The following is a 57,671-nucleotide window of genomic DNA, read 5'->3' on the forward strand; positions in this document are numbered from 1 at the left end:
CTCGGTAAGTGGTTTATAGATATTGTTTACAGTACTGCTTGATTTTGGACGAGTTTTTTATTTGGTAGTCCCTTAGTGCGATCGCTCTCTATCTGTCAGCAGCAGCTCGGAGCCGACCATCCCGACACGGCAATAAGTTTGAACAATCTGGCAGGGCTGTACAAGGCAATGGGTCGCTACCCGGAAGCAGAACCCTTGTATGTGCGATCGCTCTCTATCCATGAGCAACAGCTCGGAGCCGACCATCCCAATACGGCAACGAGTTTGAACAATCTGGCATTGCTGTACCATACAATGGGACGCTACTCGGAGGCGGAACCTTTGTATCTGCGATCACTTGCTATCAGGGAGCAGCAGCTCGGAGCTGACCATCCAGATACGGCAAGTAGTTTGAACAATCTGGCAGGGCTGTCTTATGCAATGGGACGCTATGTGGAGGCAGAACCCTTGTATTTGCGAGCATTAGAAATCTTCTTTAACCAATTGGAAGAGAATCATCCCAATACCCACAAAGTTAAGAGCTATTTCATTGATTTTTTACAGAAGGCGATGTCAGCGGGTCAAGACTCGCAACTTTCCCAGCATCCAACAACGCAAGCAATGCTTAAGCAACTTCGGGAGACGCAGTAGCTGTTACTGCTAGAACGATTATTGCCAATTTCTTACTCAAATTTTTGGCGAATCGCTTCATCTACAAAACTCCAGTTTCCAGATGGAAAGACAATGATTTGCAGTTCGTCGCCTGCGAAAATGTCAAGTTCGCCACTTTGTGGATCAAAGCGCAATAGTGGGTTATGGAACCTCTTCTAATTCAGGAATATGTTCAGCTTCATAGTTTTCGACTAAAACACCAATAACGTCCATCATCGAAGCCAGGGGATGACTTTCATCCTCGCCCACTCGATCGATAAGGCTATCTAGTAGTTCGACTAAACGCTCGTATTCCTGTTCGGTGTGAGGAACAAAAACCATTTTAGCAATAGATGACCAAGCACCAATTGTTTGATCGAGATTAAGACTTTGCATCATTCTTTCCACCTTTCTTCATCGTATTCTGAGTGAGTTAATACAGCTCGAATGTAGACTTTGTGCCGATTGTAATGAATAGCAGCAATGAGTCTAACTTTATTCCCTCCAATGTTGAAAACAGTCAATTTCCCGACTCGATCGGCAGATGGAAATAGTTCACGGAGTTCAACAAAGGTCGCAAATTCATTTTGTTTGACGAGTTTGTACCACTGAACCAAGGCATTTGTTGTATCTGGATGAAGTTTAGCAAACTCATTCAGCCGTTTGCGGGTGATCACGTGCATATTAATTTACTCATGCCTCCTCCTCTTTAATTTTTGGCGTTAGTCTTGTCAACGAAGCATCGAGCCAGATTCTTCGCTTCGCTCAGAATGACAGAATTACCTTAAAATGCGTAAATCCAGTTTATCAAACTCCCGAAAAAAAAGGGAGAAATTCTCTCTCCCCTTCTCCTCTACGCCTTTACGATTCCGTCCCTACTTCATCTCATATCCAAACAAATTCGGATCGACTTCACCCAAATTCAAATCGGCCAAACCGTACTCAGCCCAACGCCTTTCTACCATCGCCGCCACATCCGGATCGGACTCCAAAACTTCCCCCCATTCGTGATCGGTTTCCGGCGGCATCTTCGTAGTAGCATCAATCCCCATTCTGCCTCCCAAACCAATTTTTTCACTAGCAAAATCTAACGTATCAAAAGGCGTATTCGGCAGAATAAATACATCCCGAACCGGATCGACTTTAGAACTAATTGCCCAAACTACTTGACGCGGATCGCGAATGTTGATACTTTTATCGACAACAATCACAAACTTAGTGTAAGTAAACTGCGGTAAGGCACTCCAAAATGCTAAAGCAGCCCTGCGCGCTTGACCGGGATATGCTTTATCGATCGAGATAATTGCGGCTTTATAACTCAGCGCTTCCATCGGTAGGAAGAAATCGACTATTTCCGATACTTGCTGCCGCAAAATAGGGGTATAAATACGGTTAAGCGCGATCGCCATCATTGCTTCTTCTTTCGGCGGCCGCCCGCTAAATGTCGTCAGATAAATCGGGTCTTTGCGGTGCGTCATGCAGTTGAATCGAACCAGCGGCGAATCTTCTACGCCGCCGTAATAACCCATGTGATCGCCAAAGGGCCCGTCGGGCAGAACTTCACCGGGCGTAATCGTTCCTTCTAACACGATTTCCGAGTCCGCCGGTACTTCCAAATCTACGGTTTTGCACTTGGCCAATTGCACGCCGGAACCGCCGTAAAGTCCGGCAAATAACCATTCAGATAAATCTACAGGAATTGGCGTTGCTGCGGCGAGAATAATCAGGGGATCGACTCCAAGGGCGATCGCAACTTCCAACTTTTTACCAGCCTGCGCCGCTTTTCGCAAGTGCCGCGCCCCGCCCCGCACCGATAACCAGTGTACAGTCATCGTATTTTTTGACTGCAACTGCAACCGATAAACGCCCACATTCGGCGTACCCGTTTCGCAATCTTTGGTAATGACTAAACCCAGGGTGATAATTTTGCCCGCATCTCCCGGATAAGGGCGAATCATGGGGATTTTGTTCAAATCCAGCCCTTCTCCCTCAATTACCACTTGCTGACAAGCTGGGAAAAAGTCGCGGCCCGGTTTGGCTTTCACTACGTCAAACAGCACTTTGCCGAATTCTATCGCTTGGGAAATCTTTTTTGGGGGTTTTGGCTGTTGCAGCATTCCCAGTTTTTTGCCGAGCTCTTCTAGTTCGATCGGCTTTTCCATGTTCATCGCCCAGCAAACGCGCTCTTCCGTACCCAACAGGTTAATTGCGACGGGGAATTCGGCCCCTTTGACGTTTTCAAACAGCAATCCAGGGCCGCCTTTTTGCAGCATTTGGTTGGAAATTTCGGCAATTTCGAGGTCGGAATCGACTAAGGCGCTAATCCGGCGCAGTTGTCCCCGTTCTTCGAGTAGTTTTAGGAATCCCCGCAAGTCTCTTGCCATTGTTGTTAAAGAAATGTTAAGTGCCCCTACTATTATGCGGCTATCGGGGGATGGAGTGCGGGGTGGGGGCGATCGGGCGATCGCTAAATAAATTTCTATTGTTATCGTTACTGTATGACTTGGTATTTCTCTGATTTATTAAAAATTGACTTTAGCTAATTTTTATTTGCAATACTCTTAACCATAATTTAAACAAAGCTTATTCTTTTGTTATTTAATCTACTATTAACCAAAATTTAAAACAAGCTTATTCTAAGCTATCTATTTATTTGCGGATTTCAGTCTATCCTATGGAGGAGATTTGCAAAGTCTGCTATTAAGGGAGAGGAGGAATATGAATTTTTTCACAGGACGTTGGCGACGTAGTTTTATAGTTACACTAGCAGCAACAGCATTTTCGCTGACTTTGATTAGTTCCGCTGTAGCTGCTGTAACACTAAATGGTTCGGGAGCAACTTTCCCTAAACCTCTTTACGATCGCTACTTCTCTCAGATGAGAAGTGCAAATCAAATTACTGTAAACTACGAAGGAACCGGCAGCGGTGCGGGTATCAAAGCATTAATTGCAGGCACTGTTGATTTCGCAGGCAGCGACGCGCTGATGACTGCTGCACAAATCGCTGAGGTAAAGCGGGGTGTAATAGCTATTCCCACGGCTGGCGGCGCTGTTGCAGTTGTTTACAACTTGCCCGGAGTGACGAATCTGAGGCTAAGTAACGATGCTCTGAAAGGCATCTTTGAAGGCAAAATAACTCGCTGGAATGATGCGAAAATAGCCGGAATTTCTGGACAAGCTAAAGGCTTGCCAAATACTCCCATTAGAGTAGCTGTACGCGCAGATAGCAGCGGTACAACCTTTATTTTTGCTAACCACTTGCAGGCGACTGGTAGCAGCATCAAAGCAGCCGCTCAGCCTAGTTGGCCCGGAAGCCCTGTCAGCGGTCAAGGAAACCCAGGTGTAGCTGCTTTGGTGAAGAATACAGCGGGTGCGATCGGCTACGTTCAAGATACTTTTGCTCGGCAAAATAATCTCCAAACAGCATTTATTCAAAATAAAGCTGGTCGGTTTGTAGATCCTAGCTTGGTCGAAGCAGAGAAAGCTTTCGCAGGGGAAACATTCCCCGCAGACTTCCGCTTAGTAGAAGGCAATCCTAACGACGGTTATCCGATTGTTGGTTTGACTTGGCTGTTAATCTACAAACAGTATCCTGCTGCGAAAGCAGATGCTATTAAAAAGATGGTTAATTGGGTGATGACTACAGGTCAAGGTATCAACAAACAGCTAGAGTTTACTCAGATTCCTTCAGCTACAGCTCAAAAGGTAGTTCAAACAGTTAATCAGACTGTGGTTGCCAGAGGTTAATTCCGGCGATCGCACGGGGTTAGGAGTTGATGAGTTAAATGTATGACTCAAAACTCATAAATTATCAGGTTAATGTGCGCTAAATTTACTGTGTAAGGTACGCATTGCGTACCTTACCAATCAGGTGTACAGCGCGCCACCAGCGCATTAAAATCACTCTGCTTCCCAGCAAATATTGCACTTTTTACGCACTAATTCCGGTATGACCAATATTTCAAAAAAACCGAAAAGATTGACTCGGAAATCGGCAGAGATAAACACAGAAGTAGATTTGACAGATACGGCTGGTGAAGGTCTATGGATGGAGTCAGGATTTACACTATTTGTATGGGGTTTTGCCCTAGCGACAGCGGGTACGTTGTTTTTGATGAGTGCGGTAATTTTTAAAGATGCTTGGCCTGCTATTAGCCAATTTGGACTCTCCTTCTTGTGGAATCCCCAGTGGGATATCGGTGAGTTGCAGTTTGGGGCTTTGCCGTTTATTTACGGTACTGTAATTAGTTCTGCGATCGGCATAATCATCGCACTTCCTTTAGGGCTGTCAGTAGCTATAGTTACTAGCGAGAACTTCTTACCCGTCTGGGTGCGATCGCCCTTGGGATTCATGGTTGAATTAATCTCGGCTATTCCCAGCGTGATAGTTGGGCTGTGGGGAATCTTTGTTTTGATTCCCTTTTTGTTGCCATTGCAGCAGTCCTTGTTCGATAAATTCAGTTGGTTTCCCCTGTTCAGCAGCGAACCTTTAGGCCCCGGAATGCTGCCGGCCGGAATACTGTTATCAATTATGATTTTGCCCACAGTAGCCGCCATCAGCCGCGATGTATTGATGTCAGTTCCAGTAGATTTACGCAGTGCTTCCATGTCCCTCGGTGCTACCCGCTGGGAAACAATATTTAAGCTGTTGTTACCAGCAGCTAGTTCAGGGATTATCGGCGCCACCATATTAGCATTGGGACGCGCATTAGGCGAAACAATGGCCGTCACAATGGTAATTGGCAACTCGATTCAAATTAACCCATCCCTCCTCGCTCCCAGCTACTCAATTCCTGCTGTTTTGGCAAGTCAATTTCGGGAAGCTATCGAACCGCTGCACACCGGCGCTTTGATGTATTTAGCCTTAATTCTATTTGTGATTACTTTGTTGGTAAATGCGATCGCAGTATTGTTAGTTCAGCTAATTGGCGCCAAAGGAGCTAAAAATTAACATCATCCAAAGCAACTTGGTCACAAGCCGCGCCACCGGATTTATCCGCTAGTTCAATAATTCAAAATCTAAAATCTAAAATCTAAAATCTAAAATCACATGGCTCAAGCACAAAATTCAAACAGTATTCTGGATGCAGAAATCAACAACCCCCTGTCCCTAAGCCGAACTATTTTCAGCCGGGGAATGACTGTTCTCGCTTTCGCTCTGACAGGTCTTGCCCTGCTCCCTTTGTTTGCTATTTTATACAAAATCCTGGGGGAAGGACTCACACATTTGAGCTGGGAAGTGCTAGTGTCTCTACCAGCACCAGTCGGAGTTGAAGACCAGCCTAACGGTTTTGCCAATGCGATTCTTGGCACAAGTTTAATGGTAGGAATTGCTACATTAATCAGCGTTCCCATAGGCGTAATGACTGGAATATTTTTGTCTGAGTTTGGTAGAGAAAACAAAGCGATTACCAATAGTATTCGCTTTATCACCGTCATTCTCAGCAGCGTTCCCTCGATCGTAGTTGGCGTCTTTTCCTACGCCCTAATTGTCGTTAGCACTAAAGCATTTTCATCCTTAGCCGGCGGTTTTGCCCTCGGCATCATCATGCTTCCAGTTGTTGCTCTGACAACAGAACAAGCATTAAAATTAGTGCCAACTTCTTACCGCCTCGCTTCTGCTGGTTTGGGAGGCGGACGCTTTCAAACTATGTTTCGCATTATCATACCCTCAGCACTTCCAACTATTACCACAGGTATTTTACTCGCTGCTTCCCGGGCTGCGGGCGAAACCGCACCGCTGATTGTAACGGCGTTGTCGAGTCAATTTTGGCCTCCTTTAGTTGATAAGTTGGGCGAGATAATGCAGTCTCCTATAGGTGCAGAAACTATCTCAAAACTCAAAGAAATTCCAGAGACCCTGCTAACTCCAACTCCTTCTATGTCGGTATTAATATATAGCTACGCCAGCTCTCCTTACAAGGAGCAGAACGAATTGGCGTGGACTGCTGCCTCTGTCCTTTTGGGCATGGTTTTGATTGCTAGCGTCGCATCCCGTACAGTAACTCGGAAACGCTTGCAAAACCGATAAATCAATAACTAAAGTGCATCTCTCAATCAAATATTAACCATATAACCAGGCAAATAATGAAACCTAAAGCTAACTTGAAAGCAGAAAACTATACAGAGCAATTCCTAGACGATGCTACCCCGGAAATTGATCCCAATGCAATGCCAGCACTGCGGGTTCAGGACTTGAGTTTTTATTACGGAACTCACAAAGTCTTAGAAAATTTATCGATGAATATCCCTCACCCGCAAATTACGGCGATTATTGGCCCTTCAGGTTGCGGCAAATCTACGTTTCTCAAAGCTCTCAACCGGATTGGTGAATTGGAGGGAAAGGTTAAAATCAAAGGAAGAGTAGAGTTTTTTGGACAGGATATTTACAGCCCAAAAGTAAACATTAATAGTTTGCGCCGCCAAATTGGGATGGTGTTTCAAAGACCCAATCCTTTTCCGCTGAGCATCTACGATAATATTGCTTACGGGGTGAGAATTTTTGGTCGCAAAAGCAAAGCAGAATTAGATGAAATTGTGGAATCGGCACTCAAAAGTGCGGCGCTTTGGAATGAAGTAAAAGACGATTTGAAGAAATCGGCTCAGGGGATTTCGGGGGGACAGCAGCAGCGACTTTGTATTGCTCGCGCTTTGGCTGTGAAGCCGAAAATTTTGCTGATGGATGAACCTTGTTCTGCTTTAGATCCGATTTCTACGATGAAGATTGAGGAGTTATTTCAGACTCTGCGGCAGCAGTTAACTGTTGTGATTGTGACGCACAATATGCAGCAGGCGGCTCGCGTTTCTGATTACACGGCATTTTTTAATACTGATGAAAGCCGCATCGGCCGCATGGTTGAATTTGGGCCGACAAGTAAGATTTTTACTTCTGCGGGCAATTCGAGTACGAGGGATTACATTCAAGGCCGTTTCGGTTAATACTTGCATCTTGAACCTCTTTCAGAACAGGCAAGATGCCTGTTCCACAACAGATAAACATTTTTGTGTATCTCTGGCATTTTGCCTGCTAGAATTATGTCTTTAGAACAGGCAAGATGCCTGTTCCACAACAGATAAACATTTTTGTGTATCTCTGGCATTTTGCCTGCTAGAATTATGTCTTTAGAACAGGCAAGATGCCTGTTCCACAACAGATAAACATTTTTGTGGAGCTGGCATCTTGCCTGCTATAGTTATGTCTTCACCACTTCTGAAGCGAGAGTTGGGTATTTTCGGCGCTACTCTGATGGGGCTGGGCTCGATTGTGGGCACTGGGGTATTTGTGAGTATCGGCATTGCTGCGGAAGTTGCGGGGCCGGGAGTGATTTTGGCTGTAGGTATTGCAGCTTTTGTTGCTGTTTGCAATGGCCTTAACAGCGCTCAATTAGCAGCTAATCATCCTGTTAGCGGCGGTACTTATGAATATGGCTACAAATATCTCAATCCTTGGCTGGGTTTCACTGCCGGCTGGATGTTTTTGTTGGCGAAAACGGCTTCTGCGGCTACTGCTGCTTTAGGTTTTGCGGGGTATTTTTTAAATGCAGTTGGTGTAGCCGATCGCACTTACCTGATCCTAACAGCTTTAGTCGCCCTCGCCACCATCACTTTAATTGTATTGACGGGAATTAGGCGATCGAATATTGCCAATACTGCCATAGTCTCAGTTACACTCCTATCCTTAGCGGTGTTTGTTGCTGTCGGTTTGCCAGAGGTAAAGTGGGAAATAGCCACCGTACAGAATGATAGCTCGATCGGCTCCATCTTCCAGGCCACCGCCCTGATGTTTGTCGCTTATAGCGGTTACGCCCGCATCACCACAATGAGCGAGGAAGTGCGGGAACCGAGGGAAACCATTCCCAAAGCCATAATTTTCACTTTGGTGCTGACAATGCTGCTTTACGTCGGGGTAGCAGTAGTTGTCGCGGGCGCGGGGGGAGCCGATAAATTGTCGTTACAAATAGGCGGCACGACGGCACCCTTGGAAGTCATCGCCCGCAGTTTCCCAATTCCGGGAGTTTCTCAACTGCTAGCCGTCGGCGCAATTACCGCTATGTTGGGAGTTTTGCTGAACTTAATTTTAGGGCTGTCGCGCATCTGGCTGGCGATGGGGCGGCGCTTGGATATGCCGAGAGTCTTGGCGCGGCTGAATCCTTCGGGGACAACTCCCTACGTGGCTGTGGTGGTTGTCGAAGTGACGATCGCACTTTTAATCCTCGTCGGCGATGTCAAAACCACTTGGTCATTTAGCGCTTTTAGCGTTTTGATTTACTACGCTATCACCAACCTCGCTGCGCTGCAACTTACAAGCGCCGAAAGGCTTTATCCGCAGTGGTTGGCTTGGGTAGGTTTGGGGAATTGTCTGTTTCTGGCTTTCTGGGTGGAGAGGGAAATTTGGCTGACAGGATTGGCGTTAATTATCGCTGGTTTAATTTGGCGGGCGATCGTCCGACTCCCGGCGAGAAACTAGAAGTGTGATAAATTGAAACAGCATCCCGCATTGTAGAGGGCCATGCCCGATCGAACTTCCGAGCTTGCGACTCAAGAATCTCCCGCATTCAGCGCCATCAGTCGCTATATAGCTCAAACCCTAATTACCATTCAGGAACAGCATCCCGAATGGATAACTGAAAAATACAGGAAAACCCCCTGGGCCAAACCTGATTTTCAGTCAGTTTTGATTGGAAAATTGACAAAAAGTTTCACAGTAGCCAGCGATACAGATTCCCTGCTGCTGACTGCAAAAAAATACCTACAAATTCTGCTGATTCCAGAATTCGTTAATTCACCTCAATTCAGCAAATTATGTGCCAAAATTCAGCAGCTAGCCCAATCTCAAACAGCACCACCTAAATCACAAAACTCAGTTTCGTCCAAACCTCTAACTCCCACCACGAATCAAACAAATTCGCTTCCTATCGGCATTGCTATCTTGCTTCTAGATGTCGAAAACTTGCAACTCACCATCGAAACCGAAAAATTCCTAGAGGGAATTTGCCACTATCCCATCCAAATCAAAGTTGCCTTTGCCAACTGGCGCAGCATGGGCAAGAAAGATGCCGAATTTCACCAGCGCGGCTATCAACTAATTCACGTCCCCCCCGGCAAAGACAGCGCCGACTTAAAAATGGCTACAGTCGGCGCATCGATTTTCGTACATTACCCCACAGCCAAAGAGATTTTTGTCTGTTCGTCCGATCGCGCCCTCACTCACCTCAGCAATACACTGCAAGCCCACGGACTAACCGTTTTTCAAGTCCGCAAACAAATAGATAAAATCATAGTTTTAAACAGCAAAACCGGACAAGTGGAAACCCATTCTCTTGTAACTATGCCGGAAATTACACCTCTAGAACAATTAGTTATTCAACTAAAAGAATTAATCAAAAAAGAGCAAAAACGCACCTCTACTCAGTGGATAAAACTTTCTACTGTTTCAGCTCTCTTTAGGGAAAATTACGGCTTAGTCCTCAATCAAGTTGTTGCCCATCATTTGCTGGGTACTAAGACCAGGGATATCTTTCTGAAATATCCCACCGATTTTGTCCTCCACAAACCCTCAGAAACTGCTCAAACTTATGTCACTCTTTTTGAAGTCAAGCTGTCGCCCCCACCGCCAATACTTAGCCAAGAAAATCTGAATAACAACCACCCAGCACCTGCGACTTTGACCGATATTAATTCTCTGGAAGACTTGGAAAGAGCTCTTGTCAAAATCGTTGGCGACTTAACCGACAACTCTCCTGAAAATTCTGTATTTCTCTCCAATGTAGGCAGCGAATTTCACCGACAATACGGCAAACAAATTACCCAAATAATTAAAGATTTTAATCTCGGTAGAAAATTTACTAAATTTTTGCAATCCTGCGCTTCTCTCCAGCTAAAAAAAGCCGAAAAAGGCTGGCAAGTTTCTCTCAATTAATTAAAAATTAAAACATATCAACCTCCCCATTACTAGCAACTTGAGTTATGATACAATCGGAACGTAAAGAAATGTAAAGGGATATGCACGACAAAGTTGTGGTTGTGGTGGGTGCGACTGGCGGCATCGGTTCAGCGGTGGCCCGCAAACTCGCTGATGCGGGTGCGAGGCTAGTGCTCGCCGCCAGAGACAGCAGTAAGTTAGACGCTTTAGCTAGCGAACTTTCGGCAATAGAGGTACTGTGCGTGCCCACAGATATCACCGATTTGCCCCAAGTCGAGACGCTGATGCACAAAGCTGTGGAACATTTCGGACAAATTGATGCCCTCATAAACGCCGCTGGTGCCGGAATTCTCAAGCAGTGGAACAAGTTAGAACCCGCTGATTTAGATGCAATGCTTGACTTGAACTTGAAAGGCAGTTTTTACACGTCTCAAGCCGCGGCGAATGTGATGAAAGAGCGTAAATCCGGCCACATTTGCAATGTCATCGGGATTTTGGGCAAGCATTCGATGGCGATGGGAACCGCTTATTGCGCTTCAAAGTTTGGGGTAGTTGGTTTCAGCAAGTGCATGGCAGATGAACTGCGACGCTACGGCATTAAGTTTACGCTATTCTATTTTGGCGGAGTAGATTCTCCGTTCTGGGATAATGTGAGTTTGAAGGTAGATAGGTCAAAAATGCTGAGTACCGAAACTGCCGCCAATGCGATTATTTTTGCTCTTTCGGCTGACCCGCAAGCTGTGCCGATGGAGATTAATATTCAGCCGGAAAGTCATTTATTCTTTTAGCGATTGAGGAGTCAATCGATTTTCGATTTTCGATTTTCGATTTTCGATTTTCGAGGCGACCCCACGGATCAATGCTCTTTCTTGAGGATTTTCGATTTTCGATTTGGGATTGATTCCACGGATAAATCACGTGGCGGGTATCACCTTTGAAATTCGCTTGTCATTTGAAGGCAGAAGACAGCTTCGATTTTCGATTTTCGATTTTCGAGGCGACCCCACGGATCAATGCTCTTTCTTGAGGATTTTCGATTTTCGATTTGGGATTGATTCCACGGATAAATCACGTGGCGGGTATCACCTTTGAAATTCGCTTGTCATTTGAAGGCAGAAGACAGTGGCGCCTCAAGCCCCAAAAAATTATCATATCTTTAGGTTTGAGAACTTGCACAGCACCTAATTATGTAGAGTGCTCTTCTGCCGCGCACCTTACCCATATAAGTAGCACGTCAAACCATTTTTTTGCCTTAGTCCTATTGGCGAAGGTCTAGCGGTCAAACCTAAGTTATCGCAGACAACGGGTTTCTTTTAAGTGCCGGCTTATTTCTGCCTTCAGAGGGAGCTAAGAGATTCAATCTTTAGGTTATTATTAAGTGGGCGCGCAATAAAAAGTATGAAAAATATCCCTTACTCAGTCCCTCCTTTGCAGTTTCGCCTTGAAAATCAGCAGATTTTCCATTTTTCAGTTTCCATTTTCAATTATTGATTATGGAGTTCGATCGCATTCAATTTTACGTTGAAAACGCTAAAGTATCCCGCGACTGGTTTGTCAGCCAGTTAGGCTTTCAATCCATAGCAGGTTATGCCAACAGCCACACTTACACTGAAGTTGTCAACAGTGGCAATGTATGTTTTGTTTTATCTTCGCCCCTGACACCCGCTAGTCCCGCTGCTAGTTGGTTGAAGTTTCATCCTCCAGGGATTGCCGATGTGGGTTTTCGGGTAAAAAATATCGAATTAGCGCTAGCTAGAGCGGCTGCTGAAGGTGCTAAAATCCTGGAACCGATTCAAGAAGACCTAAACGCAGGAGGCTATTTTAAGCGGGCAAAAATCGCAGGCTGGGGCGATTTAAGTCATACGCTGGTGGAGCGAATTGGCAGCCATTCACTGCTATCGGCTTCGGATAAGCTGCCGTTGTTTACCCGGATTGACCACGTAGTGTTAAATGTTGAATCTGGGGATTTATCAAGTGCTGTTAGTTGGTATCAAAAAATATTAGGTTTTCAACGGCAGCAAAATTTTGACATTCAGACTGAGAAATCGGCTTTGCGGAGCCAAGTTATGGTGCACGCTGAAGGTGGGGTGCAATTCCCGATTAATGAACCGGCATCAGCTAATTCTCAAATTCAAGAGTTTTTGAGTGCAAATCGGGGGCCGGGAATTCAGCACATGGCTTTGCAAACTAATAATATTGTGGGGGTTGTTGCGGATTTGCGATCGTGCGGTTTGCCTTTTCTGCCGGTTCCTCCAACATACTACTCGGAATTGCAGCAGCGGCAAAACTATTTGCCCGCAGATTGGCAAGCAATTGCAGCTTGTCAAGTTTTGGCAGATTGGCAAGAAGATACTCCCGCAGCGATGCTGCTGCAAATCTTTACCCAGCCAATTTTTTCAGAACCGACTTTCTTTTTCGAGATTATTGAGCGCCGAGTTAGTTTAGTTAACGGCAAACAGGTGCAAGCTGGAGGTTTTGGGGCGGGTAATTTTCGAGCTTTGTTTGAGGCAATTGAACGCGAACAAATGAAGAGGGGAAGTTTGAGAGATGATTGATAAAACTTCCACTTTTGATGTCATAAAGGCGGGTTAATCAGCACTGCGATATCTTTCCAACCGTAGGCAATTTCTTTGAGTGCAACTCCTGCTCTAATTGTTTGCTGTTCGTCTACTTTTTCACCTCCTAAGAATTCATAAAACCTATAGGCTGGATTGTCTCCTAGTACCCAAACTAGCATCGAGTTCAAACTTAATTCAGCCAATTTTGTGGCAACTGTTCTCACGAGTTGCCTTCCGATGCCTTGACGCTGATATTCTTCCAAAATATAGATGGCAAATAATTCTCCTTTATATAAATATTTGCCGGTGCGCTCGCAACCACCCGCAGCAAAACCCACAATTTCTCCCGATTCATTCTCAGCAACGCAGACAAAAACGCCAGTATTTTTGACGTTTGCCAGGATTTCTTGCCAATTGCTTTCTCGCTTTTCATAGGATAACTGTGCGAGGTAATCTGTCGGTATAATTTTTCGGTAAGCTGTGCGCCAAGTATCTAGATTCACCCGTGCGATTGCAGGTGCGTCAGCGATGTTAGCTTCTCTCACAATCATCAGAACATACTCCTTTCGGGCCCTGAAATTCTATTTTCAAGTCTAGGGCAACTATACGATCGCGTCCTTCTAGTTTAGCTCGATACAGCGCTCGATCGGCCTGTCCAATCAACTCCTCGATCGATAAACCAGCAGCAGGTACAGTAGTAGCGATCCCCATACTGAGAGTTATAAACTTACTTACCTTGGAAGCAGCATGAAAAATTGCCGCTGCTTTCAAATCGCTGCGAATTGATTCAGCTACTCGCTTTGCTCCTTGCACATCAGTTCGCGACAAAATTACTGCAAATTCTTCGCCACCGTAGCGGCAGGCTAAATCTCCCGCCCGCTGAGCGTTGCTAGCTAAAATCTCGGCTACTTGTTTTAAACATTCGTCGCCTCCTTGATGCCCGTAATGATCGTTGTAAAGTTTGAAAAAATCGATATCGCACAAAATTAAAGATAGCGACTCTTTTTCTCGCTCCATCAACTGCCATTCTAACTCCAATTTTTTGTCAAAACAGCGACGGTTGGGAATTTGAGTCAATCCATCCACCGAAGCGAGCCGCTGCAATTCCATGTTAGCTGCTTGTAATTCTAATTTGGCTTGTTCTAAAGCTAAATTTTGCTTAGCTAATTCTTCACTTTGGCGTTTTTCTTGTTCGTACAAAAATCGGATTGAAGCTTCAGCTTCTTGCAATTCTTGCTCTGCATATTTGCGCTTGACAAATTCTCCTAATTGAGAACTTACCACAGCTATGATCTGAAGTAAATCTTGATCCGGTGGCAGTTCTTCCCGGCAAAAAAAAGTCATTACTCCTACAACTTGGCTCCTCGCGTGAATGGGGAAACCGAATCCCGATCGCAGTCCTGCTTCCTCGGCCAAGCCCGATCGCACGAAATTGGGATCGCCCACAAGATCAGTAATCCACTGCGTAGAACCGCTCTTGGAAACTGCTCCGGGCAAACCCTCACCCGCCCCCAAAGTAATCTGCTGGTCGTTTTCGGCAAACTCCCTAACTTCCTCCGCTGCCTGCCAAACGGCCACCCGCCGCCAACAAGGAGTTTCCTCGATCGGACAGCAAAGTGGCAGGCACCACAGCGGATCTTTTTCAGATTTTATTTCCTCACCCAATCTAGTTTCTTTCTCCGCCTCTGCAGGCGTCCAAAGTTCGCCAAAATCCCACCCAAAACTTTGGCAAATAGCTTGCAAAATTTTCGGAGTTGCGCTATCTAGAGAAGTTGATTCTGACAGGATATGAGTCACCGCATACTGTGCTTCTTGACACTTTTTTATGCGTTGTTGCTTGGTAATGTCTTTGCCGATATAAACAAAATCTTGTATAACCTCGCTATCTGCATCCGGGTTTCCTGGGCTTGTCTCGAAAGTAGAGCATGAAAACGCAACAATCAGCTTTAAACCTATTTTCGTTTGGCAAGCTACTTTTACTTGAGGCCAATATTCGCTTTTAAGTGCAGGAGGTAGCTGGCTGACTTTGCGTAACAATTCCTCCTCAGCCGTAATCAGGGATATGGATTGGCCGATTAATTCCGATTCGGTATATCCAAATAATTTCTGTGCAGCTTGATTCACTTTTTTGATTTGGCCCGATGTTCCTGTTACGAACAAAACATCACCTAGGGAATTAATAATTTTGTCAATGTAATCGCCAGTCGCCGCTAAGTAATCGACTTTCATACTGTTTTCGTTGACAGCCTGAACCATGATTTTCTGAGCTGCAATGCTATCTGTCACATCTTCGCATAAAATAATCAATCTGTCAGCATTGGCTTGTCCCTTATAACCAAATATGTACAAATTTAGATACAAATAAGATCCGTCTTTGAGAAGTCGGTTAATTGATTTTAACTGAAAGTCTTGTTCTCGTTCTTCAATAATATCTTCAAGGATTCCTTCAATTCCAATCAGTTCGGGAAAACTATCGCGCACGTCTTTTCCTTCGGCTACTTCTTCATGAATGTAGGCAAAATCTTGCACTTTCAAAGATATTTCTTTAATCTTAAGTTCCCGATCAACTGCGAGGTATTCCATCCTGCGTAAGGATAACAGCTTATAAAGAAGAATATTCATACTTCTGGCGCTGCTCTCTACAGTTAATGTTGGAAGTATTTCGTTATTGTAGAGCATCACTCTCCAAGGTTAGCCGGTAAAGTTAGTTGTTGTTTGGCTGCGATTTATCATGGGAATTTTTATACTGGCAGATGTCATCACCTGTTACCGCTGGCTAATTTATGCAAACAGTACACTTTGGAGTCTCCAAGCAGTTTTTTGCCTATTTTAAAAATGAGGCAAAATATTAATTTGACCCACTTTTTTTTGAGAAATGGTCGTCAAAATCAGCCTCAATTGAGGTAGAAATTTATGAACAATATGTATCGGTTTACACTATTTGTCCGGCACATTTTAATTTTAAATTCCCCGATCTGGCTGACAACCGCTCAAGTTAAGGAACAGCACAGTTTAATTCAAATGTTTGCTTTAATTAGCACCATTCCTATAGACCTTACCTCCCCTGGGTATTTGTGTCAATTTTTGTAAAGAAAGTGTTACCTTTAAATGATATAGTATCGAAGGATTTGTATACAAAGCTTAAAAATACTCTGCTAAATGCTGAGACTTATTACCGACTTTGACGGCCCGATCATGGACGTGTCCGATCGCTACTACCGAGTTTACCAGTATTGTCTTGCCGAGACTCAACGTGAGGGGCAACCAGTGCGCGAACTCCCCAAGGCAGAGTTTTGGGACATGAAGCGCGCGCGGGTTCCCGAAACCGAAATCGCCATCCTCTCAGGATTAGACGCAGCCCAAGCCCGCGATTTTGCCCAGAAGCGCCGTCAAACCGTCCACACCCTACCCTACATGATTTACGATCAACCAGCTCCCGGCGCTGTCGAAACTCTCGAAAAGGTGCAGCGCGCTGGAGTAGACTTAGCGGTGATGACCATGCGCCGCGTTAGGGAACTAGATGAAGCCTTCAACCGCTGCAATTTAGGGCAATTTTTCCCAGAAAACCGCCGCTATTGCCTCCCCAACGATTACGTTAAAACCGGGGATGTCAAAGATAAGCCCCTGCTGATGGCAAAAGCTCTCGCCGAACTGCCGCCGGCTTCTGACACTTGGATGGTTGGGGATACGGAGGCAGACATTGTAGCAGCTAAAACGCACGGTGTCAAGGTAATTGGTGTTTTGTGCGGAATTCGCGATCGCACTCAACTAGAAATGCACCAACCGGATTTAATTGCTAACAATTTGAGCGAAGCAGTTGAGATTATTTTAGATAGTCAGTTGTCAGTTGTCAGTTGACAGTTGACAACTGACTGTTGGCAGTGGTTAATTATTGTTATTGGTTAATTGTTATTGGTTGGTTCGTAGGTTTTAGGTGTTAGTAGTTAGTTGATTGTTACCAATTACTAATTACCAATTAACAATTACCAATAACTAATGACTGTTGATGGTTGACTAATGATTGATGACTGTTGACAACTGACAACTGTCAACTGTCAACTGTCAACTGACTATCGCAGAAAACTGCTGACCAGCCACAGAATTAAAAACGTAAACAAAGCGATAAATTTCTCTGTTGTTATAAATGCCGGACTGACCAAAGAACCCAAAAAGCCTCCTAGCAACAAGCCTATAACCAAGCCAGCCACAGTCAGCAGCACAGCCCGACCAAATTTTTGTTCCTTGCGATTAACAAAATAAAGACAACTGCCGACCCCAAGAGCCAGAGTCAACTGTAGTAAACCATCATTAGCTGCCGGATAAATACTCAGTCCGCCTAACCCCACATACACCCCAGCCGGCCACAAAATGTCCGATCGACTAGGAGTATCGATTAGCCGCTGCAACCAAGCTGGGCTGCCACTAGGAGGAGAGGGAGTAAAGCTTGGGGGTGGGGGAGTCAGTCGTTCGGGAAAGCGGATGCGTTCGGGTACTTTAATTTTCCCTTCCTGTCGCTGCCGCAGGCGATCCATAAGGATCGCGTCGTAAGCGGCTTCGAGCAATTCCAAACGTTTCTTGTCACCGCTGTACTGCTCAGCTAGGCGCGTGCGGGCCTCTTGCACTTCATCAAAGGAAGCATCTTCATCGACTTCAAGAAGTTGATAGGGAGTTGGCTCACTCATGGTAATAACCCGCTGAATACTCTCGTTATAGAGCAATCTTAACAAGAGAGGAAAGCGGGGCGGGAGCTCTGCCGCTTTCCCAAAAGTTTTGCTGCTAGTTTTTGGTGCTTTAAAACAGGAACCAGCAAACCTTACGAAAATAGAAACTAGAAGGCATTTGGCATTCGTAAATAAAAAATAATGAATCCAAAGATTTTTATTTTTATCTGGGCCGTCTAAAATTTTACCTTCTGCCAAATGCCCTCAGAAGGGACTTGTCCCGCAGGCACTCACAATTCCCGACCACTGGACTTTTTTAAGTCGATCGCGACGGTAGGAAAAAAAGCGATCCGAGTCAGAATAAGTACAGAAAGGAGCGATCGCCACTTGAGAAAGATCGATTCCCAACTGCTGCAATTGCAGAGCATTGCAGAGGCGAACATCCAAGCGTACTTTTCCCGGTTCTGGATCGGCTAAGACAGGCGTTTCCGGCAGTTGATGCAAAAACTCTAGAATGCCGTCTGCTGTCGCACTAACGGCACTCTTAGGAGCAATGGTGGCTCCCAGTTCCGCTGCTACTTCCACAGATACCTGGTAAACCTCTCCAGTGATCGCCGGCCCCATAGCAATCTTCAGATTTTCTAGTTGACTGCCTTGTGCCACAAGTTGAGCGATCGCCTCTGGTAATATCTTAGCAGCAGTCCCGCGCCAACCCGCGTGAACTGCAGCAACGAGTCCCGTGCGATCGTCAGCAATCAGCACCGGCACACAGTCAGCCGAGCAAACCCACAGCGCCTCCAATTCTCGATGGGCAACCAAGCCATCAGCCTCAGCATAGCTTGGGGCAGCGGTTTCCGGGCCCGGAGCCACAACCGGTGACAACTCAGTGGTTTTGAGTACCGCATTGCCGTGTACCTGTTGGAGTCGGTAAACCTTAGCTCCAGGTTCGAGAACTTCCGTCAGATCGATCGGCCCCTGGGGCGAGAAATCGCGAGTAAAAAAGCCGTGAGACCAGCGAGAAAGCAAGCTGCAAGTCAGATACGGCAAGCCTTCAGAACTCTGCCACTCCCAACTGATACCGTCAGGCTGTCCGAACCACTCAGAGTTGGGAAAATTTGTCAAGGGATCGCCAGCTACAGTCATGAAACCTATCCTTACCCAAGCGCATCATTTAGCTTGTATTCTAAACAATCAAAAATTTTGTCCGCGAAGTTTAAAGGCAAGGCCAGGTTTCAGGAAAAAATCGGGATGAGTCGGCAGTTTTAGGAGAACCTACTGCGCCGAAATTTTGCATAACCCGAGAAATATAGGCAACTAATTAACATAGAGGAACGCCAAAGCGCTATCATCAGTGTGGCCATCACAGACTTTTAGGCAAGTGCCATCGGGATCAAAAACACCGGATATCGATCGCGACTGAATGCGTAAGGCATTTGAGCTTGTTCGATGTGCAAAAAAAATTGCCTCAAGCCCGGTAAAATCAGTTAGGCCTGTATATAAAGACAAGGATTGCCATACATTCGATCCTGACTTCGAGATCCTTGTGCCCCCTGTTGAGTTGGGAAAAAAAATCGTGAAACCAGTTCCAGACAAGCAAATAACAGCCCATTTGAACACCAAACAGCAAAAAAAGAACCCTACAGGCGCCCGGAGTCGATCGCGCCTTTTGTCCGATCGCTCACTGCTGGTGGGACTGGGTTGCCTTGCCAGTCTGGGACTGCTCAGCAAAGGCTTAGTTTGGGCCCAAGCCGAAACTCCGCCAGCAGAACAAGCCGTGCCCGGCGCAGCAGACCTCCAGCCATTATTTGAAGCTCCTCTCCCGCCCCCGGAACCCGAATACAGCCAAGTGGAACCAGAACCATACCCTGAACCGCAGGCAGAAGTTCCACCGTCCGAGCCTTTCGATCCCGAACCGGCCTGGGAGCCGGAGTACGCCAGCGAACCACCTCCCACCGAATATTATCTGCCGGAGCCAGCGCTGATTCCTCTGCCAGAAGCGACGGCCCAGGAGCCGCCTTTTGAAGCCCCAGTTAACCCAGCCCACGCTGAAATCGACCAAACAGACTACAGCGTTGGCGCTACCAGCGAGTACCAAGAGTACGAAGCGCCAACAACCATAGAGTTTGCAGAACGATCAACTGGCTGCGAAGGAGAAGGCGGTTTGTGCGCGCCTCCTCCTGTTTCCGAGCCAGTAACGGCAGATGCAGGAGAACCCAACTACAGACAGGAACCTCCGATCGCAGACGACGGCTATATTGCAGCCCCTCCTCCTCGAAATCTGCCAGAAAGCCTTCCGGGCGAAGTTCGGGGAACTGTCGCCGGAAATAGTAGCGGAAATCCTGTCAGTAAACTCGGTCAAGCCGTTCAAAAAATAGGCAGCCAGGTTTGGAGGGATTCAAACCCACCGGAATCTGGTTACGCACCCCCGCGCTACTCGGCTAACGCAGGCTACTCTGCAGACGCAGGCTACTCTGCAGACGCAGGCTACTCCGCAGACAATGGATACTCCGCAGACGCTGGGTATTATGCCGGATCTGCATCTTACGGCGGCGGCGCTCCAGCGCCCAGCATGGGACTCGGGCCGGTTCAAGTCGGTGCCGTTAGTGTCAGCAGCGGCAGCAATACCGGTTTTGCTTACTACAATCTCACGCCGCGTCCCCCAGGCGTGCCCGGAAATGGCAACACCAGCTTGCTGTTTCCGCTATCTATTGCTTCGGCAATTACTTCGCCGTTTGGGTGGCGGACTCATCCAGTTCTGGGCTACGGCAGGTTTCACACCGGAACTGACTTGGGGGCCCCGATGGGAACGCCCGTACTGGCAGCCTATGCGGGTCAAGTGGCGATCGCCGATTGGTTGGGCGGCTACGGTTTGACGGTGGTTCTCAACCACAACAAAAAGTCTCAGGAAACTCTCTACGCCCACCTTTCGGAACTGTTTGTGAAACCAGGAGAGTGGGTGAAACAGGGAGAGACTATCGGCCGCGTCGGCAGTACAGGAATGTCTACAGGGCCTCACCTTCACTTCGAGGTTCGGCAAATGACTGATCAGGGTTGGGTGGCGATCGACCCGGGCTCTCAGCTAGAATTCGCTCTGGCAAAAATGATCGGCAGTTTGGAAACCGCCAAAGTACCGCAAATGCCGAAAATGGTGGAAATACAAACCGCTAACTCACTAAAGGATTTGGAAAGCGATCTGCCCCAGCTTCCACCTCTGCCGCTGGGAATGGACATCGAAGTTCACAACCTCCAGCCGCCATTCCCAGAACTGTTAAAAGCTGACATTTCTAAGCAGCCCAAAGATACCGAAGCAGTCAAACAACCCAAAACTCAGAAGCAAGCTAACAGGTAAAAATTGGGGATTGCCTAGATAAATTTTCTTGTGGAACGGTCGAAAAGCCCAACCCCTACTCCCCACAAGAAAATTTATGTTTGGTGCAACGAACCCGCGAACTCGTGGCTTTTCCTCGTTACCAGGCTCTTTTGGGTAACGAGGAAAAACTGATAAAAAATGGTAACTTGCAGCTTATGCTAATAGCGCAGCATTTGTGGGAATTAATTTTATTTCTGATTATTGTAGTCGGGCCGATTCCCTTAAGCTTGTCTCTTGCCTTCGAGAATGAGAAACAAAACAATAACTATTCATTTCCCCATTTTATCCTCGTACTCGTGACGGGATGGAGTATTGCCCAAGTTTGTCTCGGCTTGATTTTAGGAAGTGCCGATCGACTAAACATTTCTGCGGTGATTATAGCAGAAATTCTGATTTGTGCGATCGGCTTCATCCTGATTTATACCAAAAACCACAAAACTTTTACCTTCTCGCAGTGGCCGATTCCCCAACTCAAGCAACCTCTGAGCAAATCCGAACGCCTAATTATTTTTGCCACCGCTATTGCAGGATTTTTGCTGTTGGAAACTCTCGCAAGCAAACCCACAACCAATTATGACTCATTGTGGTTTCACCTGCCTGCGATCGCCCGATGGTATCAAACCCATTCATTTACATTATTAGATGCCGCCGGAAATTGGATTTTTGAACAAGATCAAGCTAAAGTATATCCCTACAATTGGCACGTTTTATCTACTTTGTGTGTGCTTCCCTTCGGAGAAGATTTTCTAGCAGCTTTTCCCATGCTAATTGCGTGGCTAGTTGAGGGAATTGCCGTCTATCTATTAAGCGTAAAATTTGGATCAACCAGACTTCACGGTATGGCAGCAGCATCTTTAGTATTGACATTACCGATGATGCTCAACCAAGTTAACACCATTCAGCCAGACTTACCGCTAGCTGCAATATTTACAGTGGGTTTATATTTTGGTTTGTCCTATCATAGCAGCCGATCGCAATCGGAACTCTCCCTATTTTTAGCAGCCGCAGGAATGCTAGCCGGAATAAAAATCACGGGAATAATCTATGCAGCCTCACTTTTAGGAGGATTAGCAATATTAGAAATTAAAAGATTCGCGGTTAATAAAAAATCTACACCAGCTAAATTTAGAATTTGCCACTTTCTCAAACCAGTCTTGCTGTGCGGCATAGCTTGTTGCGTGCTTTTAGGAGGTTTTTGGTATGCGAGAAACTTGTTGCAAATCAATTATCCTGTCGGCGAAGTCGGCGATATTCAAGTTCCCTTAGAGCCTGTTCCCTTACCGTCTCCTTTACCTCCGGTACAGCCGCCGCCCGCTTCGCCACTTCTAAAGATTTGGCAAAGCACTTTAGCAGCTCAATTTAATCCCAGCAATATTTCCCACTGGCAAACTCTCGGCTTACAAATTATCATTAGATTGCAACTGCCCTTTCTGGCGATCGCGCTTCAGGTAATGGCAGCGCCTCTGGCTTTTATCCAGGGTAAAACCAGAATAATTAATCAAAATAATATTATTTTAATTATACTTCTCGCCAGCACAGGAATTCTGTATCTAATTACACCTTACACGTCCGGTACTGCCGGAGAGTCGATCGGTCAACTCAGCCCTATACTGGGTTTTAACCTCAGATACGGATTTCCCTTTTTAAGCGTACTCGCCATCACCGCAGCAGCTACAGCAACTCTCTTGAAAACTCCAAATCTAGTTGTTCTGGTAGTGGTTTTCTTTAGTGGTTTGTTCGGAATTACTAGCAACACAATTTTTGATTATATTAAAAATGCTTCTTTCACAGGAGATAGTATTGTTTGGGGGAGTTTGTTGATTGACAATTTGAAGTCTAACCCAATAGAAGCTATTCATAGTATCTGGAAAATCTTAGCTCCGATTTGGAAATATATATTACCATATCCGATATTTTATCTTGTGTTAGTGACGCTGGCTGCGATATGGTTGAAAATCAATCCTGGCTTAGGATGGCTGAATCATCTATTTCCTACCCGAAATAAATCGATTTACATAGTGATAATTGGTGTCTGTATAGGATTGATAGTAATTGGTCATTGGAGGGAAAAGCGAGATTTTGCACGCACCGAACTGTATCGCGGAATTTACGAGTATATTGATAAAAATACAGTGCCTGATGAAAGAATAGGCTTCTTTTTAAGTTCGCGCAGCTACCTGTTTTACGGGAGAAATTTGGACAGACAAGTTTTATATGTGCCGTTTAGAGCCGATCGACTTTCGGCATGGATTGACAAACTCCGGCAAAATAAAATTAGGACTGTGGGATTCGGGCCCCTGACTGGGACAGACGCAGCTACCAGAAAAGCTTTATCTTGGCTGACAAGTGCCCAGGGCCCGCTGCAACCAGTTTTCGGTAAAGATTTTAATACTGAGTCGGTGCTATATCGCTTGAAAAATTAAAAGTTATTAGTTACCATGAACCAAGCTAAAACTCTATTTTCAATTATTGTTCCGACCTACAATCGCCCCGATAAATTAGCGGCGTGTATGCAGTCTTTTGTTGAAATTGAATATCCGCGCGATAAATTTCAAGTGATCGTCGTCAACGATAGCACCGAAATCTCTGTAGAAAATACAATTTCGCCTTTTCAAAATCAGCTCAATATCACCCTTCTGACACAACCCAACTCCGGCCCGGCAACGGCGCGAAATACGGGTTCTTTTGCCGCCGAAGGCAAATTTTTAGTGTTTACAGACGATGACTGTACTGTGGGGGTAGATTGGCTGCAAAATCTGGAAAAGCGATTTGTGGAAACACCAGATTGCTTAATCGGAGGTCGAACTGTAAACGCGCTGCCGGATAACATTTATTCTACTGCCAGCCAGCAATTGATCGATTACCTTTACAGTTACTATAATGCTATTGGCGATCGCGCGCAATTTTTCACTTCTAACAATTTTGCCCTTCCGGCTGAGGCTTTCCAAAAAATCGGCGGCTTTGACACGACTTTTTCTCTAGCGGCTGGAGAAGACCGGGAATTTTGCGATCGGTGGTTGCATTCGGGCAATGCTGCCATTTACGCTCCCGAAGTTATAGTCTATCACTCACACGCACTAACTCTTCGCAAATTTTGGAAACAGCAATTCAATTATGGTAGAGGTGCTTTTTTGTTTCAGCAAATGATCTCGAAACGGGGGGCTAATGGGAAACTACAACATCCGTCATTTTATTTGAATTTGCTAACTTATCCATTTTTCCACGCACCGGGCTTTCAAAAGCTATTAATTGCTGCATTGTTTTTAGTTTCTCAGGCGGGAATTGCTGCGGGATTGTTTTGGGAGAAAAACAATTTTGTTGAGGAATAAAGTGGGATTATTGAACCGCAGAGAACGCAGAGGACGCAGAGAGAGAAGTAAGAGTTAGTAGGTGCGTCAGCTTTGAGCGGTCAATTATTAATAAAATAATTCGCTGCCGAGGCATTCTACAACTCAAAAACAGGATCACCTACCTGTTCCACAAATAGTGAGTTTTCTTGTGGGTTGGCAGGATAACAGGCGCGTAAAATGCTTATTGAGGATGGTGTAATACAGCGTATTGCAGGTTTATGAAGTACAGCCCAGAAACCTGGTTTCTTTACCTCATATGTTGCACTATTCTCAATTAGCCTTTTAGGAACAGGCAAGATGCCCGTTCCACAAGAAAATCTACTCTTTGTGGAACAGGCATCTTGCCTGTTCTTGAGAATGGTGCAAGATGTGAGTTTACAGTTCTCGCATCCTTACTGATTCTGTTGCTCGAAACCCGGTTTATCGCGATCAACCTCTACATGGAATATGCTTGATCTCAGATATTAGCAAGGTGCGCCCCGCGCACCCGAAGATTAAATAAATCCGTGTTCTGCTAAGAATTCTGGTGTAATTGTTCCCAAACTGTTGATTGTGGGGGTTTCTTCCCACGGTTCGGGATGGGATTTTGAGCCACTGCGGAGAAATTTGGCGACATATTTGCCGAGAATATCTGCTTCTAAATTAACTAAACTTCCTGGTTGCAAACAACTGAGGTTTGTCTCGGAAAAACTGTGGGGAATTACAGCAATTTCAAACCAATTGCCGTCAGCATCGCAATCTGCCACTGTTAAGCTGATGCCGTTGACGGCGATGCTGCCCTTGGAAACGATGTAAGGTGCGATTTGACGTTGCCATCCCGAATTTGCTGTTGGTGGGGCAGTAAACCGCATCTCCCAAGCGTTGGCGGTTTGGGTTGATGTGGCTAAAGTGCCGATCGCATCTACGTGCCCCGTCACAAAATGTCCCCCCAATTTGCTACCGGCGCGCAGGGAGGTTTCTAGATTCACCAAAGCATCGGGGAATGATCCCAGAGTTGTGCGGCGGAGGGTTTCTGGGGAAGCGACGGCGACAAAACCTTGCGGCAGAACTTCCACTACTGTCAAACAGACTCCATCCACGGCTACGCTGTCCCCAATGGCTAAATCTTGTAAAATCTGGTAGGAGTTGTTTGATGTGCAGGAAATTTGGAAATAATCGTTGCCTAGCGACTTCAGCTTTCCGAGAGATTGAATTAGTCCTGTAAACATAAGTATTTTTCCGTAGTCGATCGCTTATTTACATCAAATCATAGGGACAAACCAGACGCAGCAGCTTTTGCCGTCCCCCTCTCCCCCGGAGTCAATCGAAAATCTAAAATCTAAAATCTAAAATCGATAGTCCCAGATCAGTTGCAGATTCCGGCGAAGATCAAGTCATACTGGATTTAGGTGATCTTTATGTCCAAGTTCTCTACTGCCTTACAGTTTCTTAATTCTATGAGGCCGATCGAATGATTGAAATGAAAGTCGCTGGAATTGCCTTAGATGCAGCCACGCGCAGTCCTATTGTCCTATTGAGAGACGCTACTGAGCGACGGGCTTTGCCTATTTATATCGGTCAGGAGCAAGCAAAGGCTATTATTAGCGCGATCGAAGGCCACAAGCCTCCTCGGCCCTTAACTCACGATCTGATGGTCAATTTTTTAGAGGCCTGGAGTCTTACCTTGGAGCGCATAGTTATTCACTCGCTGCAAGATAACACGTTCTATGCCGTCCTGATCGTCCGTCAGGGAGAAGTTAAAAAAGAGATCGATGCCCGACCTAGCGACGCGATCGCCCTAGCCCTGCGAACGAACTGCCCCATCTGGGTGATGGAAGAAGTCGTCGCCGATGCTTCGATACCAGTCGATCGAGATGCTGATGAGGCCGAACGCCGGGCCTTCCGGGAATTTATCTCAAACCTCCGTCCAGAGGATTTGATCAAGAGAAGCGGCTTCAGCCCGGGCGAAACTTCCTAAACTTTATGCGCTATCGACGGTTTGGCAAAACGGAGTTGCACCTGTCTGTATTTTCCTTGGGAACCATGCGCTATTTGGCTTCTGAGGAAACTGCCGGTCAGACTGTACAAGAGGCTGTGTCTCAGGGAATCAATCACCTGGAAACGGCTGCAGGTTACGGTTGCAGCGAGGAATATCTTGGCGCGGCCCTTTCGGCTGGTTTGTCTGTCGATCGATCGCGCCTTCACGTCACTACGAAAATTTCCCCAACCGAGAATGCAGCAGCAATGGAACGCTGCATCGACGCATCCCTCAAACGCCTGAATTTAGACTATATCGATTGTCTGGCAATTCACGGTTTGAATACTTGGGAACATTTGGCTTGGGTGCGATCGCCCACAGGCTGCATGGAATCTGTACGCAAAGCCCTGGCTGATGGGATCATTCGGCACGTCGGCTTTTCGACTCACGGGCCTCTGGATCTAATTTTGGCTGCAATCAATACAGATTTGTTTGAATTTGTCAATCTGCATTATTACTATTTTTTTCAGCGCAACGCCCCGGCAATTGAACTCGCCAAAGACAAAGATATGGGCGTTTTCATCATTTCCCCGGCAGATAAAGGAGGGCAACTCTACACGCCCCCGGAAACTCTCGCACAATTGTGCTCGCCTTTCTCGCCCTTAGAGTTAAACTATCGATTTTTACTCAGTGATACTAGGATTGGGACTTTGAGTGTGGGCCCTGCAAATGCGACAGAATTAGAGCAACCCCTGAAATATTGCGATCGCGACTTTCCCCTCACCAACGCCGAAATCGCTGCGTTCGATCGGCTAGAATCGGTTATTGCAGCCACTTTGAAAACCGACAAATGCAGCCAGTGCTATGCCTGTTTGCCTTGCCCGGAAAACATCAACATTCCCGAAGTATTGCGACTCCGCAATCTCGCCGTCGGGTGCGACATGACTGACTTTGGCAAATACCGCTACGCCATGTTTGAAAATGCCGGACACTGGTTTCCCGGCAGCAAAGGCAACCGCTGCACCGATTGCGGCGAATGTTTACCTCGGTGTCCCGAAGAGTTAGACATCCCAAGCCTGCTCAAAGATACTCACCAGCGGCTGGGTGGCAAAGCAGGCAGGCGGTTGTGGGATTGAAAAAAAGGTGAAGCAGGGAAAAAGTCGATCGAGCCTATCTAAGTGTTGCAATAATTAAGTTAAACTTTTTTTAAGTGAATTGACTCTATAGTTGATCGAAAAACTACTTAGCTTGCGGACTGTCTGCAGGCATTGGTGTCAACTTAACGTCTTATGTTGTACCCATCTACTGTTTGAGTTCATAGTCTTCCTGATCCCCCCCTAACCCCCCAGGGACAATAACGTCAAAGTCCCCCTTCTTAAGGGGGATTTATGGGGAGCGAGACTCGGCTATAAACGAGAGATACAAAGGGTTTTAGTCTGAAGTTGACACCAATGTCCCCTGTCTGCTCGAAACAAACTTTAAAGAGGAGCCGACAATATATGTAAAAACAACTAAATAAGGCAATCTGATTAACACCTAGAAACTGATTTCTTTGAGAATACCCCACTCATTTTATTGCTTAGTTGGCGCCGACGAGACCGAAGAATTTTATGACGATTGATTAACTGAACTCAATATAAAATATAAAATTTTTCAACAGATCGCTCACGTCGAAGTCTAAAATCTAAAGTCTAAAATCTAAAATTGATTGTTTTCCCGATTAATTGATGGCTTGTCATCTATAACCGATTCAGCATCTACTACTATGGCTCATACTCAGTTAAACGACAGCCAGCAAAATTGTCTGCAGCAAACTAAAGTTGCGACTTCCGAAAGAAGATTGAAAGCAGCTTTCAAGCCGTATACCTACAACTTATCTGTTACCAGAAAACAGCTAATCGGACTGCTGACTTTACAAACAATCTTGCCCGTCGGACTAACGGCAGCAGCACTTTGGCTAACATCGGCAGTTGGAAGCAATCAACTGCAAAATCAAGCTAAATCCGAACTGAGCCTTAGTGAAATTAACTACAATCTCCCACTCGATCGCGCCGCTGACCGTTTGCAAAACTCCTCTGATAGCAAAACGATCGCCCAAATAGCCTTATCTTACAACAGCGGCAAAAAAATATCATATTTGCACAAATCTGTCAATCAAATTCTAGAAAATCAAGTCAAGACAGGGGAAATAGACAGCGCGGTCTTAGTTGGAAAAAACAGGCAGATAATGGTTAGCGTCAACTCTAACCAGAAGGGAAAAAGTTTTAACCTGCAAAAAATAGTTGATCGAGTATTCGCTGCAAAAGAGTCAATTACGGCTACCGAAATCATTGCCAAATCAGAAGTTCAGGAACAATTGGGATCTTTGCCGCCCGGAAAGGTCGATCGACCTGTGCTCGTCCGCTACGCAGCAATTCCCGTAAAAGATCCAAAAACTCAGACAGTGATTGCTGCCTTAGTCTTAAGAAAAATTCTCAGCCCAACTTCGGCAGTTGCTAACACCGAAACCCTCAAATTACAGGGCGGCGGATATCAGGCTATATACGCACCGCTGGCTGACGGCAAATTTGTCTTGGCAAGTTCGCAAGCAGTTACAAAAAACCAACAGTTACCAGACTTGCTGGCAGAACAATCGCTGCTGAAATCTGCACTCGCCGCAGGCGGCAAATCAGTCGCCGGAAACGTACAAACAGGCAGTCAAACTTATGCAGTAGCTGCCAAATCCATTGGCAATTTAGCGGGAAAACCCGCAGCAATTTTAGTGCGGTTCATCCCCCAAACCTCGATCGCAACTTGGTGGGGCAACAACTGGCTGCTGGCAATGTCTGCGGCTGCCGTTGTTCCCTTCGCCTTGGGAGTTGCCGTCACTCGCCGGATTGCCAAACCCGCTAACTCAGATTTATCAACAGCAGATGGGAATTGGGCATCAAACTCCAGCGCCGAACCGCCGCAGCGATCCGGGAATTTGGATCTAATTTATGATAATTTACATTTCGGCGAATTTCCCGATTTATTTCCCAAAAAATCGAGTTTAGATGGTAAATTAGCGGTCGATTTTCGATATAAAAAAATGGCTGACGATCCTCTTCGAGGGCTTCGCCAACGCCCGATCGCAAATCCCCACATCCCGCTCGCTTTTCAACCCCTAGAATTGCCAGAAAACTCCGTCTCAAATCAGTCGCAGCCGGTAAATACAGAACTAGAAAAAAGCGCGATCGCCTTAAATCTAGTCCAGGAAGCTTGGCAAGACTTAAATCGCCTCAACTGGGAATTGCACCCAGAAATACTCGATCGGCAAAACACTCAAAAAGCCCTACGAAAGAGCGAAGCACTGCTGCAAGCGATTTTAGACAACTCAACAGCAGTAATTTACATCAAAGATGTTGACGGAAAATACCTGCTCACCAACCGCCATTTTGACAATTTGTTCGACATCGCCAAAGAGCAAATAACAGGGAAAACCGACGGCGATATTTTTCCCCAAGACAAAGCAGCAGCCTTGCGAGAAAATGACCTGAAAGTTCTCGAATCCTGCTCGCCCCTAACCCTCGAAGAAATCATCCCTCAAGATGACGGCCCGCACACTTATATTTCTCTGAAATTTCCGCTCTGCAACTCCGAAGGTAAAGCTTATGCAGTCGGTACAATTTCTACAGATGTGAGCGATCGCAAACTTGCCGAACGCACCCTAGAAAAAGCCAAAGCAGAACTAGAAATAGAAGTCGAACAGCGCACCCTATTCCTCAAACAAGCCAACGAACTCTTGCGGTTTGAACTCGCAGCCCGAGTCCGCGGCGCCATCACAGTCAGACAAATGACGGCTCAGGTAGCCCGACACGCCAGAACAGTTGACGGCATTCTCGGCGCTTCTCTTGACCTAATTTTTCTAGTTGATCGATCGGGAAAATACACCTATGTCAGCCGCACCGCCGCTCAAGCGGCCGGCCTGAACCCCAGAGAAATGATTGGCAAAACCTGGCAGGAATTAGGCTGGCCGCCAACAATTATGCAGCGGGTTCACCAAGAATGCGAAGGCATATTTGCCACAACCGAGCCCGTGAAAGGCGAAGTAATTGTCCCCACGGCAAACTGGGGAACCCGCGACTACGAGTACATTCTCAGCCCGGTTTGTGCGACAGACGGCAGCGTCGAAGCCGTGGTGGCGACACTGCGGGATATCACCGAACGCAAAGACGCTGAGGAAGCATGGCAGTTGGCCAAAGAAGCTGCAGAACTCGCCAACCGCGCCAAGAGTGCTTTTCTGGCAAACATGAGCCACGAGTTACGCACTCCCCTCAACGCGATTATCGGCTACAGCGATATGCTAGCGGAAGATGCCGAAGAGTTAGGCAACTTACACGTAGTCTCGGATTTAGACAAAATTCGCACTGCTGGCAAACACTTGCTGCGGTTGATAGAGGACATTCTCGACATCTCCAAAATTGAAGCTGACAAGATGGAGATTTACCTCGAAAGCTTCGATGTTGGAGGTTTAATCGAGGAGGTGGTAACAACTATCAAACCGCTAATGGATAAAAACGGCAATACTTTGGAAGTATTGAGTTCTGACAATATCGGCGCGATGCACGGCGATTTGATGAAAGTGCAACAGGTAATGCTGAATTTGCTCAGCAATGCTGCTAAATTTTCTGCTAATGGGACGATCGTGCTTACTGTCGAAAGAATTACCAGTGAAGAATTAAAAAATAAATATCAACCGAGAGTTGCTCAAATGTTAATTTTGGATTCAGACTTTTTAATTTTCCGAGTGACGGACACGGGCATCGGCATGACACCAGAGCAGCAAGAGCGCCTGTTCCAACCTTTCACTCAAGCGGACAATTCAACTACTCGCAAGTATGGCGGTACAGGTTTGGGACTGACTATCAGTCAGCGTTTTTGTCAGATGATGGGCGGCGATATTGAAGTTACTAGCGAGTTAGATTGCGGTTCTACTTTTACTGCTTGTCTGCCTGCTTCATTGTTTAGGCGATCTGAATTTTAACAATGAAAGCAGCAGCAATAAGACCAATAAGAGTCGGCGGTTGAAACCGCTACTGTACAAACAATGTCCGCCTCCACGGACTGAAGAATAATAAAATTAACTTGTTCCCAGGCTATAGCCTGGGAACCTAAATCTAGAGGCTCTGCCTCGCTTGGAAACATGGAGGCAGAGCCTCCGGATCTGCGTTACTAGGCTCCAGCCTAGTAACGAGTAATTTAAAAAATTATCTGCGTTTATCCGTGTTTATCTGCCTTACATCTGCGGTTTCTGTATCAATGAATGATTTATGCAATCTTGTCTAATAAGATGATGAATTACCACAACTTTAGCCACAAAAATCAAGTTTACCGTCGTAGGCATGGCATTTTGACAAAAAGTTTATTTTTGTTCATGATCGCCTGTTCTGCGTGCCTCGGAGCCTTGCTGGGTGAGCAATCTGCGGCTTTTTCCCAGGAGCCGATCTGCCCGACTGGCAGTGCGGCTAATTTCCCGTCGCCCCCGCTTTCGCAAACCGAAAAAAGCGTGCCGAGTCTGTGGTTAGCTCAAAAACAGTTTGGCGGCAAATTGCTCGATCGCTGGTTTGTCGATCCCGGCAATACTTGGGTAATTATCATAGTCAATCGCCAACTTTGGAGTTTGCTCGATTATATGGAACGCTATCAGTTTGTTAATCGCTTTGGCACTGTCGCCAACGATTATGGTTACAATGTGCGAGTTTGCAACCGTCAAGGCACTGCTTTGGCAGTTTATTCGTGTAAGGGCGATCGGCTTAGTTGTCGCATTGATTTAGAATCTCTCTCAAATCCGGGTCTTCGAGGAAGGGTGAAAAGATTTTAGATTAGTGTCCTTACAAGAGTTAGGACACGGCGCCGTGCCTTTGGGAGTGTCAACTTAAGGTCAAACCCATAGTCCGGCAAGGGTTGAAACCCCTGCCTCAAAGCTAAAGTCGTCTGAAGACGACTAATATCAAATCCGTTAGCATCGGAATAGTAAATTCGAGTTCACTGTTTACTGTTCACTGTTCACTGTTCACTGTTCACTGTCAACCGTCAACACTCAACATCATAAGGAGTGTTACCGGAAATGATATAATGAGTTCTTCAGTCCTCTTTGAGAGGACTTTAGCTATTAGACAGGGGTTTCAACCCCTGGCGGACTCGCGGGATGACTAACGAACTTCAGTTGACACTCCCAAAGGCGCGACACCGTGTCCCTATAAGAGCTATGTACCTCGCTGTAATTTAACTTCTCACTACTTGCCTAGTTTCTTGCCAGAGCGATCGATATTGGGCAATCCCCGCATCCCCAAAAGGCAGCAAAAAGTCGCTACTAGCAAGAATCTTAGCATCCGGCAACAATACAGAATTAGTGCGAACAGCTTCCGGCAAATCTTCGGGTTTCATGCCGACAATTATCGGCGAACTAGCCTTAGCCAGCAAAGATAATTGAGGAGCAACCCGAGGTTGTAAGCAAAAATCAATCCATTTTTCCACTAAAGAAACTGGAGTCCCTGATGCTGGTTCTACCCACAAATCTGTCCAAAGTGCAGTTCCCGAAACTGGAATTACTAAAGCAATATCCTTTTGAGTTTGCAGCAGCGGCAGCAAGTCCCCAGATGAACCTACTGCCAACCAAGTATCGCCTAAAATTAATGGTTGCAGGTAAGCGTCAGAACTATAAAGTTTAACTTGTTGGTGCAGATTTGCGAGTTCTTGTTTAAGATTTGGTACTTGATCTAATTGCTGCGTATTGTAAGATTTTCCGAGTTTTTTTAATGTTAAACCGATAACTTCTCTGGCACTGTCTGGTAGAGAAATTCTATCGCGCAATTCTGATCGCCACAAGTCTTTCCAATCTGTCGGAGTCCACCCCAAAGCCTTAAATTTGTCGGTTCGATAGGCAATTACCGTACTTCCCCAGCGGTAAGGTACACCCCAAACGTTTTCTCTGGCATCTAAGAAACCGTCATCGTTTCGCGTTACCAAATTTTGCCACCTTTCGGGCAATTGTGCCCAATTAGCCAACTTAGCAGGATCGATCGGCTTAATCAATTTTTGCCTAATTGCCAAAGTCAGCCAGTAATCTCCCAACATCACCAAGTTAGCTTGATTTTTTGATTCGGGAACCTGTTTCCACTCCTGCAACAGGGCGAATAATTCTTTTAATTGTGCTTCTTGCCTTACCTGCAAAAGTGGAGACGGTTGTACATCGCGGCTAAATTTGCTTACCAGTTGGGCCGGAATACCGTTTTTGAGCGATCGAATTTTGAGAATGGGCTTCGAGTCGCACCCTGCCGCCAATTGACTTAAAGTTAGGGTTGCGGCCCCCAATAGCAAAGACCTTCGTTTCACCTGTCAATCCGCTTTTCTAAATATTGACCCATCGTTTTGTGTTCTACAGCCCGCGAAATAATTGTTTGTCGAGTCCGGTAGTTGGCGCCGATTTGTTTTATTTCTTTTTCAAACACAGAGCCATTGTACTCGGTTCTGCTGCGCTGTGAGTCTGTTTGAGTCTTGCCCTGATTTTACCTTCTACCTGGTCGATCGAGCTTTCCGATGCCGAAAACTCCCTCAACTTAACACCTAATTTCTGTGCTCCAAGTTCCTTTGAGCCAGTTTTGCTCCCCAGCCGGGTCGATCGACTGCATCTGTGTTACATTTTTTAATATAACGAAACAAGGAGAGCGCTGCCATCTGCCGTTGGATGACGCTTTTTACACAACCGAAGTGAAAAATCCTTTTTAAATCCGCGACAGCTTAATAACTAAAAAAACTAAAAATCAATTTATCTAAATCCTGAAAGCACTAGCGAGAGCGAAGTCAATCTAATAGGACGCTCTGCGCTCCGACTCTCAGAAACCCGACGTTTTAACTCTGATTGAAGGTTTGAACGAAGTATGGGGGTTAACCCACCCGGTTCCTGTGTCCAAGACTATGTAAAACCTCAATTATAAAATCTACAATCGACTCACGAATGGCGAGCGATTATCTTCTAGCTGGCTCCCTAAATATACCGTCAGGATTGGGAACACAACAATTACGTCAAAAATTAAATAATTTAGTGATAAATCCAAGTTATGTAAAGATTTACCTAAAATATAAAGATATAAGTTACGAGCCAAAGGATGATTGTATGGAAGCGCTCCGCCAGCAAGTTACAGTATTGAGCCAACAAGTCGAGGCCCTCTACAAACTCATAGAAAACCTCAATGAAAAGCTCTTGGAGTCTGCCAAGGAGACGAAGCTGACTCAGCAACAGAGAAACGATCGCTCTGGAACGGTAGGAAATGACCAAACCTCGCCCTATCAAAGCTACAGCAGTCTCGACGGCCTCCTCGAACACAAAGACATACTGTTAGATGACAGCTACTTCGACAAGAACTCTCAAAGCCTGGAAAAAGAGTTGAGCGCAGAGATTCAAATCCAGCGCTTAACAGCTCAGCTAACAGCAGCTTATAATCGAATTGCCGCCTTGGAAGAACAGTTGCTCTCCAAAAGAATGCACTCGCAACATCTAGGCGGGCCTAATTAAATATTGCTAGCGGGGATCGGGTACTAATCAAAAAAAAAATACAAGTTGCGTTGATTTATGCTCGTCTACTTATAGAGTTATTGCAGAGAGTTTTTTCGGTCGGGGAATTAACAGGAAGAATACTGCATGAAAGCGAGATATTGTGTAGAAATAGGAAGGCTATTTCTTTGGTGAACAAGATTTTTTTTTACAAACCGCAGAGGGCGCAGAGGACGCAGAGAGAGAAGAAAGAGAAGAAAGAGAGAAGTTCACAAATCTGGCATCGATTCTTATAACTATCTACTTAATGTTTAATCTCACAGCGCGAGGCTAAAGCTTCAACAGCGTGGAGGAGTTGAGTTGGAGTCCAATTTGCAGTCAAGCCACCGGCGATCGCACACGCTCCCGCACCGACACCTTCTTTAACATAGCCGCGATCGTAAGCTTGCAGTTGCCCGTAGCGAGATCCAGCAAAACTTAGCTGCGCGGCCAACAGAGGCACACCGCCGATCTCCGACGCAAGTCCTACAGTGTCTCCTGTAGGGTCTTCGGCCACCCAGCGCGTAGTCCCCACCGCAACTTGTTCGGGACGCCATAGCAGAGCATATTCCCTGGCTAAGGCTTGCATCAAAGCGTACACTGCCAGCATTTGCGTGCCCCCGGCCAGAAGTACCCCGCAAGTCCGACTCGCGGCGATCGCCATTGCCGCCACCGCTATTTGCATCGGATCGCCCACCGCCGCTACCAATTCCAGGGGAGTGCTGTTTTGTCCGTCAATTTCCCACTCAGCATTATTGAGTCCCGCTGTCACCGCAGCCAATTTTTGAGCGTGATTGCAGCGAGGATGAGAACTGTTAACTTTGCCCGCTGCTGCAATACCCAAACCCATTAACACGCCCAAAGCAGTAGTCGTTCCCCCAACTACGCACTCCCCTAAAATTAAATAGCTGCCATTAGTTTGAGCAGCCAATTTAGCTCCCCAAATTAATCCTTGTTCAAGCAAATGTTTGACTGTTTCGAGTTCTAAAGCATTCCCCGAAATCAGACACTTTGCCGGAGTGCCACCCAAATCAATTGCAGGTACGGGAGGTGGGAGGGGCAAACCAGCATTAAATAGGTAAAGGGGAAGTTCCAAAGCTTCGACTACAGCGCGAGATATCAATACCGGCGAGGCACCCGCTTCTAGGGGCGGCAAAGGATATTGGGGCGACGGTTGGGGGCCGTTATACAAAAATTCTGCATCGGCTAAACAAGTAAATTGCCGATCGTGCGGGGTTGCTCCTGCTGCTGAAATCCCCGGAATTAAGCCAGTAGCGGTAAATCCTAACACGCAGGCAAATATCGGTTTTCGTCCCCGGTAGCGATCGAGCCACCGCTGGCCCTGTTCTATTTCTGTATAAATACCAATCATAGTGAGTCATTAGTCATTAGTTATTAGTTATTAGTTATTAGTTATTAGTTATTAGTCATCAGTCAACAGTCAACAGTCAACAGTCAACAGTCATCAGTCAACAGTCAACAGTCAACAGTCATCAGTCAACAGTCAACAGTCAACAGTCAACAGTCAACAACTCCCAATAACTACTCTTCATAATCGATCAAAAGTTGCACCCAGCGCGGCGGCCGCGGAATTGAATTTCCCAAACGATCTAATAGCAGCAAAGCTACTAAATGCACTACAAATAAATAGACAATATTGTTAACTAAAATCATCCCGGCGGCGATCGCCCCAATTGTGTTCAAACTCGGTACATTAAGCCAGCCCAGCTTCACAAACACCCATTCCACCATCTCTGTTACCTGGGCCGTTACGTAAACCCATAGATCTTGACCCACCAACGCCGACAGCAGCCAAAACCGAAAAAAGAAGCCTACAGTACCAATGAGAGCGCCCACACTAATAGAGAGTGACCACCTCGCTTTGTGCCTCCAAAGTCCTCCCAGCGCAACTCCCATAATTCCAAAAGGCATCACGTATAAAATGCTCCGCGTCGGGCCCATCAGTACCGACAGCAGCAAACCCGATACCAAAGCTGCCATCCAAGCTGCTCGGTTGCCCCAGCGCAAGTAAACCAGAGCGATGGGTATCGGGAAAAAAACCCGCAGCAAAGGCCCCAGTGGAAAGTAATAATTTACCAGCCAAATTAAGCTAGCGGTACTTGCCAAAAAAGCCGTTTCTACCAGCCTTAAAGGCGCTTCCCCAGAGGCGCGCTTCCCCGGATCTGGATTGGTGCGATCGCCAGCCCTTGCTGAAATATCGGCGGTTTGTGGCTCGTTATTTTTACTAGGAGAACTACCCGAATTAGACGCAGCATCTGCTGACAAAAAATCACTCATCCGATTTTAGATTTTAGATTTTAGTTTTTAGATTTTACGGGACTTGCGCCCATACGGCTGGTTCCCGATTTGGCGATTTTAGGTTTTAGATTTTAGATTTTAGATTTTACGGGACTTGCGCCCGATACGGCTGATTCCCGGTTTCAGTGTTGGGATGCCTCGCCGCCAAATTTAATATTGCTCGCAGAAACCGGGTTTCGGTAGAAACGCAAGTCTTATTTTAGATTGATATTCTCAGCAAAAATTTTCAGCAGCATTATTTTTCGATTTTGACTTCCTGGATTACCAAAACCGAACAAGATGCGTGGTGAACGACATAATTGCTGACGCTGCCGAGGAAAGCTTCTGCCAGCCCCGTGCGGCCACGCCTCCCCAACACTATTAAATCTGCGCCCCAATTTTCGGCGGCTTCACAGATACAATGCCCCGGATCGCCGTCCATTTTGCAGTCAAATTCCACCTGCAATCCTTTTTTTGCTGCGGCGTCGCAGTAATTTTTCAGCAAACCAGAAGCGTGTTTTACGTCGCTTTCCAGCCGCAAACGTTGAGCTTGATAAGCTTGATCCATTAACTCGACATTCATTCCCAAATCTACCGGAATTGGCACTGCCGTCTCCCCCATCGTGCTGACAGTAACGCAGTTCAATAGCATCACCTGGGCGCGATCGCTCAGAGCTAATTCTAAAGCTTGAGTGAAGACGCGGTGGCCGAGTTCAGAATCATCTAAGGCGGCGAAAATTTTCTTAAAACTCACAGCTTTACCTCCTGCAGGAAATCATTAATATCAGTTAGTTAACAGAGAGTGCTTTTGAATCTAATTCAAATTAGCAATCTCTGATACTTCTAGACTAACAGACGCTCTAAGGCGTGCAGGTCGGGAATGCACAAAACGTCACGTTCGCGCTGAATTGTTCCTTTTTTTTCCAGCTTGCTCAGCACTCGCGTTACTGTTTCGCGAGCCAGCCCGCTGAGGCTGCTTAATTCTCTGTGTGGCAGGTTCGGTATTTCTGTACCTCCTGTTTCCAGGATTTTTTTGCCTTGCCCCTCGGCCAAAAATAAGAGAATATCTGCTACTCGCGAGGTACTGTCGGACTCTCGCAAACGCAGGCGACGGTTGACTTGTCGCAGGCGACGCGCCATCAGTTGAGCTAGGCGAATGCCTGCTAGCGGCTCAGTATGAATGAGCTGCACAAAATCCTGAGATGGCATATTGCCGATCAGTGTCGGGGCTAGGGTGATCACATCTGTCGATCGCGGTGCTTCTTCGATCGCGGCCATTTCCCCGAATAATTCTCCTTTCCCTAAAATATTCAGTGTTACTTCTTTTCCGTCTAGGTTGTAGGTGCGAATTTTCACCCAACCATCCAATATAAAATACACTGATGTTCCCCAGTCATTTTCGAGTAAAATCACTTGATTTGACGGATGACTGCGGGTAACGATGTGGACAGTTGCTCTCTCGATTACAGGATCGGGTAATCCTGCAAAAAAAGGAGTAGAAACTATCAATTGATTTATATTAGAATTCGGGTCTCGGGTGTTAAAGCGGTCTTCCATGAGGCCATCATTTTAATTTATGCGCTTGAGCTGCGCTGGGCAGTTACAAATAGCTTGCAGCCGAGTCATTCGATTTGAGATTCAAGATTTGAGAAACAAGGATCTAAAATCGGCAATTTTACCTCTAAAGTTTTGCGGTCAAAGGCTCAATATGGTAATTAATAGCCTCAAGCTCTGATTTGGAGCCAGAAACTAAAGAATATACCATAATTTTTTAGATATATACCACTGAGCAAATTTTATTAACAAAATTTTAGCAATGTGGCAAACGACTGAGCCGATCGAATTACCTTTGAAAGCACTTCGCGAAGACAAGCTTAACACTGCTGAGAGATTTGTTGTCAGTCGGCCCTGCAGTCGAGAAGGCAGAATCCACGATCGCAAGGGGTGCAAGCACGGTAGACAGAGCCCAAATCCGAGCAACTGCCTAGAACCTGGCCAATGTCAGCACGATCGGCAAAATCCACAGCCATTGCAAGCCTAAATACTGGCGCTCTTGGCGAGCGAAACCCACCCACTTCCCAGCAAACTTTTCTGCTACCCCAAGATTATTGTACCATTAGTATCTAGCCATGAACACAGGTAAAAGGCTATGATAAAAGGTTACTCATATCCAGTATACCGGGACAATCCCCAATCTTGGTATTCCAAATCGCAAATTGTTTGAGGTTTTTTCCAAGTCGGTGAAAAATGAACAGACACTGGCGCGCCACCATGCTAACGAAACTCGGGGTGACAGTGTGCCGCCCGCCGTTCAAGCGGGTGAAGGCAAGAGTTCGCCGGGATCGCAGCTATTCCGAGCAGGAATCAGCCTCCGGGCCGGGAAACTCGCCCCTGAGCCGCAGAATTTGACAGCACTTGCAATTGATAGAAGCGGGCATTTGGTGCGGAAGTACCGGCTAACCTATGATAGGCAATAGAAGTTATCCGAAGACAAAAGGTTAATTAACTGTTGTCAGAAAATATTAGTGAATTATTGACTGACTCGCATTCAGATTATTCTATCTATTGGCATCGCTGCCGCCTGACCGAAAGCATCCAGGATACAAGCCCCCGGAGTCATCCGTCCAGAAATAAAAAACCTGTATCCGATAAAGGAGCCCCCGAATTGATCCGTGAGGTCAATGCTTCAATCTAAAATCTAAAATCTAAAATCGATTGACTTCAGTCTTTTGTCGGTAAAGTTTCTCCCAAGCCGCATTCCCAGAGGTTCCACCCTTGAATTCTCAGAAGTACAAAATTCAAGCACTGATTGCTGAGATTGACGAGGTACTCAGCAAGCCCGCACCCCGCTTGCCTTGGACGGGTTCTCTTGATACTGTCCACCAGCGTCAACTTTTAGAGCGAGTTCGCGCTTATCTGGTTTCCTCAGACTCAAAGCTAACGGTCCCAAAAACCCCCGCCCGCCCAAATGTCCGCCCGCAACCAGTTCCAGTGCCCAAAGTGCCTCTGCCCGCCCCTGGCCCCTCAGCAGCAGAGCAAATCATGCTTGCCGTAACCGGAGAAATCAGCAACCTGCGTTCCAACCTGACAGGGCCGCTCCAAGAAGACATAGAAGCTCTGCGGCAAGAGCAGCAAGCTCTAATTCAAGAAATCAAACAGCTAGAAGCAAAACGGCAGCAGCAACAATCCCTAGCTCAGCAACAAGCCAACCAACAGCAAATCATTGCAGAATTCTTGCAGGTACTGACTGCTCGCTTGGAAGAAACCTTGACTAGCGATTTCTCCCAAATTCTAAGTTCGCTAGAAAATCAGTTATTGCAAAGCATCTCAGCACCATACTCTTTGGGCAGTGAACAATCAGAAGCATCGGCTATTGACGTAACACTTAACCGACAAACCTCAGAAGAACACCCGCTGCTGACGCCGGCTCAGAGGTTGGAACAAATGCAACTGTTCCAATCTCATGCTGACAGTCTGCTGATGAGTCTCGATTCTAGGATGGGTACCGTGTTCGAGGCTTTGCAAGCAAATCTGCAAAGCTATCAAGCTTCCTTGAGAGAAGAACTCGAAAATATGTACGGTTTGAGCGAGCAGAGCGAGGCGATGTTCGCGGCATTGGTCAACCACTTGGCCTCACAGTTGGGGCGAGAAGCGTCTTCCTACGTTCAACAGCCGATCGATTTAGCAAATAATCTCGAAACCGTCACCCCAACCGCAGCCGATCGATCTCCTGTCGCTCCCGCCCTTTCAAATACTGCGATCGAGCACTCAGATGCAGAGACTCAGACGGGAGACTCGGTGCAGGAAATTCGCACCGGCGAATTCGGAGAACAAGACAGATTTCCCTACGCCGGTACAGAAATTTCTCCCCAATTCAAACAGTTGAGGCGCGATCGCGATCGCATTCAAGCCCCCATTTTGCTCCCAGAGTTGGAAGATAATTTGTTGGGTTCTACACCCGAAACATCTGGAAATGCAACTGGGTTTACTGGCGGTGAATCCGAGAATAGCTTAACAGAAACAGGCGAAGATATTGAGGATTTGTATGCAAGTTTGTTCGCAGGAGAAGCGGTTCCTGAAGTAGAATTACAAGTCGAAAGTTTCCCGGTAGAAAACACTGTAATTGAAACCAAAAGTGAAGGTGTAGAATACCAAGCGACGACGGATCAGGAAACGGCCGAATCGCTAAAAATGACCGAAGATTTGTTTGTAAATCTGCTGGATGAAGGCGAATCTTTGGAAGAGATTTTAGTAGATGAAGATTCTGACTTTGTAATGGGGAATTCTGTAGAGTCTCTAACTTTAGATAGTGCAGATTTATTTGAACCGCAATTGGCAACAGTACCTCAAGTTTCAGCAGCACCACCCTCAACTGCTGAGGTGCAAATTGACGGGGACGATCGACAAAATCTAGAAACGGGTCAAAACCAAGGCGATCAGTTCGGCGCTACAGTCCCTCAATCAACAGCTTTGCCGTTGAGAACGCCTGCCGAAATTAGCCCAAACCTCCCCAGTGCCGAGTCCCGTGTGCCAAGTGCCGGTGACGTTCAAACTGGCGATTTCGACTCATCCTCGCAGCGGCTTGATGATGGGTACATCCAAGCTTCGCCGGATGAGGATTTGCTGCCGGTCGAGGAATTAGAAGATGACCTCGATCGAGCTCTCAATTTAGACAACAATACTCTGGAACTGTTGGAGGCAGACCTCTACAATCTGGAGGGATTGGAAAATACTAGCTTCGGGCGATCGAATTTCTCAGCCGCTAACAGCTTGGATTTATCGGCGAGTTCCCCCGAAGGCATTGCAAACAATCCCTTTGCGGAGGCTGCAGAGGAAGAACTCGGCACGCTGGAGGATTTGTTCTCGGATGTGTTGGAACTCTCCTCTGATGATGAACCCTTTGTTTTGGAAGACGAACTTGAGGATGATTTGTTTGTTGAGGAAGACGACTCGAATTTGACGCTAGACGAGATTTTAGCTAGTTTGACCGAGACCGATCGACCTTTGACTGATTCTCCCCCTCCAGAAACTGCCGAAACTAACGAACTGCGATCGAACCCTCCAGAAAGTCAAAAAAAAAACCTAATTTCGACAGAGAGTAAAGCAGGAGTTGTTGAGGGGAAAACCGATTTTAGCGAGTTGGCCGAAACACAGCAGCAAGAGGCGGCTGGGCATTCTGCAGCAGGTGCGATCGCCCCATCCCCAGAACGCCGGAATTCTAGCTGGTATTTGGGCATTGATTTCGGTTCCAGCGGGCTGTCTGCGGCTTTGGTCGATCGCACCAGCGGCCAGTTGCACCCGATTTACTGGGAAGCATCGCAGGCTGAGGCTTGGCCAGCAGACCCCAGTTGTCGGATTCCCTCGGCTGCGGTGCTGGCCCAAACAGCCCCAGGTAGCCCAGGGTCAGAGGTGACAGTCAAGTCGGTGGGATTCCGACCCCAGGCTTTGCCTGCTGGAGAATTTTTACTGGAAAATTTTAAATTGCCTTTAAAGGTGGGCATTCCTTATCAGCGGGAGGCTGCTGGGATGTACGAACCGCTGTTGCAGTGGTCGCCCTTGCAGGCTTTCTCGATCGCCTTGCCGCTGCAATGTGTGCGGGCGCTGCTGGCTACTTTGAATCCGAGTTTGCGGGGGCAAAAATTTGACGGATCGGGGGAAGTTTTGGATTCTGCACCAAGGGCGATTTTTGCAGGATTGCCAGTTTCTAATTTAATTTGTAGGGCTTCGGGACTGACGCCAGAAACTCTCGATGCGGCGCTTTTAGACTTGCAGGGTGTAATTTTGGGGACTCCGGCCGGCTGGTCGGATGTTTATATGTTTAATCTGCGGGAGGCGGTTTTGGGTGCGTCTCTGGTGGCTTCTGGTTCGCAAATTTTTGTGGTGGAAGATGCGATCGCCACTTTGCTTGCTGCTGTAACTCCTGTGAAAAATGGCATGGAAGTCGAGTCATCAGCCGTGGATTCTGCTAAGGGCGGTGAAGAAGCTGCACCGATGAGTGTGAATGCTTCGTCTTTTAGCGGGGGAACTTTGATTTTGAATGCGGGGGCGGCGACGGTGGAATTAGCTTTAGTTGAGTTGCCGTCCAATCTTCAAGATTTAACTCGTGCTGATTTTACTTGCCAGAGTTTTGGTTTTGCGGGCGAGGCTTTCGATCAGGATATTATCTGTCAGTTGTTGGCTAAAAATGAAACTTGGGGAATGTCGATCGATTTGCCACGTCCGGGGCATCCTGATTTGCCGAGTCGCTATCAATTGCAGCAGCGGTTACAAGGTTCTGCTTTTGGGCTGCAATTGCTGGAGGCGGCAAGACAAATAAAAGTTACTTTGCAACATCAAAAAAGTTTTGCTTTGGATATTGGTCAGCAGCATTGGGATGTGAAGCGCAAAGATTTGGAAAGTCTGGTTTTAGTGCCTTTTGTGCAGCAGTTGAACCGCGAATTGAATGCTTTGCTCAGCCGCGCGGGAATGTCGCCGGCGGGGATTAATCAGGCGATTTGTGCGGGGGGTATGGGTGCTTGGCCTGCGATCGCCCGCTGGTTGCGGCAGAAGCTGCCGAATGCGATCGTGGTTCAAGACCAGGAATTGCAGGGCGATCGAGATATTTTTGAGATTGACAATTCTGCATTAAATTCTGTATCTCAAAGTACAAATTTCCCCCAAAAAATTGGTCGAGTTGCCTGCGGGTTGGCGAGTTTGGCGCTCTATCCTCACATTTTGGATGTGTCGCAGCAGCAGTACAGCGACTTTTTTCTGCTGTGGGAATTAATGAAGGTTTTGGGCGGGGAAACTTTGAGCTTTCAGGAAATTTTGCAGTTGTTGGAACGCCAAGGCGTGAATACCCGTACCTGCGAACCCCGGATTTTGCGGATTTTGGAAGGAAATTTGCCAGCGGGACTTGTGCCTGCGGAGGAAGATTTCATGCTGCTGAGCGAGGAGTCGAGGCAAAATCCCGATTGGGAAGCAATTTTGGCCGAGCCGCTTTTCTTTGAAGATGTCTCACGGGGTTATCGTTTGAATCTCGAACACGCCTCTGTTGTTCGTGAATATTTAGGTAAACTCGCCTCTAGCAGCCAGCAAAAATTGTTAGAGCCGCTAACACTTGCTTGGGATGTTCGCACCGATATTTATCGCTAAACGGCAAAAAACCCGTTTCTCAGTATAATCCTCCCTGTCTTCCGGGAAGAGTCCTAGCCGAAACCAGGTTTTTTTGCGTCCAGGACTAACTTTTTTCTGTAAATTTACGTAAGTTTACATAAACTTTATACGTTTTTATAAAAAATACATAGAAACTTTATAAAAGTGTGATTGCTTTTTAAAGATTGTGCAAAGCTGAGCATTTCAGGTTCTGCAGATTTGGGATGGCTAATAAGATGGACGTAAGAGATCGTTAAAGTTGAGAGAAATCATATGAAATTTCCGATGGGTGTCTCGTCGAAATCATCATTATCAGAAATGCTGTCCTTATTTTTTCAAGAATCTACTTACAGAGTCTGTGTATCAAAACAACAGCATCACCGATCCGTAACGAGCAAGGTAAAACGGTCGATCGATATTTTGGGTGCGCTGCTGGGACTGGCAATTGCTGCTGTGGTGGCGGTGCCGGTGGCTGTGGCGATGCTGTTGGACAATCCGGGCCCGCTGCTGTACAGTCAAGTCCGCTGCAGCTTCAAAGGGCGACATTTCAGAATATGGAAATTTCGATCTATGGTTGTCGGTGCAGAAAATCTCAAACATTTAGTTAGCAACCAAGCCAAGGGTCACATTTTTAAGAATGAAAATGACCCGCGAATTACCCGCGTCGGCCGCTTCTTGCGGAGCACGAGTTTAGACGAGTTGCCTCAATTCTGGAATGTGTTAGTTGGCGACATGAGTTTGGTGGGAACTCGACCGCCAACTCCCGATGAAGTTGCTGCCTATGACGAGTTCCACTGGCAACGTTTAAATGTCAAACCCGGTCTGACTGGGGAGTGGCAAGTCAACGGACGGTCTAGAGTTAAAGACTTTGATGAGATTGTCCGTATGGATCTCGACTATCAGGGTAAGTGGTCTGTTGTCTACGACATCACTCTGATTTGCAAAACAATTTTGGTTGTCTTGAGTAAAAACGGTGCGTGTTAATAGACTTGCTGTTTTGGGGTGTTTTTGGATTTTAAATTTTAGGAAAAAACACGGGATAAAATAGTAAAAAACCGATTAAATATAGCGGTGCCCAAGCGTTGTGAGGTATGGGGGCGAGTCCTATGCGCTATGCCCTATGCCCTATGCGCTATGAGCACCTCCTGTTAGTGAGAAAGGTTATATATGTTAATAGAATTAGCGATTGGTGACGCTTACGGTGCGGGTTTTGAATTTGTTGACCAGCAGACGATCGAATTGTACAACAATCTCAAGGGCTACATCAAGCATCCCCGTCACGACATCCAGCCTGGATGTTACACAGACGATACGCAGATGAGTTTAGCCGTCGCAGAAGCTATCGTCAGCCGAGAACCTTGGACGCCGGAACTTTTAGCCAGCAAATTTGTGGCAGCTTTTCACCGCGATCGGCGATTTGGTTATGCTGGCAAAATGTACAATTTTTTGCTACAAGTTCAAGACGGAAAAGAATTCTTAGCAAAAATTCACTCCGCTAGCGATAAAAGCGGATCTGCGATGCGAGCCGGCCCGATTGGCATTTTTCCTACTATTGAAAAAGTAATTGAAAATGCTACCATTCAAGCTGCAATTACACACAACACTCCCGATGGCATTAATGGAGCTATAGCTGCTGCTTTGATGTCCCATTACTTTATTTATCAGCTAGGTTTAAAGAAGAATTTGGGAAATTTTATAGAAAAGCACGTCCCTGGTGAGTGGTCGATACCTTGGCAAGGAGAAGTCAGCACTAAAGGTTTGGTCTGTGTTAGAGCAGCTATTACTGCTGTCATGCGAAATGATAGTATGAGCACACTGCTCCAAGATTGCATTGCTTTTTCGGGAGATGTCGATACAGTAGCAACTATTGCTTTAGCTGCTGGTTCCTGTAGCATTGAAATTGCCCAAGACCTGCCAGAAAATCTGGTACAAGGGTTAGAAAATCTATCTTACGGCAGAGATTATATCATAGAACTGGATCGACAGTTAATGAATTGCAGGAGCGACTTCTGACCGAAAGCATCTAGGATACAAGCCCCCGGATTCATGTGTCCAGAAATAAAAAACCTGTATCCGATAAAGGAACCCCCGAATTTATCCGTGGGGTCAATCCTTCAGTCTAAAATCTAAAATCTAAAATCTAAAATCTAAAATCGATTGACTTCTTCCTGATATCTGTTACATCCGTTAAATCCCTTACACTGTTTCGTTTCCGAACTTATTTCTATTATGAATTTGCCTAATTTGATTACTTTTTATCGCTTACTGGGAGTGCCTTTTGTGCAGTAGTTTAACCGCGAATTGAATACTTTGGTCAGCCGTGCGGGAATGTCGCCGATGGGGATTAATCAGGCGATTTGTGCGGGGGTTATGGGTGCTTGGTCTGTGCCGCTGGTTGCTGCCGAAGCTGCCGAATGCGATCGTGGTTTAAGACCAGGAATTGCAGGTCGATCGAGATATTTTTAAAATCCACAATTCTCCATTAAATTCTGTATCTCAAATTACAAATTTATCACAAAAAAAATAGTTTAGTTGCCGGGGGTTGGCGAGTTTGGCTCTCTATCCTCTAGCAGCAGCAATGCCAAAAATTGTTAGAGCCACTCACAATTACTTGGGATGTTCGCACCGATAGTTATCGGTAAGTATATAAACTTATCGAGCGCCCTTAGATAAAGCTCATAGGACTTACGCAACTGTCACACTTAAGTCAATTTGTAGGGTGCGTCAGACCTCGTTGTTATTGGTCGATTATTAAGGTTTTCAGGTTTCTGGCAACCCCTATCAATTGTGCCAGTTGCGTAAGTTTTGAATAAAAAAAAACATACCCAGAACTCGCAGCACTTACAGCAGAATTCAGGAGTCAAGAGCGTTGCCCTGACGAAGGCCATAACAGCGAATAGCCAGAATCAGTTTGTGCTTTTTCAGTAAAAATACTGGATTTTCTTATAAAAAATTATGCTTTTTAAGAATAAATTCACACTATCTTTATAAAAGTAGGTTTTTTTTTAAAGATTGTGTAAAGAAGAGCCTTTGCCGGTTGTGGGAAATTTGGGGCTCTCATAGGATGTAGCCAGATTCAGCCATTAAAAATATTTGAGTCTAAAGTCTAAAGTCAAGACCAATTTTTTCATGCTCTTCAAAACCTAAATTTTCACTTTTGGGTAACTACAAATGGTAGCGCAAAACTTTAGTAATCAAAGTTTGGTCGGCAATAACTTTAGTGGGCAAAACCTGAATGGTTCCACATTCTTCAAAGCCCGACTCGAAAACGTCTTGTTCAGGCGCAACGATCAAGGTACGCGCACTCAACTCAGAGGTACCAACTTTGAAGAAGCCTTTCTACTGAATGTAGATGCAACGGATGCGATTTTTGCTGCCAATACCAACTTTGGACCGGCGAATTTTTATAAAGCGACCTTAGAAAACGTCAATTTCAGTCGCGCCAACCTAACTGGAGTAAATCTGTCGCTGATCAGCACAAAATTCATCAACCTGTCCAACGCCAACCTGACCAATGCCATTCTCCATGATGCCAATCTCAGCGGCGAACAGTCGCAGCGACCGAACCTAAGAGGAGCAAACTTTACGGGTGCTGATTTCTATCAGGCGAATCTGAAAGCGGCTGACTTTGCGGGTGCCAATTTGACGAATGCCAAATTCCAGGGTGCTGGTCTGGAAGCAACCTTGTTGATCGATGCGAACTTTACTGGCGCTCAATTCGACGCATCGACTAATTTCACAGACATTATCCTCAGCAACGCCATCTTTGACCTTGCCAACCTGAGTGAGGTTAATCTGACGGATGCCGACCCACCCGAGGGATTGACACGGACAACTTCTCGCTTTCGCGGAGCCAATATGACTGGCTTTAGTGCCGAAGATGTCAATCTGGCTGGTGCTGACTTCAGCGCTCATGAAAATGGTACGCGCACTCAAATGGGCGGTGCTAGTTTCGCAGATTCTGAGTTGAACAACGCGAACCTGACTCAGGTGATTGCAGAAGGCATATTCCTGGACGGTGCTGATTTGAGCAATGCAATCATGGTTGGTGCTGATCTCAGCAATGCCAACCTGGCTGGAGCCATTCTCGTTGGCGCTAACCTGACGGGCGGAGTCGAGTTAGACAACGCTCTTATTGAGAAGAGTAATGTGGCTGGAGCCAACTTTACAGGGGCAAACCTGACAGGCGCAAACCTCAAGGAAGCGGTTGGGGATGAGCTGACCAACTTTAGCAACACCGATCTGTCAGGTGCCAACCTAGAGGTGGGGAGTTTTATCGGTACCAACTTCACCAATGCCAACTTCACCAATGCCAACCTGGGCAAAGCCAATTTCACTGGTGCCGTTATGGTCGGGGCGAACATGACTGGGGTCAATGCAGTCGATGTTGTGGGTCTGACGATGGGGACTGGCGGCAGCGATACCGTGACTGGAACCGGAGGCGACGATAATGTCTTCGGGCTCGACGGCGATGACTCCATCCAGGGCGGTGACGGGGATGATTACCTGGATGGCGGTAGCGGTGCTGATCTCCTGACCGGTGGTCCTGGCCATGATGCGTTGTTTGGTGCTGCGGGAAATGACACCCTGACGGGTGGGGGTGGCAGAGATACCATTCACTACCGCAGTGGTCATGGTTCCGATCGCGTGAATGGTTTCACCCTCGGAGCCAGCGGAGACATCCTATCCTTCAGTGGCATTGCAGCGATCGATGTGGTGCCATCTGGCGCCAACACTCAATTGCGATTGGGCAATGGCATTGCTGGCGATGCCGGTTTTGGCACAGGCGCGCTGTTGATCACCCTAGCTAACACTTCATTTACGGCAGCTCATATCAGCACCAATACCAACTCGGCCAACAGGCCCACCTTCCAGTTCTCGTAACCTCAAGTCGGAGTCTGTGTAATGGGTGCTCAGAGTTTATTTTTTCTATCGAGGCCTCGCTCCCCCCCTTTTTCAAGGTTGGAAGAGGGAGTTGTGAGGATTGCCAGCGGTAACGAAGCACCGACTTCTAGGGTGCACTAAAAACTTTGGGGCTATGTGCCAAGTTCACTTGATATACCTCACCGTCTCTTCATGAGCAGTGATTCTTTGACGCGACCTTGAGATGTGGTACCGAGGTAGTTTTACCTTCTATCCACGTTTGTTTAGAGTCTCTCAATGCCCTGCCTGTGGCGACTTGTTTACATTATAGCATCAAGCCGTCAAGCGAAGGGCGGGGTTTAAGACCCAAATTTTCGATAACCACGAGAAATTTACATAACACTAGGAGAAATTTATGGCTGTCAGAAATGGAACTCCAGAACCCGATACCCTGACCGGAACCAATAACGCCGATGTGATTCGCGGCTTTGGCAAGGAAGATCTGCTGTATGGCTTAGGCGCTAACGACAGCATCTACGGTGGAGACGACAAAGACACTATGTATGGTGGTGCTGGAGCCGATCGCATCTACGGAGAAAACGGCGAAGACGATCTATATGGTGAGGATGGTAACGACTTCCTCTACGGTGGGCTGGAGAAGGACAACCTATATGGTGGAATCGGAGCCGATCGACTTTTTGGCGATTCAGGCGAAGACTCATTGTATGGCGAGGATGGCAATGACACCCTGTACGGAGGCTCAAATGCCGACGATGCCAACGATGGTAAAGATTTCCTCGATGGTGGGGCTGGAAAAGACCAACTCTTTGTAGGTTTCGAGGATACGGGGTTTGGTGGTGCTGGCGATGACACCGTTATTGGTGGCTTTACCGATGACAAGATCTACGGCGATGATGAAAAAGGCGAAATTTTTGGGGGAGCGGATTCCCTGGTTGGCGGCGACGGTAACGACACTCTCTACGGAGAAGGCGACAGCTTAGCGGGCGGCGGCAACGATACCCTCGATGGCGGCACAGGTAATGATACTCTGCTCGGCTATGCCGGAGATGACCTCCTCAATGGTGGCGATGGCATTGACTTCCTCGATGGTGGGGATGGCAATGACATCCTTGATGGTGGCGCTGGCTCTAGCACCCTGTTAGGTGGCACTGGCTTAGAAACCATCAGGGGTGGCGCTGAAGGCGACTTCATTGATGGCGGCGAGGGGAATGACAACCTCAATGGTCTGGGTGGCAATGACACTATCTATGGCGACTACGGAGTTGCTGAAACACTGGCTGGCGATGACATCCTCAATGGTGGTGCAGGGGATGACTTCCTGGATGCTGGTGCAGGTGTCGATCGCATCATCGGTGGTGCTGGCATTGACCTACTTTTTGGCGGCGAAGATGCGGAGACTCAAACCGCCCGCGACACGCTAACCAGCGGGGCTGACACCGACTACTTCCAGTTGCTGTTCACCGATTTTGTGCCCGAACCAATCGATCCCGGTGAGCCAGTTATTACTCCTCCTGCGGGTGACTACATCGTGGACTTCGTGAAAGGGACTGACTACTTCTTACTGGAGGGGATTACCTTTGAGCAGCTATCATTCCAGAACATCTCGCTGACAGTTAACGGGGTTGCTACTCCGAGTACCCGGATCTACGTCACGCCTGAAGCCGGAATTCCGATTTCTCAAGCGGAAACGCTAGCTGTGGTTCAAGGAGTGCGTCAATTTAACGCCTCGCACTTCGTTGAGGAACCACTCATTTAATTAACCTGAGATGTTGCACCATTCTCAATAAGCTTTTTAGGAACAGGCCGAAAAGCCTGTTCCACAAGAAAATTCACTCTTTGTGGAACAGGCCGGAAAGCCTGTTCTTGAGAATAGTGCAAGATTTAAACAAATTTTAAGCCCAAACCAAGCGCAAGCTGGCTTTATACGCGGTAAATAAGTTCATGTTTTCTTGCCACCACCGCACAAATCTATATTCTGTCCCTTGACAGTTTTTATCTCCTGCTGTCTCTTTAAAGGCAGCAGGAGTTTAGTCTTTGGCCAGGAATCCGCAGATCCTTTTTCTTCCTGCCAATTTCCCTGCCCAGTTTCGCCATGAGGTAGCCGCGATCGCCAAAGATTACCCTGAGCTAGTGAACTCTGTTTCAGACTTTTTCTAGCCAGTTACGATCGCCAATCGGGAGTAAAAATCGAATTCGATCGCGCGAGGCGACACAACAAATTGATCCGATAAATTCTCCAATCTTGTGACAAGTATAATCAGAATGTTGTTTAATTAAGTAAATCCACCTGATTATAAGTCGTGTAAATGTTAAATTAAGGAAAGCCTTCGTAGAGTAGCCCTTAATTTTTGATTTATGAATTTGCCTAATTTGATCACTTTTTCTCGCTTGCTGGGAGTGCCTTTTCTGCTCTACGGTTTGTACGATCCAAGCCCGCAAAGCCGCTGGATTTGCACCGCAATTTTTGTGGTAGCTGCGGCTACGGATTGGCTGGACGGCTATTTGGCTAGGAAACTGAATCAAATTACCGATTTGGGTAAGTTTCTCGATCCTTTGGTTGATAAATTGTTGGTGCTCGCGCCGCTTTTGGTATTGATTGAGTTGGGGAAAATCCCGGCTTGGGGAGTGTTTTTGATTTTTTGTCGGGAGTTGACAATTGCGGGGTGGCGTGTTAATAAAACTACGATTTCGGGAGCTAATATTTGGGGGAAGTTGAAGACGGTAAGTCAGATTGTGGCGATCGCACTTTTAATTGCTCCTCTGTCTGAAGCGTGGGATTTTCCCGCATTAATTGCTTTTTGGGTTTCTGTGGCTTTAACTTTGATTTCTGGCGCTATTTATCTGTGGCCGGAAAAGACTGGTGAGGAAAAGTAAGCTACCTTCTTGATTACTCGTTCCCAAGCTATTCCTGGTAACGAGTTAAATTCCTATTAAACTAAGCCGAAATCAAGCGACCTTTCGGTTGAGGAATAGAACGCCCCAATTCCTGAGCCGTCTCAATCCACTCCTGCATAATAATCTCGATATTTTGTAGTGCTTCTTGATAAGTTTCGCCATCCGCAGCGCATCCGGGTAATTCCGGCACTTCGGCAATAAATGCTTGGTCTTCTTGACTCCAGTAGAGGATAATTTCATAGCGAAGCATCGTTTTGACCTCCTAGTTGGTGTTTGAGAATTACCTCACGAATTTGCCTGACTTGATAAACTTTGGCTTGCGAGCCTTTGGGTTGAATATTTAGGATTTCTTCAACACCATCTTTAGCAAATATGTGGTGACTGCCGCGAATCCGTTCCTCAAAGCCGAGTCTGCGTAAAAGTTGGCAAAGTTGAGCAAAGGGTATATTGGCGTCGGAATTACCGAGTAAGATTTTAGCTAGCAGTTTGTCTGGTTGACTCACGCTCTGTCCAAGTGCTCAGTTATTTTATGATGACATATAGCGGTTCTCAAAAAAGTGAGGTATGCCCTATGCCCTATGCCCTATGCCCTATGCCCTATGCCCTATGCCCATGAGTACCTCATCTTTCTGAGAAAGGCTATATTTCTGAGTTGGCGCTCGAAAGTCATTCGTCAGAAATCAGAAGCCAGAATCAAAAATTCTGACGAATGACAAATTCCTTAATAATGAGTCCCAGATTTCCGGTAATGCACCGCTGTCACACCGTCATTTTGCAGCAAATGACCGTTTTCAATCGCCGCATAAACTACCCAGTGATCGCCGCATTCCATCCGACTGATCACTTTGCATTCTAGATAAGCTAGAGCATCAGTCAAAACCGGACAGCCGTTGCTAGCTTCCATTGTTTCGACTCCGGCAAATCTGTCTTCTCCGGGAGCAAAGTTTTTCATGAAATACTTCCGCAACTGTCGCCCTTCTGCTAAGATGTTGAGCACAAATTTATCTCCGGCATACATCAAAGATTCGATTGATCGATCTTTCGCCACCGCAATCGTCACACCGGGTGGATTAAAGGTTGCTTGCGACACCCACGAAGCCAGCATCGCACTGGTGACATCCTCCCGCTTCGCCGAGACTACACACAGCGAACCAACGAGTCTCCCTACGGCTTGTTCAGTGCGATCGCTACCCGCTGCTAACTGCGGTTTCGGTGCCCGTAATTTTTGCGCTCGAATCAAAGCTTGAGCAAAATCTGTTCCCGCTTCTGTACACTCGTGAATCGTCGCCGCCGTCGGCTTAAATTTGGCTCGAATCGGCTCAAATCCAATTCGATAGCCGGCATCTTTCAGCTTGTTTTCCACTAAGTCGATCGCCTCTCCACTCCAGCCAAAAGAACCGAAAACCCCCGCTAATTTGCTCTTAGTTGCGGTAGATAAAACAATTCCCAAAGCAGTTTGAATTTGCGTCGGAGCGTGTCCTGCTAGCGTGGGAGTTCCTATAATAAATCCCGCGCATTTCTCGATCGCCTCTTTAATTTCTCCGGGTTCGGCAAATTCGCAGTTGATACTTTCCACCGCAACGCCGGCTTTCGTAATTCCTTTGGCGATCGCCTGCGCTAAAGTAGCCGTATTTCCGTAAGCCGAAGCATAAATCAAAGCAACTGTCAAGTCTTTTGAATTTTGTTGCTGGCTCCATTCCCGATACAAATTACTCAGTTCATTAAGGCCGTAACGGACGATCGGGCCGTGACCGGGAGCATAAAATGCTGCTGGTAAATCGGCGAATTTATCCATTGCCGTCAGCACTTGTTTTGCCTGAGATGCGTGCAGGGAATCGTAATAATAGCGCCGATCTTCGCTGTAAACGCTCCACCCTTCATCGAATACTTGGTCGCCGCAAACGTGAGCTCCAAATAGTTTGTCAGTGAACACAATTCGAGTGTGCGGATCGTAGGTGCAAAGTTGGTCAGGCCAGCGGGGAGTCGGAGTCGCGATGAATTTTAAGGCGTGACCTTTTCCTAAATTGAGAGTTTCTTCTCCCCGAACAATCATAATGTTTAATTCTTGGTCGGGAAAAGCGGCTCGCAAACTAATTGCTGCTGGATTCGTGCAAACCAAAGCTATTTCAGGAGCTAATTCTAACAGAGCTTTAATTGTTACTAACCTGTTAGCATTGAAATGCCCTAAAATCACGTAATCTAGCTTTGTCAAGTCCACCCGTTGCTGCAAAAATTCCAGGTAATTTTGAGTAAAAGATTCCCCCGGCGGGTCGAACAAAGCAGTTTGGTCAGCTTGAATAATATAGCTATTGGCTGTCGTCCCCTTTTGCAGCGAATACTCGACTTCAAATTTGAGTCTGTCCCAAGTGCGCGATCGCACAATAAAAGTATCGAGTGCGATCGGGATAAACTGCACGTCGCGGGGTTTGGCATCCGATGCTAGTCTAGGAGTCAAAGTATTAGTCATTTATTGCACCTATGAGAAACTGAACTACAGAACTTCTTTTGATTTCGTGCCAAAACTTGGTATCTACAATGTCAAACCTTGCGCCTCGACCCTGTAAATTGGTATCCAGGTCAGTCAGAAATTCCCTGGTTTCCAAATCATCCCCAATTTGGATAAAGCTCACTCCAATTTCTTCGTCTTTATCTATTTTATTTGCTGCACTTACAATAATTTCAGCGACAGCAGCGGTATTTTCTGGTTTTTGATCTAGAACTGCAACAATTATTGCTCCGTTCTTCCCTTTGGGATTTGGTTTGCTTGCGAAATAATCGCTAAAAGTTTCTTTCAGAGCTTCTTCCAAATGAACTGTAGTCGGTTTTTCTGAATCCGGTTCCGTATTTTGTCGCTGCAAAATTTCAGCTAACCGGGCAACATTTGAATTTTTATACTTCCACATAGGAGTAGAAGCTTCATAAACGGTGATGCCGTCGCTGTCAAATTCCTGACATTTTTTTGCTAAGTCGATCAGAGATGCCTGTGCTTCTACCCAATCCTCGTACAAAGGATGGTGAGGGTCTCTGCTGGCATCACTTCTGGCAATAATAATTGTGTAATCTCGGTCTTCTAAAAGATTGGCAGGCATTGGCAATTCCCCTATTAAAATGGAGTCTAAATGACAACAGTTTGCCAGGTTTGCTGCTGGTGGCGCACCCAACAGGCAGAACCCGGTAAGGTGCGCCACCAGCAGCCAACGTTGAGAGTTGTTGCGTAGCCAGTTGCGTCCTCGACTCTAATTGTAGAGTGCGTCAGTAGATAGTCGATGATGAAGTCGAATAAAACATCGGCTGACGCACCTTACTAATACCTTTGGGGTGTGTAGACTCAGACAGTCAATCAATATATCGTTGAATTTCCCCTTTGCACCTGACAACTGCCAACCGTCAACAGTCAACTGTCAACCGTCAACCGTCAACTGACTTCCTAATAGTGATTTCCGACTTTTCGGTGGTGAACTGCCGGCAGTGCATCGGGATTGGAGACGCGGCCGCTATCGACGATCGCATATACGATATGATGATCCGAAAGTTCCATCCGGCTGACTACTTCGCATTCCATGTACGCCAAAGCATCTGTCAGAATCGGAGAACCGTTGGTTGCTGGTTGAGTTTTAACTCCCGCAAATCGATCTGCACCAGGAGCAAAACGCTTTAAAAAGTGCCTCATCAAAGTTTGATAATTGCCTTCTTCCAGCACGTTGAGAACAAATTTATCTCCCGCGTGCATCATCGATTCAATCGCCCGATCCTTCGCAACTGCTATTGTTAAACCCAGCGGTTTAAAGCTAGCTTGAGTTACCCAAGAAGCTAGCATCGCACCGCTAACCTCGCCTTTTTGAGCGGTAATGATGTACAGTCCGCCGCTGATCCGTCCCAACGCTTTATCGAGGTCGCTGTCGAGGGATTTCATCTGTTTGACAGCCTTGTCTCGCGTCAGCCACTGTCCCAAGTCGGTGCCGGCTTCGTCGCAAAGTTGATAACTCGCTTCAGTCGGTGATTCTTTAATTAAAATGTTGGGAAATGCTTCTTTTAAACCCAACTCTTTGAACTTGTTTCGCAGCGGGTAAATAGATACATCATCGCCACCGCCGGATTCGCACAAACCGAAAGATTGTTTGTTGTTAGCTGCAACTAAAATTGTGTTGATTGCGGCTTCGGCATTCACAGCAGCAGTACCGCCACTCGGTGGCGAACAAATTACGATACCGGCAGCATTACCCACAAGTTCCGCAACTTCTTGTAAGTCGGCGATTCTCAAATCCATCATTTCCACAGCGACACCGGTTTTGGTGATACCGTGGGCGATCGCTTGGCTGAGTCGATCGCTAAATCCGTAGTCGGAGGTGTAAAATACCGCTACAGTGGTTTCTGACTTAGCTTGCGCTTGGCTCCACTTTTTGTAGCGTCCGGTAAGTTCCACCACATTGTGCCGCAGCAGCGGCCCGTGACCGGTCGCAATCGTACTGATTTCTCCCAATTCTGCCATCCGCTTCATCGCAGCGAGTACCGATCGAGCATTGGGAGCCATCAAGCACTCATAATAAAAGTGGTAATCTTCCTCAACTGCTGCTAAATCGTCATCGAAGGTGCTGTCGGAACAGTAGTGCATCCCGAAAGCGTCGCAGGTGAACAGCACTTGAGTTTTGCTGTCGTAGCTGAAAATAGTATCAGGCCAGTGCAAGTTCGGCGCCGATACAAATTCGATAATGTGGCCGTTTCCTAAATCTAGTTTGTCCCCGTTTTTTACTACCAATCGCTCAAATGGTTGGTGTACAAGGTTTTCTAAAAATTGAATTGCTACTTTCGCCCCCACGACAATCGCTTGGGGTGCCAGCGCCAACACATCTTTGACTAAACCGCTGTGGTCTGGTTCGGTGTGGCTGATAATTAGATAGTCAATCTCTTTCGGGTCAATTTCGCCTGTCAGAGTTTCCATGTATTGCTGGCGAAACTTCTCGTGCGAGGTATCGACGAGGGCGGTTTTTTCACCGCGAATGATGAATGAGTTGTATGTTGTACCGTTTTTGAGTCCGAATTCGATGTCAAAGCGGTCTCTATCCCAGTCCAGGCATCGAATTGCCGTTGTATCAGGGGCAATTTCGACTTTTTCCACCGTCAATCTGCGTTGGACTCGTTCAGTCAGCGCTACCATCAGTGCCTCCTTGTCTTTTACCCATTACCTTATTGTCTTCATTCTGACACGTTTCTTTTGTAAATCTTTATCAAATTTCCTATCACTCAGTTAAGCATCCCAAAAGTGAGATATAGCGGTTCTCAAAAAAGTGAGGTATGCCTTATGCCCTATGCCCTATGCCCTATGCCCTATGCCCTATGCCCTATGCCCATGAGTACCTCATCTTTCTGAGAAAGGCTATAGATATCTTGACAAAAAGCAAATATGTGTGCTATTGCAAGCGAGTTCGATCGGTTGGGCGATCGAGGTACTGAGTTTTCC

The 57,671-nt window shown here is 46.5% G+C and carries 45 protein-coding genes and 1 pseudogene; 26 read left to right on the forward strand and 20 right to left on the reverse strand.

Translation table 11 applies throughout. The features are described from left to right. Window positions 1-75 precede the first annotated feature (75 nt). Window positions 76-630, forward strand: a complete 555-nt coding sequence (locus tag QUA83_RS16680; protein WP_333294412.1) for a tetratricopeptide repeat protein — start codon at window positions 76-78, stop codon at window positions 628-630. A gap of 32 nt (window positions 631-662) precedes the next feature. Here QUA83_RS16680 and QUA83_RS30595 read toward each other — a convergent pair whose 3' ends face one another. The 4 genes from QUA83_RS30595 to QUA83_RS16695 form a co-directional block, all read right to left on the reverse strand. Continuing rightward, a complete protein-coding gene (locus QUA83_RS30595) occupies window positions 663-785 on the reverse strand; it encodes a DUF6888 family protein (protein ID WP_445301782.1) in 123 nt (40 codons plus the stop codon). A gap of 7 nt (window positions 786-792) precedes the next feature. After that, the gene (locus QUA83_RS16685; RefSeq protein ID WP_333102254.1) at window positions 793-1,029 is read right to left on the reverse strand and encodes a hypothetical protein; all 237 of its coding nucleotides are present in this window, start codon (window positions 1,027-1,029) and stop codon (window positions 793-795) included. Further along, window positions 1,026-1,313 carry a type II toxin-antitoxin system HigB family toxin gene (locus QUA83_RS16690; protein ID WP_333149745.1) on the reverse strand — a complete coding sequence of 96 codons (288 nt, stop codon included), beginning with the start codon at window positions 1,311-1,313 and terminating at the stop codon, window positions 1,026-1,028. The genes QUA83_RS16685 and QUA83_RS16690 overlap by 4 nt, the downstream gene beginning before the upstream one ends. 192 nt (window positions 1,314-1,505) lie before the next feature. Then, on the reverse strand, window positions 1,506-3,014 hold the full coding sequence (locus tag QUA83_RS16695; RefSeq protein ID WP_333294415.1) for a UbiD family decarboxylase: 1,509 nt from the start codon (window positions 3,012-3,014) through the stop codon (window positions 1,506-1,508). A 334-nt stretch (window positions 3,015-3,348) separates the two neighbouring features. Here QUA83_RS16695 and pstS point away from each other — a divergent pair, with 334 nt between their 5' ends. From pstS to hppD, 8 genes are all read left to right on the forward strand, one after another. Then, on the forward strand, window positions 3,349-4,377 hold the full coding sequence (gene pstS, locus QUA83_RS16700; protein ID WP_333294417.1) for a phosphate ABC transporter substrate-binding protein PstS: 1,029 nt from the start codon (window positions 3,349-3,351) through the stop codon (window positions 4,375-4,377). A 202-nt stretch (window positions 4,378-4,579) separates the two neighbouring features. Then, window positions 4,580-5,581 carry a phosphate ABC transporter permease subunit PstC gene (gene pstC, locus QUA83_RS16705; protein WP_333294420.1) on the forward strand — a complete coding sequence of 334 codons (1,002 nt, stop codon included), beginning with the start codon at window positions 4,580-4,582 and terminating at the stop codon, window positions 5,579-5,581. 99 nt (window positions 5,582-5,680) lie between these two features. Beyond that, entirely contained in the window at window positions 5,681-6,661 is a 981-nt protein-coding gene (gene pstA, locus QUA83_RS16710; protein WP_333294422.1) for a phosphate ABC transporter permease PstA, read from the forward strand. Between the two features lie 56 nt (window positions 6,662-6,717). Then, window positions 6,718-7,569, forward strand: coding sequence for a phosphate ABC transporter ATP-binding protein PstB (gene pstB, locus QUA83_RS16715; protein ID WP_333294423.1), 852 nt, complete (start codon window positions 6,718-6,720; stop codon window positions 7,567-7,569). A 256-nt stretch (window positions 7,570-7,825) separates the two neighbouring features. Further along, on the forward strand, window positions 7,826-9,097 hold the full coding sequence (locus tag QUA83_RS16720; protein WP_333294424.1) for an APC family permease: 1,272 nt from the start codon (window positions 7,826-7,828) through the stop codon (window positions 9,095-9,097). A 42-nt stretch (window positions 9,098-9,139) separates the two neighbouring features. Further along, window positions 9,140-10,549: an NYN domain-containing protein gene (locus QUA83_RS16725; protein WP_333294425.1), complete on the forward strand. Its 1,410-nt coding sequence runs from the start codon at window positions 9,140-9,142 to the stop codon at window positions 10,547-10,549. A gap of 83 nt (window positions 10,550-10,632) precedes the next feature. Next, complete coding sequence (locus QUA83_RS16730; protein WP_333294426.1) at window positions 10,633-11,340, forward strand: SDR family oxidoreductase; 708 nt, start codon at window positions 10,633-10,635, stop codon at window positions 11,338-11,340. Between the two features lie 705 nt (window positions 11,341-12,045). Further along, entirely contained in the window at window positions 12,046-13,107 is a 1,062-nt protein-coding gene (hppD, locus tag QUA83_RS16735) for a 4-hydroxyphenylpyruvate dioxygenase (RefSeq protein ID WP_333294427.1), read from the forward strand. 20 nt (window positions 13,108-13,127) lie between these two features. Here the strand turns inward: hppD and QUA83_RS16740 are convergent, their stop codons facing one another. Together QUA83_RS16740 and QUA83_RS16745 are read right to left on the reverse strand one after the other, a co-directional pair. Beyond that, window positions 13,128-13,661 carry a GNAT family N-acetyltransferase gene (locus tag QUA83_RS16740; RefSeq protein ID WP_333294430.1) on the reverse strand — a complete coding sequence of 178 codons (534 nt, stop codon included), beginning with the start codon at window positions 13,659-13,661 and terminating at the stop codon, window positions 13,128-13,130. After that, complete coding sequence (locus tag QUA83_RS16745; RefSeq protein WP_333294433.1) at window positions 13,642-15,732, reverse strand: diguanylate cyclase domain-containing protein; 2,091 nt, start codon at window positions 15,730-15,732, stop codon at window positions 13,642-13,644. The genes QUA83_RS16740 and QUA83_RS16745 overlap by 20 nt, the downstream gene beginning before the upstream one ends. 291 nt (window positions 15,733-16,023) lie before the next feature. Here QUA83_RS16745 and QUA83_RS16750 point away from each other — a divergent pair, with 291 nt between their 5' ends. Both QUA83_RS16750 and QUA83_RS16755 read left to right on the forward strand, forming a co-directional pair. After that, on the forward strand, window positions 16,024-16,200 hold the full coding sequence (locus tag QUA83_RS16750) for a hypothetical protein (RefSeq protein WP_333294434.1): 177 nt from the start codon (window positions 16,024-16,026) through the stop codon (window positions 16,198-16,200). A 69-nt stretch (window positions 16,201-16,269) separates the two neighbouring features. After that, window positions 16,270-16,968 (forward strand): HAD family hydrolase, encoded by a 699-nt coding sequence (locus QUA83_RS16755; protein WP_333294435.1) that lies wholly within the window; start codon window positions 16,270-16,272, stop codon window positions 16,966-16,968. 212 nt (window positions 16,969-17,180) lie between these two features. Here QUA83_RS16755 and QUA83_RS16760 read toward each other — a convergent pair whose 3' ends face one another. Further along, complete coding sequence (locus QUA83_RS16760) at window positions 17,181-17,792, reverse strand: CPP1-like family protein (protein ID WP_333294438.1); 612 nt, start codon at window positions 17,790-17,792, stop codon at window positions 17,181-17,183. Between the two features lie 243 nt (window positions 17,793-18,035). Then, a complete protein-coding gene (gene pgeF / locus QUA83_RS16765) occupies window positions 18,036-18,914 on the reverse strand; it encodes a peptidoglycan editing factor PgeF (RefSeq protein ID WP_333294440.1) in 879 nt (292 codons plus the stop codon). Window positions 18,915-19,344: 430 nt separating this feature from the next. On the opposite strand from pgeF, the gene QUA83_RS16770 reads away from it, so the two are divergent. The 3 genes from QUA83_RS16770 to QUA83_RS16780 all read left to right on the forward strand — a co-directional run bounded on the left by QUA83_RS16770 (window position 19,345) and on the right by QUA83_RS16780 (window position 24,470). Next, a complete protein-coding gene (locus QUA83_RS16770; protein WP_333294441.1) occupies window positions 19,345-21,120 on the forward strand; it encodes a peptidoglycan DD-metalloendopeptidase family protein in 1,776 nt (591 codons plus the stop codon). 83 nt (window positions 21,121-21,203) lie between these two features. Further along, window positions 21,204-23,564, forward strand: coding sequence for a hypothetical protein (locus QUA83_RS16775; RefSeq protein WP_333294504.1), 2,361 nt, complete (start codon window positions 21,204-21,206; stop codon window positions 23,562-23,564). A gap of 15 nt (window positions 23,565-23,579) precedes the next feature. After that, entirely contained in the window at window positions 23,580-24,470 is an 891-nt protein-coding gene (locus QUA83_RS16780; protein ID WP_333294443.1) for a glycosyltransferase, read from the forward strand. Between the two features lie 515 nt (window positions 24,471-24,985). On the opposite strand, the gene ribE is transcribed toward QUA83_RS16780, so the two are convergent. After that, window positions 24,986-25,699 carry a riboflavin synthase gene (ribE, locus tag QUA83_RS16785; RefSeq protein WP_333294446.1) on the reverse strand — a complete coding sequence of 238 codons (714 nt, stop codon included), beginning with the start codon at window positions 25,697-25,699 and terminating at the stop codon, window positions 24,986-24,988. 242 nt (window positions 25,700-25,941) lie between these two features. Between ribE and QUA83_RS16790 the strand changes: the two genes are divergently transcribed. The 4 genes from QUA83_RS16790 (at window position 25,942) to QUA83_RS16805 (ending at window position 32,290) form a co-directional block, all read left to right on the forward strand. Continuing rightward, window positions 25,942-26,448 (forward strand): bifunctional nuclease family protein, encoded by a 507-nt coding sequence (locus QUA83_RS16790; protein WP_006635481.1) that lies wholly within the window; start codon window positions 25,942-25,944, stop codon window positions 26,446-26,448. Window positions 26,449-26,453: 5 nt separating this feature from the next. Then, window positions 26,454-27,584 carry an aldo/keto reductase gene (locus QUA83_RS16795; protein ID WP_333294448.1) on the forward strand — a complete coding sequence of 377 codons (1,131 nt, stop codon included), beginning with the start codon at window positions 26,454-26,456 and terminating at the stop codon, window positions 27,582-27,584. A 596-nt stretch (window positions 27,585-28,180) separates the two neighbouring features. Continuing rightward, a complete protein-coding gene (locus QUA83_RS16800) occupies window positions 28,181-31,453 on the forward strand; it encodes a PAS domain-containing protein (protein WP_333294450.1) in 3,273 nt (1,090 codons plus the stop codon). A 306-nt stretch (window positions 31,454-31,759) separates the two neighbouring features. Continuing rightward, window positions 31,760-32,290: a hypothetical protein gene (locus QUA83_RS16805; RefSeq protein WP_333294453.1), complete on the forward strand. Its 531-nt coding sequence runs from the start codon at window positions 31,760-31,762 to the stop codon at window positions 32,288-32,290. 404 nt (window positions 32,291-32,694) lie between these two features. Here QUA83_RS16805 and QUA83_RS16810 read toward each other — a convergent pair whose 3' ends face one another. Both QUA83_RS16810 and QUA83_RS16815 read right to left on the reverse strand, forming a co-directional pair. Then, window positions 32,695-33,804, reverse strand: a complete 1,110-nt coding sequence (locus tag QUA83_RS16810) for an extracellular solute-binding protein (protein WP_333294456.1) — start codon at window positions 33,802-33,804, stop codon at window positions 32,695-32,697. Further along, window positions 33,801-33,929 (reverse strand): annotated as a pseudogene (locus QUA83_RS16815) (phycobiliprotein lyase); the annotation flags it as partial. The gene QUA83_RS16810 and the pseudogene QUA83_RS16815, both read right to left, overlap by 4 nt. Before the next feature lie 656 nt (window positions 33,930-34,585). On the opposite strand from QUA83_RS16815, the gene QUA83_RS16820 reads away from it, so the two are divergent. Beyond that, on the forward strand, window positions 34,586-34,984 hold the full coding sequence (locus QUA83_RS16820; RefSeq protein WP_333161046.1) for a hypothetical protein: 399 nt from the start codon (window positions 34,586-34,588) through the stop codon (window positions 34,982-34,984). 283 nt (window positions 34,985-35,267) lie between these two features. On the opposite strand, the gene cobT is transcribed toward QUA83_RS16820, so the two are convergent. From cobT to QUA83_RS16840, 4 genes are all read right to left on the reverse strand, one after another. Continuing rightward, on the reverse strand, window positions 35,268-36,374 hold the full coding sequence (cobT, locus tag QUA83_RS16825; protein WP_333294460.1) for a nicotinate mononucleotide-dependent phosphoribosyltransferase CobT: 1,107 nt from the start codon (window positions 36,372-36,374) through the stop codon (window positions 35,268-35,270). 170 nt (window positions 36,375-36,544) lie between these two features. Next, window positions 36,545-37,300 carry a DUF2232 domain-containing protein gene (locus tag QUA83_RS16830; protein ID WP_333294462.1) on the reverse strand — a complete coding sequence of 252 codons (756 nt, stop codon included), beginning with the start codon at window positions 37,298-37,300 and terminating at the stop codon, window positions 36,545-36,547. 256 nt (window positions 37,301-37,556) lie between these two features. After that, the gene (locus QUA83_RS16835; RefSeq protein ID WP_333294463.1) at window positions 37,557-38,054 is read right to left on the reverse strand and encodes a universal stress protein; all 498 of its coding nucleotides are present in this window, start codon (window positions 38,052-38,054) and stop codon (window positions 37,557-37,559) included. A gap of 89 nt (window positions 38,055-38,143) precedes the next feature. Then, complete coding sequence (locus QUA83_RS16840; RefSeq protein WP_190663937.1) at window positions 38,144-38,857, reverse strand: Crp/Fnr family transcriptional regulator; 714 nt, start codon at window positions 38,855-38,857, stop codon at window positions 38,144-38,146. Between the two features lie 1,218 nt (window positions 38,858-40,075). Here QUA83_RS16840 and QUA83_RS16845 point away from each other — a divergent pair. The 7 genes from QUA83_RS16845 to pgsA all read left to right on the forward strand — a co-directional run bounded on the left by QUA83_RS16845 (window position 40,076) and on the right by pgsA (window position 52,192). Continuing rightward, complete coding sequence (locus QUA83_RS16845) at window positions 40,076-44,434, forward strand: hypothetical protein (protein WP_333294466.1); 4,359 nt, start codon at window positions 40,076-40,078, stop codon at window positions 44,432-44,434. 273 nt (window positions 44,435-44,707) lie between these two features. Then, complete coding sequence (locus QUA83_RS16850) at window positions 44,708-45,418, forward strand: sugar transferase (RefSeq protein WP_333294468.1); 711 nt, start codon at window positions 44,708-44,710, stop codon at window positions 45,416-45,418. A gap of 183 nt (window positions 45,419-45,601) precedes the next feature. After that, a complete protein-coding gene (locus QUA83_RS16855) occupies window positions 45,602-46,447 on the forward strand; it encodes an ADP-ribosylglycohydrolase family protein (protein WP_333294471.1) in 846 nt (281 codons plus the stop codon). A 288-nt stretch (window positions 46,448-46,735) separates the two neighbouring features. After that, entirely contained in the window at window positions 46,736-46,900 is a 165-nt protein-coding gene (locus QUA83_RS16860; RefSeq protein ID WP_333294474.1) for a hypothetical protein, read from the forward strand. A gap of 705 nt (window positions 46,901-47,605) precedes the next feature. Beyond that, window positions 47,606-49,318 (forward strand): pentapeptide repeat-containing protein, encoded by a 1,713-nt coding sequence (locus QUA83_RS16865; RefSeq protein ID WP_333294477.1) that lies wholly within the window; start codon window positions 47,606-47,608, stop codon window positions 49,316-49,318. Window positions 49,319-49,712: 394 nt separating this feature from the next. After that, entirely contained in the window at window positions 49,713-51,074 is a 1,362-nt protein-coding gene (locus QUA83_RS16870) for a calcium-binding protein (RefSeq protein ID WP_333294479.1), read from the forward strand. A gap of 599 nt (window positions 51,075-51,673) precedes the next feature. Continuing rightward, a complete protein-coding gene (gene pgsA, locus QUA83_RS16875) occupies window positions 51,674-52,192 on the forward strand; it encodes a CDP-diacylglycerol--glycerol-3-phosphate 3-phosphatidyltransferase (RefSeq protein ID WP_333294482.1) in 519 nt (172 codons plus the stop codon). Between the two features lie 61 nt (window positions 52,193-52,253). Here pgsA and QUA83_RS16880 read toward each other — a convergent pair whose 3' ends face one another. The 5 genes from QUA83_RS16880 to QUA83_RS16900 all read right to left on the reverse strand — a co-directional run bounded on the left by QUA83_RS16880 (window position 52,254) and on the right by QUA83_RS16900 (window position 57,368). Next, window positions 52,254-52,463, reverse strand: coding sequence for a type II toxin-antitoxin system HicB family antitoxin (locus tag QUA83_RS16880; protein ID WP_333259045.1), 210 nt, complete (start codon window positions 52,461-52,463; stop codon window positions 52,254-52,256). Next, window positions 52,450-52,716: a type II toxin-antitoxin system HicA family toxin gene (locus tag QUA83_RS16885; protein ID WP_333294485.1), complete on the reverse strand. Its 267-nt coding sequence runs from the start codon at window positions 52,714-52,716 to the stop codon at window positions 52,450-52,452. The genes QUA83_RS16880 and QUA83_RS16885 overlap by 14 nt, the downstream gene beginning before the upstream one ends. Window positions 52,717-52,934: 218 nt before the next feature. After that, entirely contained in the window at window positions 52,935-54,680 is a 1,746-nt protein-coding gene (locus tag QUA83_RS16890; RefSeq protein WP_333294488.1) for a diflavin flavoprotein, read from the reverse strand. Continuing rightward, window positions 54,673-55,302 carry a hypothetical protein gene (locus QUA83_RS16895; RefSeq protein ID WP_333294491.1) on the reverse strand — a complete coding sequence of 210 codons (630 nt, stop codon included), beginning with the start codon at window positions 55,300-55,302 and terminating at the stop codon, window positions 54,673-54,675. The genes QUA83_RS16890 and QUA83_RS16895 overlap by 8 nt, the downstream gene beginning before the upstream one ends. Window positions 55,303-55,640: 338 nt before the next feature. Further along, window positions 55,641-57,368 (reverse strand): diflavin flavoprotein, encoded by a 1,728-nt coding sequence (locus tag QUA83_RS16900; protein ID WP_333294495.1) that lies wholly within the window; start codon window positions 57,366-57,368, stop codon window positions 55,641-55,643. Window positions 57,369-57,671: the final 303 nt, after the last annotated feature.

Origin of the sequence: Microcoleus sp. K1-B1 (assembly GCF_036704705.1) — a bacterium.
Lineage (GTDB): Bacteria > Cyanobacteriota > Cyanobacteriia > Cyanobacteriales > Microcoleaceae > Microcoleus.

What these genes read in the sequence shown, in the direction of transcription:
- QUA83_RS16685 (WP_333102254.1), bottom strand. Translation starts at nt 1,029, where the DNA reads ATGATGCAAAGTCTTAATCTCGATCAAACAATTGGTGCTTGGTCATCT.
- QUA83_RS16690 (WP_333149745.1), bottom strand. Translation starts at nt 1,313, where the DNA reads ATGCACGTGATCACCCGCAAACGGCTGAATGAGTTTGCTAAACTTCAT.
- QUA83_RS16695 (WP_333294415.1), bottom strand. Translation starts at nt 3,014, where the DNA reads ATGGCAAGAGACTTGCGGGGATTCCTAAAACTACTCGAAGAACGGGGA.
- pstS (WP_333294417.1), top strand. Translation starts at nt 3,349, where the DNA reads ATGAATTTTTTCACAGGACGTTGGCGACGTAGTTTTATAGTTACACTA.
- pstC (WP_333294420.1), top strand. Translation starts at nt 4,580, where the DNA reads ATGACCAATATTTCAAAAAAACCGAAAAGATTGACTCGGAAATCGGCA.
- pstA (WP_333294422.1), top strand. Translation starts at nt 5,681, where the DNA reads ATGGCTCAAGCACAAAATTCAAACAGTATTCTGGATGCAGAAATCAAC.
- pstB (WP_333294423.1), top strand. Translation starts at nt 6,718, where the DNA reads ATGAAACCTAAAGCTAACTTGAAAGCAGAAAACTATACAGAGCAATTC.
- QUA83_RS16720 (WP_333294424.1), top strand. Translation starts at nt 7,826, where the DNA reads ATGTCTTCACCACTTCTGAAGCGAGAGTTGGGTATTTTCGGCGCTACT.
- QUA83_RS16725 (WP_333294425.1), top strand. Translation starts at nt 9,140, where the DNA reads ATGCCCGATCGAACTTCCGAGCTTGCGACTCAAGAATCTCCCGCATTC.
- QUA83_RS16730 (WP_333294426.1), top strand. Translation starts at nt 10,633, where the DNA reads ATGCACGACAAAGTTGTGGTTGTGGTGGGTGCGACTGGCGGCATCGGT.
- hppD (WP_333294427.1), top strand. Translation starts at nt 12,046, where the DNA reads ATGGAGTTCGATCGCATTCAATTTTACGTTGAAAACGCTAAAGTATCC.
- QUA83_RS16740 (WP_333294430.1), bottom strand. Translation starts at nt 13,661, where the DNA reads ATGATTGTGAGAGAAGCTAACATCGCTGACGCACCTGCAATCGCACGG.
- QUA83_RS16745 (WP_333294433.1), bottom strand. Translation starts at nt 15,732, where the DNA reads ATGAATATTCTTCTTTATAAGCTGTTATCCTTACGCAGGATGGAATAC.
- QUA83_RS16750 (WP_333294434.1), top strand. Translation starts at nt 16,024, where the DNA reads ATGAACAATATGTATCGGTTTACACTATTTGTCCGGCACATTTTAATT.
- QUA83_RS16755 (WP_333294435.1), top strand. Translation starts at nt 16,270, where the DNA reads ATGCTGAGACTTATTACCGACTTTGACGGCCCGATCATGGACGTGTCC.
- QUA83_RS16760 (WP_333294438.1), bottom strand. Translation starts at nt 17,792, where the DNA reads ATGAGTGAGCCAACTCCCTATCAACTTCTTGAAGTCGATGAAGATGCT.
- pgeF (WP_333294440.1), bottom strand. Translation starts at nt 18,914, where the DNA reads ATGACTGTAGCTGGCGATCCCTTGACAAATTTTCCCAACTCTGAGTGG.
- QUA83_RS16780 (WP_333294443.1), top strand. Translation starts at nt 23,580, where the DNA reads ATGAACCAAGCTAAAACTCTATTTTCAATTATTGTTCCGACCTACAAT.
- ribE (WP_333294446.1), bottom strand. Translation starts at nt 25,699, where the DNA reads ATGTTTACAGGACTAATTCAATCTCTCGGAAAGCTGAAGTCGCTAGGC.
- QUA83_RS16790 (WP_006635481.1), top strand. Translation starts at nt 25,942, where the DNA reads ATGATTGAAATGAAAGTCGCTGGAATTGCCTTAGATGCAGCCACGCGC.
- QUA83_RS16795 (WP_333294448.1), top strand. Translation starts at nt 26,454, where the DNA reads ATGCGCTATCGACGGTTTGGCAAAACGGAGTTGCACCTGTCTGTATTT.
- QUA83_RS16805 (WP_333294453.1), top strand. Translation starts at nt 31,760, where the DNA reads ATGATGAATTACCACAACTTTAGCCACAAAAATCAAGTTTACCGTCGT.
- QUA83_RS16820 (WP_333161046.1), top strand. Translation starts at nt 34,586, where the DNA reads ATGGAAGCGCTCCGCCAGCAAGTTACAGTATTGAGCCAACAAGTCGAG.
- cobT (WP_333294460.1), bottom strand. Translation starts at nt 36,374, where the DNA reads ATGATTGGTATTTATACAGAAATAGAACAGGGCCAGCGGTGGCTCGAT.
- QUA83_RS16830 (WP_333294462.1), bottom strand. Translation starts at nt 37,300, where the DNA reads ATGAGTGATTTTTTGTCAGCAGATGCTGCGTCTAATTCGGGTAGTTCT.
- QUA83_RS16840 (WP_190663937.1), bottom strand. Translation starts at nt 38,857, where the DNA reads ATGGAAGACCGCTTTAACACCCGAGACCCGAATTCTAATATAAATCAA.
- QUA83_RS16850 (WP_333294468.1), top strand. Translation starts at nt 44,708, where the DNA reads ATGAAATTTCCGATGGGTGTCTCGTCGAAATCATCATTATCAGAAATG.
- QUA83_RS16855 (WP_333294471.1), top strand. Translation starts at nt 45,602, where the DNA reads ATGTTAATAGAATTAGCGATTGGTGACGCTTACGGTGCGGGTTTTGAA.
- QUA83_RS16865 (WP_333294477.1), top strand. Translation starts at nt 47,606, where the DNA reads ATGGTAGCGCAAAACTTTAGTAATCAAAGTTTGGTCGGCAATAACTTT.
- QUA83_RS16870 (WP_333294479.1), top strand. Translation starts at nt 49,713, where the DNA reads ATGGCTGTCAGAAATGGAACTCCAGAACCCGATACCCTGACCGGAACC.
- pgsA (WP_333294482.1), top strand. Translation starts at nt 51,674, where the DNA reads ATGAATTTGCCTAATTTGATCACTTTTTCTCGCTTGCTGGGAGTGCCT.
- QUA83_RS16880 (WP_333259045.1), bottom strand. Translation starts at nt 52,463, where the DNA reads ATGCTTCGCTATGAAATTATCCTCTACTGGAGTCAAGAAGACCAAGCA.
- QUA83_RS16890 (WP_333294488.1), bottom strand. Translation starts at nt 54,680, where the DNA reads ATGACTAATACTTTGACTCCTAGACTAGCATCGGATGCCAAACCCCGC.
- QUA83_RS16895 (WP_333294491.1), bottom strand. Translation starts at nt 55,302, where the DNA reads ATGCCTGCCAATCTTTTAGAAGACCGAGATTACACAATTATTATTGCC.
- QUA83_RS16900 (WP_333294495.1), bottom strand. Translation starts at nt 57,368, where the DNA reads ATGGTAGCGCTGACTGAACGAGTCCAACGCAGATTGACGGTGGAAAAA.